This window comes from Corynebacterium sp. HMSC072A04 (assembly GCF_001809235.1).
Taxonomy (GTDB): domain Bacteria; phylum Actinomycetota; class Actinomycetes; order Mycobacteriales; family Mycobacteriaceae; genus Corynebacterium; species Corynebacterium hiratae.
Genome location: NZ_KV796779.1, coordinates 65394 through 121776, shown reverse-complemented (window position 1 = coordinate 121776; position 56383 = coordinate 65394). Strand labels below are relative to the sequence as shown.

55 protein-coding genes and 2 pseudogenes (1 of these 57 running past the window's edge) are annotated in these 56383 nt (G+C 62.9%); 31 read left to right on the top strand and 26 right to left on the bottom strand.

Annotated elements, in window-relative coordinates; all coding sequences use genetic code 11:
- From HMPREF2565_RS05710 to HMPREF2565_RS05610, 21 genes are all read left to right on the top strand, one after another.
- Positions 1–1683 carry the 3' portion of a translation initiation factor IF-2 N-terminal domain-containing protein gene (locus HMPREF2565_RS05710; RefSeq protein ID WP_070546653.1) on the top strand. 1569 nt of this gene lie to the left of the window's left edge, so the window shows 1683 of its 3252 coding nt (coding positions 1570–3252); the start codon falls outside the window, past its left edge; the stop codon is at positions 1681–1683.
- 201 nt (positions 1684–1884) lie between these two features.
- On the top strand, positions 1885–2190 hold the full coding sequence (gene rplU, locus HMPREF2565_RS05705; RefSeq protein ID WP_010190885.1) for a 50S ribosomal protein L21: 306 nt from the start codon (positions 1885–1887) through the stop codon (positions 2188–2190).
- A 43-nt stretch (positions 2191–2233) separates the two neighbouring features.
- Positions 2234–2512, top strand: a complete 279-nt coding sequence (gene rpmA / locus HMPREF2565_RS05700) for a 50S ribosomal protein L27 (RefSeq protein WP_010190882.1) — start codon at positions 2234–2236, stop codon at positions 2510–2512.
- Positions 2513–2672: 160 nt separating this feature from the next.
- Positions 2673–4202: a GTPase ObgE gene (gene obgE, locus HMPREF2565_RS05695; RefSeq protein ID WP_070701338.1), complete on the top strand. Its 1530-nt coding sequence runs from the start codon at positions 2673–2675 to the stop codon at positions 4200–4202.
- A gap of 91 nt (positions 4203–4293) precedes the next feature.
- Positions 4294–5454, top strand: coding sequence for a glutamate 5-kinase (proB, locus tag HMPREF2565_RS05690; protein WP_246819123.1), 1161 nt, complete (start codon positions 4294–4296; stop codon positions 5452–5454).
- Positions 5454–6383 (top strand): D-isomer specific 2-hydroxyacid dehydrogenase family protein, encoded by a 930-nt coding sequence (locus HMPREF2565_RS05685; RefSeq protein ID WP_071407003.1) that lies wholly within the window; start codon positions 5454–5456, stop codon positions 6381–6383. Before proB ends, HMPREF2565_RS05685 begins: the two co-directional genes overlap by 1 nt.
- Positions 6384–6398: 15 nt before the next feature.
- Complete coding sequence (locus HMPREF2565_RS05680; protein ID WP_070754960.1) at positions 6399–7304, top strand: D-isomer specific 2-hydroxyacid dehydrogenase family protein; 906 nt, start codon at positions 6399–6401, stop codon at positions 7302–7304.
- On the top strand, positions 7304–7810 hold the full coding sequence (locus HMPREF2565_RS05675; protein WP_070701345.1) for a DUF1707 SHOCT-like domain-containing protein: 507 nt from the start codon (positions 7304–7306) through the stop codon (positions 7808–7810). The genes HMPREF2565_RS05680 and HMPREF2565_RS05675 overlap by 1 nt, the downstream gene beginning before the upstream one ends.
- Before the next feature lie 74 nt (positions 7811–7884).
- On the top strand, positions 7885–9153 hold the full coding sequence (locus tag HMPREF2565_RS05670; RefSeq protein ID WP_070546661.1) for a glutamate-5-semialdehyde dehydrogenase: 1269 nt from the start codon (positions 7885–7887) through the stop codon (positions 9151–9153).
- 102 nt (positions 9154–9255) lie between these two features.
- Positions 9256–10647: an RNA-binding domain-containing protein gene (locus tag HMPREF2565_RS05665; protein WP_070509975.1), complete on the top strand. Its 1392-nt coding sequence runs from the start codon at positions 9256–9258 to the stop codon at positions 10645–10647.
- 193 nt (positions 10648–10840) lie between these two features.
- Complete coding sequence (locus HMPREF2565_RS05660; RefSeq protein ID WP_049156476.1) at positions 10841–11746, top strand: cutinase family protein; 906 nt, start codon at positions 10841–10843, stop codon at positions 11744–11746.
- Positions 11747–11756: 10 nt separating this feature from the next.
- Entirely contained in the window at positions 11757–12572 is an 816-nt protein-coding gene (locus tag HMPREF2565_RS05655) for a cutinase family protein (protein ID WP_246819122.1), read from the top strand.
- 26 nt (positions 12573–12598) lie between these two features.
- Positions 12599–13216 (top strand): nicotinate-nucleotide adenylyltransferase, encoded by a 618-nt coding sequence (gene nadD, locus HMPREF2565_RS05650; RefSeq protein WP_049156470.1) that lies wholly within the window; start codon positions 12599–12601, stop codon positions 13214–13216.
- Between the two features lie 96 nt (positions 13217–13312).
- Positions 13313–13780 (top strand): ribosome silencing factor, encoded by a 468-nt coding sequence (gene rsfS, locus HMPREF2565_RS05645; RefSeq protein ID WP_046648992.1) that lies wholly within the window; start codon positions 13313–13315, stop codon positions 13778–13780.
- Positions 13777–14475 (top strand): histidine phosphatase family protein, encoded by a 699-nt coding sequence (locus tag HMPREF2565_RS05640; RefSeq protein ID WP_071407002.1) that lies wholly within the window; start codon positions 13777–13779, stop codon positions 14473–14475. The genes rsfS and HMPREF2565_RS05640 overlap by 4 nt, the downstream gene beginning before the upstream one ends.
- Positions 14475–15263, top strand: a complete 789-nt coding sequence (locus tag HMPREF2565_RS05635; RefSeq protein WP_049156464.1) for a DegV family protein — start codon at positions 14475–14477, stop codon at positions 15261–15263. Before HMPREF2565_RS05640 ends, HMPREF2565_RS05635 begins: the two co-directional genes overlap by 1 nt.
- Before the next feature lie 104 nt (positions 15264–15367).
- A complete protein-coding gene (locus HMPREF2565_RS05630) occupies positions 15368–15970 on the top strand; it encodes a ComEA family DNA-binding protein (protein ID WP_049156481.1) in 603 nt (200 codons plus the stop codon).
- Positions 15967–17217, top strand: coding sequence for a ComEC/Rec2 family competence protein (locus tag HMPREF2565_RS05625; protein ID WP_071407001.1), 1251 nt, complete (start codon positions 15967–15969; stop codon positions 17215–17217). The genes HMPREF2565_RS05630 and HMPREF2565_RS05625 overlap by 4 nt, the downstream gene beginning before the upstream one ends.
- Positions 17214–18161 (top strand): DNA polymerase III subunit delta, encoded by a 948-nt coding sequence (gene holA / locus HMPREF2565_RS05620; protein ID WP_071407000.1) that lies wholly within the window; start codon positions 17214–17216, stop codon positions 18159–18161. Before HMPREF2565_RS05625 ends, holA begins: the two co-directional genes overlap by 4 nt.
- 11 nt (positions 18162–18172) lie before the next feature.
- Positions 18173–18541 carry an ankyrin repeat domain-containing protein gene (locus tag HMPREF2565_RS05615; RefSeq protein WP_046648995.1) on the top strand — a complete coding sequence of 123 codons (369 nt, stop codon included), beginning with the start codon at positions 18173–18175 and terminating at the stop codon, positions 18539–18541.
- The gene (locus tag HMPREF2565_RS05610) at positions 18538–19179 is read left to right on the top strand and encodes a LysE family translocator (RefSeq protein ID WP_071406999.1); all 642 of its coding nucleotides are present in this window, start codon (positions 18538–18540) and stop codon (positions 19177–19179) included. The genes HMPREF2565_RS05615 and HMPREF2565_RS05610 overlap by 4 nt, the downstream gene beginning before the upstream one ends.
- On the opposite strand, the gene HMPREF2565_RS05605 is transcribed toward HMPREF2565_RS05610, so the two are convergent.
- From HMPREF2565_RS05605 to HMPREF2565_RS05590, 4 genes are all read right to left on the bottom strand, one after another.
- Positions 19176–20354, bottom strand: a complete 1179-nt coding sequence (locus tag HMPREF2565_RS05605) for a type II restriction enzyme (protein ID WP_246819121.1) — start codon at positions 20352–20354, stop codon at positions 19176–19178. The two genes, HMPREF2565_RS05610 and HMPREF2565_RS05605, sit on opposite strands and share 4 nt — an antisense overlap.
- Positions 20347–21156, bottom strand: coding sequence for a DNA adenine methylase (locus tag HMPREF2565_RS05600; protein ID WP_071406997.1), 810 nt, complete (start codon positions 21154–21156; stop codon positions 20347–20349). The genes HMPREF2565_RS05605 and HMPREF2565_RS05600 overlap by 8 nt, the downstream gene beginning before the upstream one ends.
- Positions 21157–21420 (bottom strand): 30S ribosomal protein S20, encoded by a 264-nt coding sequence (gene rpsT, locus HMPREF2565_RS05595; protein ID WP_010190855.1) that lies wholly within the window; start codon positions 21418–21420, stop codon positions 21157–21159. It lies immediately after the preceding gene.
- A gap of 118 nt (positions 21421–21538) precedes the next feature.
- Positions 21539–22060 carry a type II toxin-antitoxin system PemK/MazF family toxin gene (locus tag HMPREF2565_RS05590; RefSeq protein ID WP_049156445.1) on the bottom strand — a complete coding sequence of 174 codons (522 nt, stop codon included), beginning with the start codon at positions 22058–22060 and terminating at the stop codon, positions 21539–21541.
- An 18-nt stretch (positions 22061–22078) separates the two neighbouring features.
- Between HMPREF2565_RS05590 and lepA the strand changes: the two genes are divergently transcribed.
- Entirely contained in the window at positions 22079–23926 is a 1848-nt protein-coding gene (gene lepA / locus HMPREF2565_RS05585) for a translation elongation factor 4 (protein WP_070754968.1), read from the top strand.
- Positions 23927–23932: 6 nt separating this feature from the next.
- Here the strand turns inward: lepA and HMPREF2565_RS13380 are convergent, their stop codons facing one another.
- From HMPREF2565_RS13380 to HMPREF2565_RS05575, 3 genes are all read right to left on the bottom strand, one after another.
- Complete coding sequence (locus tag HMPREF2565_RS13380) at positions 23933–25573, bottom strand: ATP-binding cassette domain-containing protein (RefSeq protein ID WP_084738720.1); 1641 nt, start codon at positions 25571–25573, stop codon at positions 23933–23935.
- 404 nt (positions 25574–25977) lie between these two features.
- Positions 25978–26184, bottom strand: a complete 207-nt coding sequence (locus tag HMPREF2565_RS05580; RefSeq protein WP_210385885.1) for a hypothetical protein — start codon at positions 26182–26184, stop codon at positions 25978–25980.
- Positions 26185–26194: 10 nt separating this feature from the next.
- Positions 26195–27274: an alpha/beta hydrolase gene (locus HMPREF2565_RS05575; RefSeq protein ID WP_071406995.1), complete on the bottom strand. Its 1080-nt coding sequence runs from the start codon at positions 27272–27274 to the stop codon at positions 26195–26197.
- A gap of 62 nt (positions 27275–27336) precedes the next feature.
- On the opposite strand from HMPREF2565_RS05575, the gene HMPREF2565_RS05570 reads away from it, so the two are divergent.
- Positions 27337–28704, top strand: a complete 1368-nt coding sequence (locus tag HMPREF2565_RS05570) for a M20 metallopeptidase family protein (protein ID WP_071406994.1) — start codon at positions 27337–27339, stop codon at positions 28702–28704.
- On the opposite strand, the gene HMPREF2565_RS05565 is transcribed toward HMPREF2565_RS05570, so the two are convergent.
- The 3 genes from HMPREF2565_RS05565 to HMPREF2565_RS05555 are packed head-to-tail and all read right to left on the bottom strand — an operon-like array spanning position 28640 to position 30614.
- Positions 28640–29410 carry a PrsW family glutamic-type intramembrane protease gene (locus HMPREF2565_RS05565; RefSeq protein WP_071406993.1) on the bottom strand — a complete coding sequence of 257 codons (771 nt, stop codon included), beginning with the start codon at positions 29408–29410 and terminating at the stop codon, positions 28640–28642. The two genes, HMPREF2565_RS05570 and HMPREF2565_RS05565, sit on opposite strands and share 65 nt — an antisense overlap.
- On the bottom strand, positions 29407–29829 hold the full coding sequence (locus HMPREF2565_RS05560) for a hypothetical protein (RefSeq protein WP_070513652.1): 423 nt from the start codon (positions 29827–29829) through the stop codon (positions 29407–29409). The genes HMPREF2565_RS05565 and HMPREF2565_RS05560 overlap by 4 nt, the downstream gene beginning before the upstream one ends.
- A complete protein-coding gene (locus HMPREF2565_RS05555) occupies positions 29826–30614 on the bottom strand; it encodes a PrsW family glutamic-type intramembrane protease (RefSeq protein ID WP_084738721.1) in 789 nt (262 codons plus the stop codon). The genes HMPREF2565_RS05560 and HMPREF2565_RS05555 overlap by 4 nt, the downstream gene beginning before the upstream one ends.
- 88 nt (positions 30615–30702) lie before the next feature.
- Between HMPREF2565_RS05555 and HMPREF2565_RS05550 the strand changes: the two genes are divergently transcribed.
- Together HMPREF2565_RS05550 and HMPREF2565_RS05545 are read left to right on the top strand one after the other, a co-directional pair.
- The gene (locus HMPREF2565_RS05550; protein ID WP_246819120.1) at positions 30703–31884 is read left to right on the top strand and encodes a sensor histidine kinase; all 1182 of its coding nucleotides are present in this window, start codon (positions 30703–30705) and stop codon (positions 31882–31884) included.
- Positions 31884–32534 carry a response regulator gene (locus tag HMPREF2565_RS05545; RefSeq protein ID WP_070545468.1) on the top strand — a complete coding sequence of 217 codons (651 nt, stop codon included), beginning with the start codon at positions 31884–31886 and terminating at the stop codon, positions 32532–32534. Before HMPREF2565_RS05550 ends, HMPREF2565_RS05545 begins: the two co-directional genes overlap by 1 nt.
- Here HMPREF2565_RS05545 and HMPREF2565_RS05540 read toward each other — a convergent pair.
- A complete protein-coding gene (locus HMPREF2565_RS05540) occupies positions 32531–32911 on the bottom strand; it encodes a hypothetical protein (RefSeq protein ID WP_071406992.1) in 381 nt (126 codons plus the stop codon). The two genes, HMPREF2565_RS05545 and HMPREF2565_RS05540, sit on opposite strands and share 4 nt — an antisense overlap.
- Positions 32912–34777: a BCCT family transporter gene (locus tag HMPREF2565_RS05535; protein WP_070513640.1), complete on the bottom strand. Its 1866-nt coding sequence runs from the start codon at positions 34775–34777 to the stop codon at positions 32912–32914.
- A 183-nt stretch (positions 34778–34960) separates the two neighbouring features.
- Between HMPREF2565_RS05535 and thpR the strand changes: the two genes are divergently transcribed.
- Positions 34961–35452, top strand: a complete 492-nt coding sequence (thpR, locus tag HMPREF2565_RS05530) for an RNA 2',3'-cyclic phosphodiesterase (protein WP_083317793.1) — start codon at positions 34961–34963, stop codon at positions 35450–35452.
- Here the strand turns inward: thpR and HMPREF2565_RS05525 are convergent.
- The 10 genes from HMPREF2565_RS05525 to HMPREF2565_RS05480 are packed head-to-tail and all read right to left on the bottom strand — an operon-like array spanning position 35427 to position 47425.
- Positions 35427–37064 (bottom strand): FUSC family protein, encoded by a 1638-nt coding sequence (locus HMPREF2565_RS05525; protein ID WP_070545465.1) that lies wholly within the window; start codon positions 37062–37064, stop codon positions 35427–35429. The two genes, thpR and HMPREF2565_RS05525, sit on opposite strands and share 26 nt — an antisense overlap.
- Positions 37036–38256 carry an ATP-binding cassette domain-containing protein gene (locus tag HMPREF2565_RS05520; RefSeq protein ID WP_071406991.1) on the bottom strand — a complete coding sequence of 407 codons (1221 nt, stop codon included), beginning with the start codon at positions 38254–38256 and terminating at the stop codon, positions 37036–37038. The genes HMPREF2565_RS05525 and HMPREF2565_RS05520 overlap by 29 nt, the downstream gene beginning before the upstream one ends.
- Positions 38240–38998 (bottom strand): ABC transporter permease, encoded by a 759-nt coding sequence (locus tag HMPREF2565_RS05515; protein ID WP_070644565.1) that lies wholly within the window; start codon positions 38996–38998, stop codon positions 38240–38242. Before HMPREF2565_RS05515 ends, HMPREF2565_RS05520 begins: the two co-directional genes overlap by 17 nt.
- Positions 38995–39900, bottom strand: a complete 906-nt coding sequence (locus HMPREF2565_RS05510; RefSeq protein ID WP_071406990.1) for an ABC transporter permease — start codon at positions 39898–39900, stop codon at positions 38995–38997. Before HMPREF2565_RS05510 ends, HMPREF2565_RS05515 begins: the two co-directional genes overlap by 4 nt.
- Positions 39897–41315: an ABC transporter substrate-binding protein gene (locus HMPREF2565_RS05505; protein WP_071406989.1), complete on the bottom strand. Its 1419-nt coding sequence runs from the start codon at positions 41313–41315 to the stop codon at positions 39897–39899. The genes HMPREF2565_RS05510 and HMPREF2565_RS05505 overlap by 4 nt, the downstream gene beginning before the upstream one ends.
- Positions 41315–42070, bottom strand: coding sequence for a GntR family transcriptional regulator (locus HMPREF2565_RS05500; RefSeq protein WP_071406988.1), 756 nt, complete (start codon positions 42068–42070; stop codon positions 41315–41317). Before HMPREF2565_RS05500 ends, HMPREF2565_RS05505 begins: the two co-directional genes overlap by 1 nt.
- A 51-nt stretch (positions 42071–42121) precedes the next feature.
- On the bottom strand, positions 42122–43102 hold the full coding sequence (locus HMPREF2565_RS05495; protein ID WP_070545455.1) for an LLM class flavin-dependent oxidoreductase: 981 nt from the start codon (positions 43100–43102) through the stop codon (positions 42122–42124).
- Between the two features lie 3 nt (positions 43103–43105).
- On the bottom strand, positions 43106–44446 hold the full coding sequence (gene brnQ, locus HMPREF2565_RS05490; RefSeq protein WP_049154806.1) for a branched-chain amino acid transport system II carrier protein: 1341 nt from the start codon (positions 44444–44446) through the stop codon (positions 43106–43108).
- Positions 44447–44484: 38 nt separating this feature from the next.
- Entirely contained in the window at positions 44485–45582 is a 1098-nt protein-coding gene (locus HMPREF2565_RS05485) for a MalY/PatB family protein (protein ID WP_071406987.1), read from the bottom strand.
- A gap of 10 nt (positions 45583–45592) precedes the next feature.
- Positions 45593–47425, bottom strand: coding sequence for an ABC transporter ATP-binding protein (locus HMPREF2565_RS05480; RefSeq protein WP_046649025.1), 1833 nt, complete (start codon positions 47423–47425; stop codon positions 45593–45595).
- Between the two features lie 90 nt (positions 47426–47515).
- Between HMPREF2565_RS05480 and HMPREF2565_RS05475 the strand changes: the two genes are divergently transcribed.
- Together HMPREF2565_RS05475 and idi are read left to right on the top strand one after the other, a co-directional pair.
- The gene (locus tag HMPREF2565_RS05475; RefSeq protein ID WP_046649026.1) at positions 47516–48052 is read left to right on the top strand and encodes a hypothetical protein; all 537 of its coding nucleotides are present in this window, start codon (positions 47516–47518) and stop codon (positions 48050–48052) included.
- Positions 48049–48573 (top strand): isopentenyl-diphosphate Delta-isomerase, encoded by a 525-nt coding sequence (gene idi, locus HMPREF2565_RS05470; RefSeq protein ID WP_070545453.1) that lies wholly within the window; start codon positions 48049–48051, stop codon positions 48571–48573. Before HMPREF2565_RS05475 ends, idi begins: the two co-directional genes overlap by 4 nt.
- On the opposite strand, the gene HMPREF2565_RS05465 is transcribed toward idi, so the two are convergent.
- Positions 48570–49841: a carboxylesterase family protein gene (locus tag HMPREF2565_RS05465; protein WP_070517885.1), complete on the bottom strand. Its 1272-nt coding sequence runs from the start codon at positions 49839–49841 to the stop codon at positions 48570–48572. The two genes, idi and HMPREF2565_RS05465, sit on opposite strands and share 4 nt — an antisense overlap.
- Positions 49842–50015: 174 nt before the next feature.
- Here HMPREF2565_RS05465 and HMPREF2565_RS13920 point away from each other — a divergent pair, with 174 nt between their 5' ends.
- Complete coding sequence (locus HMPREF2565_RS13920) at positions 50016–50171, top strand: hypothetical protein (RefSeq protein WP_168162657.1); 156 nt, start codon at positions 50016–50018, stop codon at positions 50169–50171.
- 12 nt (positions 50172–50183) lie between these two features.
- Here the strand turns inward: HMPREF2565_RS13920 and malQ are convergent, their stop codons facing one another.
- On the bottom strand, positions 50184–52283 hold the full coding sequence (malQ, locus tag HMPREF2565_RS05460; protein WP_246819119.1) for a 4-alpha-glucanotransferase: 2100 nt from the start codon (positions 52281–52283) through the stop codon (positions 50184–50186).
- 93 nt (positions 52284–52376) lie between these two features.
- On the opposite strand from malQ, the gene HMPREF2565_RS05455 reads away from it, so the two are divergent.
- Together HMPREF2565_RS05455 and HMPREF2565_RS05450 are read left to right on the top strand one after the other, a co-directional pair.
- On the top strand, positions 52377–54218 hold the full coding sequence (locus HMPREF2565_RS05455) for an AMP-dependent synthetase/ligase (protein ID WP_070513603.1): 1842 nt from the start codon (positions 52377–52379) through the stop codon (positions 54216–54218).
- A gap of 125 nt (positions 54219–54343) precedes the next feature.
- Positions 54344–55024, top strand: coding sequence for a hypothetical protein (locus tag HMPREF2565_RS05450; protein ID WP_070513599.1), 681 nt, complete (start codon positions 54344–54346; stop codon positions 55022–55024).
- A 179-nt stretch (positions 55025–55203) separates the two neighbouring features.
- On the opposite strand, the pseudogene HMPREF2565_RS05445 reads toward HMPREF2565_RS05450, so the two are convergent.
- Positions 55204–56115 (bottom strand): annotated as a pseudogene (locus HMPREF2565_RS05445) (CNNM domain-containing protein); the annotation flags it as partial.
- An 18-nt stretch (positions 56116–56133) separates the two neighbouring features.
- Positions 56134–56383 (bottom strand): annotated as a pseudogene (locus HMPREF2565_RS14050) (transposase); the annotation flags it as partial.

Below are 56383 nucleotides of genomic sequence, written 5' to 3'. Positions count from 1 at the left end.
GTCATCCCGGGGGATGGCGGCGCCATCATCCGCACCGCAGCGGAAAACGTGTCGGAGGAGGACATCGCGTCCGACGTCAACCGCCTCCACTCATTGTGGGAGGACATTAGCGCCCGCGCCGCGCACGAAAAGGCAACGAAGGGCGCCAAGCCGGTCACCCTGTACGAAGAGCCGGACCTGCTCATCAAGGTGGTGCGTGACCTTTTCAACGAGGACTTCAGCACCTTGGTGGTGGACGGCAAGCGTTCCTACAACACGGTCAGCGCCTACGTTGATTCCATGGCGCATGACTTGGCCGACCGCGTGGTGCGATACGACGCCCGCGAGCACGATGGCGAGGATGCCTTCAGCGCCTACCGCATTGATGAGCAGCTGCAGAAGGCCCTGGGCCGCAAGGTGTGGCTGCCGTCTGGCGGCACCCTCGTCATCGACCGCACTGAGGCCATGACGGTCATTGACGTCAACACGGGCAAGTTCACCGGCTCCGGCGGCAACCTGGAAGAGACGGTGACGCGAAATAACCTCGAGGCGGCCGAGGAGATCGTGCGCCAGATGCGCCTGCGCGATATCGGCGGCATGATCGTCGTGGACTTCATCGATATGGTCTTGCCGGAAAACCAGGATCTGGTGCTGCGCCGCCTCAAGGAAGCGTTGGGGCGCGACCGGACTCGTCACCAGGTTTCTGAGGTCACCTCACTGGGCTTGGTGCAGATGACGCGCAAGCGCGTGGGCACCGGCCTCATCGAGACTTTCTCCACCGAGTGCGAGGCCTGCCATGGCCGAGGAATCATCATTCACGAGTACCCGGTTGATGAGGAGACGGAAGAGGATAACTCGAAGCCGCAGCGCCGCGGCCGTAAGGAACGCCGTGCACCGCAGCGCGATCCGAAGAAGCACCCGGCCGCCGTCCGTATGCATCGCGAGGACGACGATGCCGCTTCCGAGCATGAGGCTGCCCGTGCTGACAATGAAGAAGCAGCGCGCGACGAAGAATCTTCGCTGGAGGAACTCGTGGCCAGCGTGGTCGTCGTGGACGACGATGACGCGGAGACGCCGGATAGCGCGTCCATTGGCTACGCGGTAGCGGAAAGCCTGGAAGCGAAGCGATCGAAGCCGAAATCCAAGCAGAAGCGCTCGCGCAAGCCGCGCCGGGCAACGCGTACCTTCCGGGAGCCACAGCGCGAGGAGACGAGTGAGGGCTTGCGCGCGCAGCAAGGCAAGCAGGATAGGAACGCTAAGAACGCTGAAGCGGAGAAGAAGTCCTCCGCACAGCGCTCGGAGCCAACCTACGAGGAAGCCGTCGAGGCTTTCGAGAACTCGCCGCGCCGCAAGCGCCGCACACGCGGAAATTCCCGTTCGGATATTCGCCCGAAGCGCGAAGACTTTGCACAGGGCGAGACCCCAGCCAAGGACGCTCCGCTGGCCACCTCTAAAAAGGAGGCCAAGGCAGAGCGCAAGGCCGCGGAGTCGGGCGAGAACATGAACGTGCGCGCGACCCGCAGCCGCGGTCGCCGCCGAGTGGTGCGCAAGATGGCGCAGAGCCAATCCGCGCCGGCACCGAAGGAACGCGGTAGGGGCGCGGAGCACAGCACTGAGGCGAAGGAGCGCGAGGAGACTACGGCGTCGACAAGGCGCAGGGGCGGGCGCGGGAGGCGTCGAGTAGCACGGCGCAGGTCGCGCTAGAAAAGGCGTTTTGCCTTTTCGCCCCCTCACGGGGTAGTCTTTGACAGTCGCTGTTTAGACCATGAATGCGCTCGATGGGACGCGCTGCGGTTTCCGCACGTCTCTCGCGGATGTGGTTCTAAACGCCAATGTCCAATGTCCATTCGTTAGCGGCACCACCCAGCTGCTAGCGAGCCGAGTTTAGATAAGGGGTAGCCCTCTATGTACGCGATCGTCAAGACCGGCGGAAAGCAGTACAAGGTTGCTGAAGGTGACCTCGTCAAGGTCGAGAAGATCGAGGGTGAGCCGGGTTCCTCCGTTGCTCTCACCCCGGTTCTGCTCGTCGATGGCGCAACCGTCAAGTCGAAGGCCGCAGACCTCGAGAAGGTCTCCGTCTCCGCTGAAATTGTCGAGCAGGGCAAGGGCCCGAAGATCGACATCCTCAAGTACAAGAACAAGACTGGTTACAAGCGTCGCCTCGGTCACCGTCAGCCGGTGACCACGCTGAAGATTACCGGTATCAAGTAAGCCTTAACCGGCACTAATTCATCCCTGAAGGAGGGGAAACCACATGGCACACAAGAAGGGTGCTTCCAGCTCCAGCAACGGTCGCGATTCCGAGTCCAAGCGTCTCGGCGTCAAGCGCTTCGGTGGTCAGCAGGTTAAGGCCGGCGAGATCATCGTGCGTCAGCGCGGCACCAAGTTCCACCCGGGTGAGAACGTTGGTCGCGGCGGCGACGATACCCTGTTCGCTCTCGCTGCAGGCTCTGTTGAGTTCGGCGTCAAGCGTGGCCGTCGTCTGGTCAACATTGTTCCGGCTGAAGAGGCTGCTGCAGAAGCAACTGCCTAAGAGCCTCATGGCTTAATCCCGAGCTTTTCGCTCGGGATTTTGTCGTTTTACGCGGACGCCTTGGCGGGGGAGCGTGGAGAAGACTAAAGGGGCCGTGGGCTTCAGATCCCCGGTAGTGCCCAACTAGGACGGTATGCCAGGAACCGTTAGACTAGCGGGCATGGCACGATTCATTGACCGAGTGGTTTTGCACCTGCAGGCAGGCGATGGCGGACACGGCTGCGCCTCCGTTCACCGCGAAAAGTTTAAGCCGCTCGGCGGGCCCGATGGTGGCAACGGCGGCCACGGCGGAGACATCCTGCTGGAGGTCTCAACCCAAATCCACACCCTCATGGACTTTCACTACCGCCCGCACATCAAGTCCGAGCGTGGCGGCAACGGTGCTGGCGACTGGCGCAACGGCGCGCGCGGCAAGGACCTCATCCTCGAAGTGCCGGCAGGCACCGTGGTCTATACCGAGGATGGGGAGATGCTCGCGGACCTCACGGTCCCGGGAACCCGCTTCGTGGCTGCGGAGGGCGGCTTCGGTGGACTCGGTAACGCAGCACTGGCCTCGGCTGCTCGTAAGGCTCCGGGCTTTGCGCTGCAGGGAGAACCGGGTGAGGCGCGCGATCTCATCCTAGAGCTGAAGTCCATGGCGGACGTCGGCCTCGTCGGATTCCCCTCCGCGGGCAAGTCCTCCCTTATTTCTGTTCTCTCGGCGGCCAAGCCGAAGATTGGTGATTATCCTTTCACCACCCTCCAGCCCAACCTGGGCGTGGTGGACATGGGCCATGAGTCCTTCACCATGGCGGATGTTCCGGGCCTGATCCCTGGGGCCGCTGAGGGCAAGGGCTTGGGCCTTGACTTCCTGCGCCACATCGAGCGCACCGCGGTCCTGGCCCACGTGGTGGATACCGCCTCCATCGAGCCGGGCCGCGATCCGCTCTCTGATATCGAGGCGCTCGAGACCGAGCTGGCCAAGTACCAAGAGCTGCTGGAGCAGGACACCGGCCTGGGGGATCTGCGCGAGCGCCCGCGCGTCATCATCCTCAACAAGGCGGACATTCCCGAGGCCGAAGAGCTAGCAGAATTTGTCAAGGGTGACCTCGAAGAGAAGTACGGCTGGCCCGTCTTCATCATTTCCGCAGTCGCGCGCAAGGGCCTCGACCCGCTGAAGTACAAGCTCATGGAGATGGTCAACGAGCACCGCAAGGCTCAGCCCAAGGTCGCCGCGGACAAGAACCACACCATTATTCAGCCGAAGTCCGTGGGCAAGAAAAAGAAGGGCAGGTTCGCCGACTTCACCGTCACCCCAGACCCCGAGGTGGAGGGCGGCTTCATCGTCGAAGGCGAGAAGATCGACCGCTGGATCCGCCAGACGGACTTCGAAAACGACGAGGCCGTGGGCTACCTCGCGGACCGTCTGGCCAAGGCCGGTGTCGAAGAGGAACTGCACCGCCAAGGCGCGCAGGAAGGCTGCCCCGTGACCATCGGGGATATCACCTTCGAGTACGAGCCCATGGCTGGTGGCCGCGCGACCGACGCTGGCCGCGGACAGGACGGCCGCCTCATGAGCACCGAACGAGTATCGGCTGCCGAGCGTAAACGCGCTTCCCAGGCGCGCCGTGGTCTCGTCGACGAGTTTGACTATGGCACCGACGGGGAGGTCACGCGCGAGTCCGCGAACCGCGATCGCTGGCAGGGCTAGCCCGGTATAATGAGCCGGTATGTCATCCGAACACGACAACCAGATCGACTATCCTCTTCCCCTCGAACCTTTCGAGGGGCCAACCCCGGAAATGGACTACCCGGAGACCGCCACGCTGTCGGAAAAATCCAGCGGCTTTTCCTCGCCTTTGCGCGACCGGATCGCACAAGCCAAGCGCATCGTCATCAAGATCGGCTCCTCCTCGTTGACGCGCGATGATTTCGTGACCTCGACTGAGAAGATCGATAAGATCGTTGACGCCGTGTGCGCCCGCATGAATGTCTCGGACATCATCATCGTCTCCTCCGGTGCCGTGGCCGCCGGAATGGGCCCGCTGGGCCTGACCACGCGCCCCACCGATCTGGCCACCAAGCAGGCAGCCGCCGCGGTGGGCCAGGTGCACTTGGCCTACGAGTGGGGCGTGTCCTTTGCCCGCTATAACCGCACCATTGGGCAGGTGCTGTTGACCGCGTCGGACGTCGGCAAGCGCGATCGCGCCCGCAACGCCCAGCGCACCATTGACCGCCTGCGCCAGATGCGCACGGTGCCGATCGTCAACGAGAATGACACCGTCGCGACCTCCGAGATGCACTTCGGTGATAACGACCGCCTTTCCGCGCTCGTGGCCAATCTGGTTGGAGCGGATGCCCTTTTCCTCTTCTCCGACGTGGACGGCCTTTATGACAAGAATCCGGCGGAGCCCGATGCCAAGTTCGTGGAAGAGGTGCGCACCGGTAAGGACCTCAAGGCGGTGGTGGCCGGTGATGGCGGCAAGGTCGGCACCGGCGGCATGGCCACGAAGGTCTCCGCTGCGCGCCTGGCCACCCGCGGCGGCATTCCCGTGCTGCTGACCTCGGCGGATAACATTGGGCAGGCGCTTGACGACGCCTCCGTAGGCACCGTCTTCCACACCCGTGAGGAGCGCCGCCTGTCCGCGTGGAAGTTCTGGGCGCTCTACTGCGCGGATACCGGCGGCTCCCTGCGCCTCGACGAGGGCGCCATGGAAGCCGTGGTCCGCGGCGGAAACTCCCTGTTGGCCGTGGGCATCACGGATATCAAGGGTGAGTTCAGCGCCGGTGAGATCGTGGACATCATGGGCCCCAAGGGCCAGGTCATCGGCCGCGGTGAGGTGGGCTATGACTCCGCCACGCTGCGCAACCTGCTGGGCAAGCACACCGAGGAGCTGCCGGAGGACATGCGCCGCCCCGTTGTCCACGCCGATTACCTGTCCAATTTCGCGTCCCGAATTTAATGCGCTATTTCATGGGCCCCGATGTGTGGGCAGCGACCGTGGCAGATATCGACGCAGCCGGGCACGAGCGCGTCGAGAGCTTGGCGGAAGCCGAGGTCTTTGTGAACACCGCCTCGGATCCAGCGCAGACCCCGGAGATTCCGGAGAATATCCAGTGGGTGCAATACTGCTTCACCGGGGTGAACCGCCATATCGAGGCCGGGCTCATCCGGCCGGATGGCCTGCCGTGGTGCAACTCCGCCGGCGCTTTTGCCAAGCCCGTGGCGGAATCCGCGCTGGGGTTGATGCTCTCCCAGGCGCACCACCACAAGGCTTTCGCGCTGGCGAAGTCCTGGTCGGTGGCGCGCGAGCTCGATGAATCCCAGGCTTGGCTCTATGACCAACAGGGGCCTACGCGCGTGCTCATCGTGGGCGCAGGAGGAATCGGCACGCAGCTCATGGCTTACCTCGAGCCCTTCGGCGTGCATATCACCGCGGTAAACCGCTCGGGCCGCCCAGTGGACGGCGCGGACGTAACACTCCCTATCGAGCGCGTCGACGAAGCATGGGGCGAGGCGGATTTCGTGGTGAGCATTCTGCCGGCGACAGAAGCGACGGAAGCTCTCTTTGATGCTGCGGTGTTCCGCGCCATGAAGCGCTCGGCGGTGTTTATCAACGTCGGCCGCGGCAGCACCGTAGTCACTGATGATCTCGTGGATGCACTGCGCACGGGCGAGATCGCGGGAGCGGGCCTCGAGGTCATGGATCCGGAGCCGCTTCCGGATGGCCACCCGCTCTATGAGCTTCCCAACGCTACGCTGACCCCGCACATGGCGGCCTCGGATCACGTGGCCCAGTACCACCTGGGTGCTATCTTCAATGCCAACGCCGCCGCGTGGGAGCGCGGCGAGGATATGCCCACGCGCGTCGACCCGGACGCCGGATACTAGCTAAGGAGGATGTGCATGAAGTACGCCATCGAACCACACCCGTGGGAGGAAACCATCGAGGTGCTTGACGCCGCGGGCTTTGAGCGCGCCCGGCTAGATGAGGCCTCCTTCCTCATCTACACCGGCGACGGCACCGACTTCCCGGACCCGCTGCCGGAGAACATTGGTTTCGTGCAGATTCCTTCGGCGGGCGTGGACCACGTGCTCGACGCAATGAAGGGGAGCAGCGTGCCGTGGTCAAACGCCGCCGGGGTCTATGACAACACGGTGGCGGAATCCACCATCGCGCTGCTTCTGGCGCAGCTGCACGCGCACCGTCGCGTCAACGGCACGTTCGATTCCTATGCGGACATGGAGGCCCACACCTCCTACCTCTACGACGATAAGACGGTGGCCATTATTGGTGCCGGTGGCATTGGCAAGCGTCTGATTAGCATGCTGTCTGGTTTCGGGCCGCGCATCATTGCGGTCAACCGCTCCGGCAACCCGGTTGAGGGCGCTGAGGAAACTTACCCGATTTCCCAGGTGGACAAGGTTTGGCCGAAGGCTGATTACTTCGTCCTTATCGCTCCGCTGACCCCGGAGACCCGCCACATGGTGGATGCGGAGGCTTTCCAACAGATGCCGGAGCATGCAGTGGTGGTTAACGTGGGCCGCGGCCCACTCATCAACACCGAGGACCTCCTCGCAGCACTCGAGTCGGGCGAGATCGCGGGTGCCGCGCTCGACGTCACCGACCCAGAGCCGCTGCCGGAGGATCACCCGCTGTGGCGGGATCAGCGCGTGGTTATCACCCCGCACATTGCCAATACGCAGCGCTCCGTGCGCGAGAAGATTGGCGCGCACACCGTTAAGGTGGCCAAGGCTTTCGCGGCGGGGGAGGAGCTGCCTACCCTGGTTGATCCGAAGGCAGGTTATTAATGGAGAACCCCGATATCCGCGTTGGTGATGCGGAGCGTTCTGAGGCTCTAGAGCAGTTGAGCCAGCACTTCGTCAACGGAGCGTTGGGCCCCGATGAATTCGAGCAGCGCACCGGCGAGGCTGCCGCGGCGCGCACGCGCGGAGACGTCGAAAAGCTCTTTGCGGACCTGCCGGAGCTTTCCACCCCACGTGCTACAGCACCCGCTACCCGCCACGAGGCGGAGCTGGAGGATATGCTCTCCCGCGGACGCAAGGTGCAGATAGCGGATTCCGTCATCTGGTCGGTGGCGATGATCGCGCTCTTCCTAGGCCTCTTCGTCTTTGACTGGAGCTATTTCTGGATCTCGCCCGTCATCGCGTTCTTCGCTTCCTGGGCTGCGCGCGGGGTGCTGAAGTTCAGCGAGTCGGATGAAGAGCTCTTCGACGAGCTTTCCGAAGGAGAAAAGAAAAAGCGCGCCGAGCGCCTGCGTGCCGCGGCGGAGCGCCGCCGCGAGCTCGAGGCCTAACTAAGGGCCGATCCGCGCCCATAGCTGCACAAAATCCCTGACAAGCGGGCAGACCTTCCGTACGCTGGTATGGCATGAGCAACACCGAACGTGAAGAAGTTCTGTCCAAAGCCCGCGCCGCCAAGGCGGTGGCGCCGCAGTTCGCGCAGCTGACCACCCCGCGCAAGAACGAGATTCTCAATCGCGCCGCGGAAAACCTCATCGCGCACACCGAGGACATCCTCGCTGCTAACCAGCTCGATATCGAAGCCGGCCGCGCCAACGGTATGTCCGAGTCCCTCATCGACCGCCTGTCGCTGGACGCCGCCCGCATCGAGGGCATTGCCGGCGGCCTGCGCCAGGTAGCTTCCCTCCAGGACCCGGTAGGGGAGATCCTGCAGGGCCGCACCATGGATAACGGCATCCAGATGAAGCAGGTTCGTGTGCCGCTCGGCGTGATGGGCATGGTCTACGAGGCCCGCCCGAACGTCACCGTCGATGCCTTCGGCCTGGCCCTGAAGTCCGGCAACGTGCCGCTGCTGCGCGGTTCCAAGTCCGCGAAGAACTCCAACGCTAAGCTCGTGGAGCTCCTCCAAGACACCCTCGTGGAGTTCGATCTGCCGCGCGAAGGCGTGCAGCTTTTGCCCTGTGAGACCCACGATTCTGTGCAGGACCTCATCACCGCCCGCGGACTGGTGGACCTGGTCATCCCGCGCGGCGGCGCGCGCCTCATCAATGCCGTGGTGGAAAACGCTACCGTCCCCGCCATCGAGACGGGTACCGGCAATTGCCACTTCTACGTCGATGCCTCCGCTGACCTGGACAAGGCTACCGATATGGTGATCAACGGCAAGACCCGCCGCACCTCGGTGTGCAATGCTACGGAAGGCGTGCTGATCGACGCCGCGCTTGACGACGCCGCAAAGCTCCGCATCATCACCTCCCTCCAGGAGGCAGGCGTCACCATCCACGGCGATGTGAAGGAGCTCGAAGCCTTCGGCGTTAAGGACGCCGTGGAGGCCACCGACGAAGAGTGGCGCGAAGAATTCCTCTCCATGGATATCTGCGCCAAGGTGGTCGATGGCGTCAACGGCGCCATCGCGCACATTGCTGAGTACACCACCGGCCACACTGAGGCCATCGCCGCCCAGGACGCTGACGTGCTGCTGACCTTCGCCAACGAGGTGGATGCTGCGGCCGTCATGCTCAACGCCTCCACCGCGTTTACTGACGGTGAGGTCTACGGCATGGGCGCGGAAATCGGCATCTCCACTCAGAAGTTGCACGCGCGCGGCCCGATGGCTCTGCCGGAGCTGACGTCTACCAAGTGGGTGCTGCAGGGCACCGGCCAGACGCGCCCCTAGAGGCAGCTCGAAAGCTACTCGAAAGCTGCTCGAAAGGAATTTTTCGAGCCTGACCTGCGCAAAACATCCTACTCGAAAACTTTTCGAGTAGGATGTTGCTCTGTGAGCGTAACTCGAAACTTTCACGAAGAGCCACAGCTGCTCTTGAGCGTGCCCGAAGATCAGTGGTTCGATCGTAAATCGTTCCGAATCAAGCCCAAGGATTTGGCAAAGACAATCGTCGGAATGGCTAACGCTGAGGGTGGCATTGTTGCCGTGGGGATTACGGATCGTGAGTTTGACGGCCGCCCCACAGCGGGGCAGGGGAACGATTTGCGGCAGACCGCGTTGGACCATACGGATCCGACCGTTAAAGTTCGCATTGAAACGCTCGAAATTGACGAAGGCGTAGAGGTGTTCCTCTTTCATATCCTGCCCAGCGAACGTGTTCACTATTTGAGGTCGGGGGAGTGCTACCTGCGGGTGGGAGACGAGTCTAGGCATCTCAAGGCCGATGACATCCTCGAGCTTCGATACACCAAGGGCGAGCAGCAGTACGATGCTACTGTGCCGGCGCATGCTAGCTCAGAAGATCTCGATATGTCCTTAGTCGAAAATTACGCTGACATTATCGGTTCGTCTTCCGGCGTAGATTCACTCAACGCGCGGAATCTGATTGACCGCCAGGGGCGTCCGCGGACCGCCGCGCTCTTGCTGTTTGGAAAGAATCCGCAAGAGTTTTTCCCGAATGCTCACATCCGAGTACTTCGCTTCGCAGAAGATGAGCGCCTGCCAGGTCAGCAACAGCAGTTGATGGAAGACCGTCGCTTTGATGGTCCGTTGCCTGATCAGATCCGTGCAGCACAAGAGGTAATCGGTGGGATGCTGCCGACGGTTCGTAGGTTGTCGGGGGCGGGGTTATTTGAGGACGAGAATCTCATTCCGCATGATGTGTGGCTGGAAGGCCTAGTTAACGCTGTTGTGCACCGTTCATACAGTATGTCGGGTGATCATATTCGATTTGAGGTGTACCCCAGTCGGATTGAGATTTCTAGCCCCGGACGTTTTCCGGGTCTTGTTGATCCCGCTAAGCCTGAATCGATAGCACGTTTCGCGCGTAACCCCCTCATTGCACGCGTTACTGCTGAGTTACGCATAGGCCAAGAACTGGGCGAGGGCATCCGGCGTATGTTCGCTGGTATGCGCCGCGTCGGTTTTGCTGATCCCTCTTATGTGCAGACCAGTGGCAGCGTTGTTCTGACGTTGAAGGCAATTCAACGATTGAACGAGCAAGTGCTGCAGGATTTGCCCCGCCATGCTGAAGGGGCGTTGGCAGCGTTGGAAACGAGCGCACGTCCAATGTCTACGGGAGAAGTGGCCGAAGCTCTTGGCGTGTCAATTCCATCTGTGCGTCGTGCATTGCAAGCCATGCGTGACAAGGGGCTTGTGAAATGGAGGGGTAATGGTCCGCGCGATCCGCGGGCAGTGTGGTTTGTTGAGGGGCCTTTTGGGTGAGCTGAGTAGAGCTCGAAAGCTACTCGAAAGCTACTCGAAAGGAATTTTTCGAGCCTGACCTGCGCAAAACATCCTACTCGAAAACTTTTCGAGTAGATTGTTCGCCTTGTGTGGGGTTCGTGCTGCGCGGCGGGACAGGACTGGGTACTCTAAAGCGCGGTAATAACAAAGAACTGATTGGTGCCTTCCGCTCATGCTGTCCCGCATTGCTTCCTCCGTCGCCGCCGCCGTCGTGGCCGCGGCCGCCCTCATCGTCCCGAACACCGTATCTGCACCCGCCGCGCATGCCGACGAACAGTGCCCCGCCGTGGTCGTCGTCGCCGCGCGCGGCTCCGGCCAGAACGGCCAGATCTATCCCACGCAGTACTCCAACCAGGGTGGCCGAGCCTCCAATGGGTGGGAAGGCGAATCCATTCGCGCTATGTTGCACGGCGCTGAAGCGCGCTATCAGGCAACACACGGTGGCAACTCGCTGATGAAGGATGTCTACGTGCTGGGGCTGGAGCCGCAATACTATCCGGCGACGTACCCGGAGTATTCCGTGCCGAACGAGTCGCTTCCCACCACCGCGGCCGACTTGGTGCGCCTAGCCGCACAGTACGCCAACCCGGTCATCAACACCGCGGTCTCCGCCATCAACCAGTTCATGTACTCCGTACAGACCGGCAAGCGCGGCGTGACCAGCGCCATCAACAACTACGAGGCCGCTACCGGCTGCCACCCGCAGTACATCCTGTCCGGCTACTCCCAAGGTGCTATGGTCCTGTCCAACCACGAGCTGGAGCTAGCCCACCGCGGCCAGCTCGCCGGTGTCGTGACCTTTGGCAACCCGCTGACCCGCGCCGGGGATCCGGCCGTTGTCGGTGCGACCCAGGGCGCAGGCGGCCCGATGGGCCACTTCCCGCAGATGCGCGCCAACGTCAGCCGCGTGGACTACTGCCTGCCCCTCGATGCCGTGTGCGATCTCTCCGCCCATACCCTCTACGCCGCTAAGCCCACTGGCGGCTCCCACGGCCAGTACTTCTTCACCTACCACGAGTGGGATAACCAGGTCTACGATTCCATCGGCCGCATGGTAGACAGCGTTCGTTTCCGCTAAACAGGAAAGGGTGAAGCCTCTTTCTCTTAGCATGTGTGCCGCGCTTGGCGCAGCAGCGTTTCTCCTGAACGTTCCTGCGGCCTCGGCGGGCGGTATCGACACCTGCCCCGACACCGCGGTGCTTGTCGCGCGCGGCTCGGACCAGAACGAGGAGCAAGGCGAATACGTGGGCCCGCAGCGCTACTCCGTGCATGCGCCAGAGTCCACGGGCTTTGAGGGACGTAACTTTGCTGCGCTGTTCCACCAGGTTGAGCAGCGCCACCCGGGCGCTATGGATGGCGTCTATGTGCTAGCGCTCGACCCGGAATCCTATCCCGCCGCCATGAACCTGCCACCCTTGGCGCAGGAGGGTGAGGACCTCGGCCCGCGTGAACTCGTGCAGCGAACCGTGGAGATCCTCCAGGAGCACCCCATCGGGGAGTTGGCATACTCGGTGACACTGGGAGCCGCCGATAGTCTGCGCACCGGTGTCCGCAACGCCCCGAAGGTGGTCGAAGACTATGAATCCACCACCGGCTGCCACCCGCGCTGGGTGGCCGCCGGCTACTCGCAGGGCGCGCTCGTCGCGACAAGCGCCCAAAGCTACCTCGCTGAGACCGGGCGCCTGCATGCGGTGCTGACGTTCGGCAATCCGCTCCACCAGGTTCCGTGGACCAAGAACCGCGCCGGGCTACCGGAGCACCGCGCCGTCGATTATTGCTTGGACGGTGACTTCGTCTGCGACTTCTCCCCGGAAGCCGCCAACCGAGCGTTAGCCACGAAGGCCAAGCGCCATGCCTCCTACTTCCTGGGGGGAGCCTACCGAGCAGGACGTGCAGGTCATTGATGCTGTGGCCGGTATACTCACCAGCCATGACTAGTCCACAACGCATCGGCATCATGGGTGGCACCTTCGATCCGATCCACAACGGCCACCTCGTCGCTGCTAGCGAGGTAGCCCACCGTTTCCGCCTCGATACGGTGGTCTTTGTGCCCACCGGCCAGCCCTGGCAGAAGGCAGATAAGCAGGTCACCGCCGCCGAGCATCGCTACCTGATGACCATGGTGGCCACCGCTTCAAACCCGCGCTTTACCGTCTCCCGCGTAGACATTGACCGCGAGGGCCCCACCTACACCATCGATACGCTGCGGGACTTGCGCGAGCTTTTCCCCGATGCCGAGCTCTACTTCATTACCGGTGCGGATTCTGTCGCTTCCATCATGAGCTGGCGGAACTGGGAAGAGATGCTGGAGATGGCGCACTTCGTTGGCGTGACCCGCCCCGGCTACGAGCTACGCAAGGACATGTTGCCGGAGGGCTCCCAAGACGACATCGAGCTGATCGAGATTCCCGCCATGGCCATTTCCTCCACCGATTGCCGCGCCCGCGCCGAGCAGGGCCAGCCGGTGTGGTACCTGGTGCCGGATGGGGTGGTGCAATACATCGCCAAGAATCACCTCTACAGCCCGCACCCGGAAAAACCGCTGTAGTATCCGCGCAGAGGCGGGGGGAATTCGACTAGGAAAATGCGCCTTGTCGTGTAAGACTAGAGTTCTTAAGAGAAAAGTACTTGTGTAGGGATTGTCATGTCGATTACTGATGAAGCACGCCAGATGGCGGAAACCGCCGCCTTGGCTGCGGATGAAAAGCTGGCCACCAACATTGCCGCTATTGACGTTTCCGACGTGCTGGCGATTACCGAGGTCTTCGTCTTGGCCTCCGCCGATACCGAGCGCCAGGTGGCGTCCATCGTCGAGGAAGTCGAGGACGAGCTGACCAAGCAGGGCTTTGAGCCCAAACGCCGCGAAGGCAATCGCGAGAACCGCTGGGTCTTGCTCGATTATGGCCCCATCGTGGTCCACGTCCAGCGCAACGATCAGCGCGAGTTCTACGGCCTGGATCGCCTCTACCACGACTGCCCGCTTCTCGACATCCCCGGTCTGGACACCCCGGAACGCCCCGGCGAGTGGTCTGATGAAGTCAACCCGCGCGACGTGGACTCGATCGATGAGATTCCCCTGGCCCAGCCAGAGCCGGAAGATGACGAATTATGACCCGCCGTCTCCTCCTCATCCGCCACGGGCAAACCACGTACAACGCCACCGGACGGATGCAGGGGCACCTGGACACCGAGCTGTCGGACGTAGGGTACTCCCAAGCGCGCGCTGCCGCTGATCTGCTCGAGAATAAAGGCATCACCGCGGTTGTCGCCTCGGACCTCATCCGTGCCCGCGAAACCGCTGAGATCATCGCCCGTCACTTGGGGATTGCGGTAACCGTCGATAAGCGCCTGCGTGAAACCCACCTGGGGGAGTGGCAGGGGATGACCTCCGCCGAGGTGGATGAGCAGTACCCCGGGGCGCGTGCGCTGTGGCGCCACGACCCCACCTGGGCGCCGCCGCAGGGCGAAAGCCGCGTCGATGTGGCCAACCGCGCCCGCCCGGTCATTGATGAGCTCATGCAGGAGCACTCCGACTGGGATGAAGGCGCGGTGCTTGTCGTCGCGCACGGCGGCGCCATTTCCGCGCTGACCTGCCACCTATTGGGCCTTGAGCACCACCAGTACGGGATTCTCTCCGGTTTGAAGAACACTCACTGGTCGCAGCTGACCGCGCGGCCCGAGTTCGATGCCGCTCGTCCGCTCTCCCCGCTGGAATTCACCCCGGAGAACGTCAGCCGCGCCCAGTGGTACTTCGACGGCTGGAACATGGGCGGCGCCGTCGTTGGTGGCGCCGGGGCGGACGTCTAGTGATTCGCGTCGTCACCGATTCCGCCGCGGGGTTGCCGGCGGATATCGTCGAGGAGCTCGACATCTGCGTCGTGGACCTGCACGTCATGGAAAGCCACGGCAAGGATGGCGCGGAGCTGTCCACCTCTGGTCTGACTGCCTTGGAGCTAGCGGCCCTGTATGGCCGTCAGATGGAACGCTCCGGCGATGACGGGGTGCTAGCCATCCACCTGTCGAAGGAACTGTCCTCGACGTGGTCGGCGGCGGTGACTGCCTCCGGCGTTTTCCCCGACACCGTGCGCGTCATCGATTCCGGCACCGCGGGCATGGTCATGGGTGCCGCTGCCATGGCCGCAGCGAAGCTTGCCCAGGAAGGCGCCTCACTCGACGAGTGCTATGCCGCCGCCATCAACACCCTCGAGCGCGGGCACACCTTGGTCTATCTCAGCTCGACGGAGGAGCTGCGCCGTTCCGGGCGCATGTCCGCGGCCACGGCGATGCTGTCGACCGCGCTGCTGGCCACCAAGCCAATCATGGCGATTGCGGGCGGCAAGCTGGAGATGGTGGGCAAGACCCGCACCCAAACCAAGGCCTTTACCAAGCTCGTGGATCTGGTGGCCTCCCGCGCGGAGGGCAAGCCGGCGTTCATCGTGGTGCAGTACAACGAGGACAAGGTCTCGGCCCGCCGGCTGGAGGACCTACTGCGCTTGGCGTTGCCGGATTCCTCCTTCATGCTGGTGCCGCTTACCGACGTCCTCGCGGTCCACGTCGGCCCCGGAGCCATCGGCGTCTCCGCGGTCTTTAGCTGACGGCGGAGCCGAGCTAAAGACGTTGTTGATGTCTTCAACAAGTTATCCACAGGCTGCGGCTTAAGCCCTCGACGGGGGTGTGGGCGCTGCGTAGCGTCGCGGGCATGAACGCCATTGCTGATCGTCTCCGCGACCTCACCCGCCCCACCGGGGAAGAAGAACTGCTCAACGTCGACTTTCCGCGCGTGCGCGTGCCACCCTGGCTGGCGCTTGTCGTAGCCGGGCTAGCCGGCGTCGCGCTCCTCGCCTGGCTGGGGCTGAGCCGCAGCGCGGAGAACCCTTATGAGGTGGCCGCACCGAGCAGCGAGGTGGCGGCCGACATCGTGGTCTCCGTCGTGGGCGACGTCGAGCAGCCGGGCCTGGTGACCTTGGCACCGGGCGCGCGCATCAACGACGCCCTTGAGGTGGCACGCCCGCGCGTGCCCACCGACAACCTCAACCTGGCGCAGAAGCTTAACGACGGCGAACAGATCACCGTCGGCGCTCCACCCGCTGCCCCAGGTGCCACGGCCGAAGACACTATCTCCCTCAACTCCGCCACCGCGGAGGAGCTCACTGAGCTTCCCGGGGTAGGGCCGGCCACGGCTGCGGCGATCATCGCGCACCGCGAGGAAGTCGGGAGCTTTACCACCGTGGAGCAACTCATGGACGTCTCCGGCATCGGCCCGGCGAAGTTCGCGAAGCTCAAGGACAAGGTTCGGCCGTGAGAGAGCTGCGGCTCGTACCCGCCGCGGTGGTCGCATGGTTGGCCACGCTCGCAGTACTTTTCGGCTACCCCTGGCTGCTGGGTGGGCTCGTGGCGTTCGCGTTCTTGGGCGGGCAGTGGCGCGGCCAGGGCATCTTGTGCGCGGCGAGTGGGGCCATCTTCGCCACCCTTGCGCATGTGCGCTCGGTGCGCGCGGCGGGCTTTCATATTGGTTCGGAGGTGACGGGAAAACTTGCCGCCGAGCCCACCCAGACCGCCTCCGGATGGATGGTGCGCTTGCGCGTGCCCGGCTATCCGGCGCAGCTGCCGGTCTTCCTCAAGGAGGAACCGGAGGCCTTCAGCGGCTCCCTCGTTACGGTGCACGGTCACCCCGGTCCGTCTGACCGGGTAGGGGTAGGGCAGACCGTCTTCAGCGGTGAACTCACCGCGCACGCCCATAGCTGGACCGCCGCGGTGGCGGAGAACTTCCGCGCCGTGTGCGATAACGGCCTTATTCCCGGCATGGTGCTGGGCGATACCAGCCTGCAAAGCCCCGAGGACAAGCAGCTTTACATCGACACCGGGCTGTCGCACTTGAGCGCCGTGTCGGGCTCTAACGTCGCCATCGTGTGCACCGCGGCCGCGTTGGTGGTGCCGGGGCCGCGGGCGAGGGTGGGGGCGTCGGCAAGCGCGTTGGCGTTATTCGTGGCGCTGGTGGGGTGGGAGCCCTCCGTCCAGCGCGCCACCGTCGCTGGGCTGGCCGGTTTGGTGGCGGTGCTCCACTCCTCGAAGATGGAACCGCTCCATGCGCTCTCCCTCGGCGTGCTGTTCCTGCTTGCCGCCGACAGCGACCTAGCCGTCAGCTTCGGCTTCGCGCTCTCCGTGGCGGCGACCGCCGGCATCGTGGCGCTGACCCCGCTGCTGTTGCGCGTGCTGGGCACAGGTATTGTCGCCCGCGCCTTCGCCGTGGCCATCGCCGCGGATATCGTGACCATGCCGCTCATCGCGCTCATGTCCGGGCGGGTCTCGGTGGTCTCTGTCATCGCCAACGTGCTGGTGGCTCCGGTCGTGCCGGTCATCACCGTCGTGGGGCTTATCGCCGCCGCCCTGGCGCAGGTGGGGCTGGGCAGGCCGCTTGTGATCCTCATTGAGCCCTTGGCGGATTGGATCCACTTTGTCGCCTCCTCGATGCCCGTGACCACCGTGGCCGCCGGCCCTTTCGCGGTGCTGTTGCTCGGCGGGTGGATCATCGCGGCGTTGCTAAGATGACAGGCATGTCTTCAGCCCCCGTGCACCTCATCCTCGGCGATGACGAATTCCTGGCCGAGCGCGCCCGCCTGAGTATCCAACACGGCGAAGTAACCAAGCTCAAGGCCTCCGAGGTGAGCGAAGGCGAAATCCTGGAAGCGACCAGCCCCTCCCTGTTTGGGGAGGACCGCGTCATCGTCATCAGTGACGTGGAACGGGCCGGCAAGGAGGTCACGAAGATCCTCCTCGACGCCTGCGCCAACCCGATGCCCGGCATCACGCTCATTTTGATCTACTCGGTGACGGCGAAGACGCTGAAGAAAAAGAAGAAGCCGCCGGAGCTCATCGCGGCGCTGCGCAAGACGGCCGAGGTGCATGAGGTCTTCTCCCTCTACCCGAACGAGCTCGCGCAGTGGGCCACCCGCGAGTTCGCCTCGCATGGGGTGCGGCCTACACCGGATGTGGTGCAGGCGCTTCTCGACGGCGTCGGCTCCGACCTCCGCGAACTCGCCTCCGCCATCTCGCAATTGGTCTTCGACACAGGAGGCAAGGTAACCCGCGAGGCGGTACACGCGTACTACGTAGGCGTGGCAGAGGTAGCCAATTGGGATATCGCGGATGCTGCTGTGGCTGGCCGCGTGGAGGCGGCGGTCTCCACGTGCCGTCGGGCGCTGCAGTTAGGGGCGAGCCCCGTGGCCATCGCCTCGGCGCTGGCTAACAAGGTGGGCAACATCGCGCGGCTTTACTCCGCGCGCGGGGATCAGTACTCGCTGGCTTCCCAGACCGGCATGGCGCCCTACGCGGTAAAACTCACCCAACCGGTGGCGCGGCGCTGGTCGGGGGAGAATATCACCAAGGCCGTGATCCTCATGGCGGAGCTGGATGCTGCGGTCAAGGGCCAGGGCGGCGACGAGTCCTTCGCCATCGAGGCGGCCGTTAAACGGGTGGCGGAGCTGGCGCGCTAGACTAACCCTCCATGGATGACATCCAGAACTTTGCCACCAAGCTTTTTGACTTTGCCCGCAACGGCGATGCCACGCTGCTCGAGTACATCAAGCAGGGCGTCAACGTGGACATGGTGAACCAGGACGGGCAGTCCTTCATTATGCTTGCCGCCTACCACGGCCATGCGGAGCTGGTACGCCAGCTCGCCGCGGCGGGGGCCGACGTCAACCTCCTTAACGACCGTGGCCAGTCGCCATTGGCCGGAGCGATTTTTAAGAAAGAAGACGCGGTGATCGACGCCCTCCTCGACGCCGGCGCCGACCCCTCCGCCGGCCAGCCTAATGCCCTCGACTCGGCCCGCATGTTCGGCCGCGAGGACCTTCTCGAGCGCCTGTCATGAGCTGGTCCGCGTTTGCGGCCATCCTCCTGATGAATCTCGTTGGTGCGGCAGCACCCGGCCCGGACATCGTCCTAGTGACGCGCTATGCCACGCGCTCGCGCCGCCACGCCATTGCGGCGGCGACGGGCATCCAGGTCGGCGTGCTGTTCTGGTGCACGCTGACCGTGTTCGGTGCGGCCGCCCTGCTCACCGCCTTCCCCGGCGTCCTCTCGCTGATTCAGGTGATCGGTGGCTGTTTCCTGGTGTTTATGGGCGTGCTCTCCATTCGCTCCGGGCTGGAGCTGCGCAAGCAGCCGCCCGTCGATGAGGAGGAGGCGGCCGCCCGCTTGGGGTCGGGGGGCAAGGTTTTCCGCACGGGTTTGGCTACCAACTTGTCCAACCCGAAGATCGTGCTCTTCCTCGCCGCTATGGTCGCCCCGCTGCTGCCGCCGCACCCGCCGGTGTGGGTATCGGTGGCACTGGTGCTGAGCCTATCGCTGTCGAGCTATCTGCTCTTCGTCTTTCTCTCGACGGTTATTTCCACCCGCGCGATTCGCCGCCGCCTCCTGGCCGCCGGCCCGTGGATCGACATCGCCTCCGGCGCCTTCTTCGTGGTGGCCGGCTGCGCTCTGGTGTGGGCCGGCATCCAGGCTGCCTAGTCCTGTTCCAGCAGCTCCGCGAGCCACTGCGACCATGCCGCGACCGTGGCGGAGCGGCGGCGCAGGGTCGAATCACCCAGGCCCAGGTTCGCCGCCCGCATGAAGACCATTGCCTCTTCTTTATCCACCGCTCGGCCCGTATCCACGACGTGCCGCACCATGTCCCGGAACACCGGCCGGCAGGCCAGTGCCTCGATGAGGGTGAGGTTGCGTTCATCGCGCGTGCCGCTGAGCTTGGTCAAACCCAAGTAACGGGCGGCGTTGGTGTAGTAATCAGCCTGGCGCGGGGTAAAGCCGAAGGCCTCGGGCATATCTGCCTTCGGGACTGGGTTCTCCAGCAAGCTGATGACCCGCGCAAAGGAGTCCGCCTGTGGGAAAGGAACGCGCGTGCCCTCGACCTGTGTGCGAGCCAGCACCGCGCGCACCGTCGCGTCGGTCACGCCAGACTCGCCCAAAACATAGCGCGCCGCGCTTACGAGCTCGATGCTGCGGAAGTCCTCCGGCTGTCTAAACGCGTAGCGGTAGAAATGGAAAATGCCGTTGGAGTAGACCAGGTACACCGGCACCACCTCTTTATCCAGAGCCAGCGAGAAGCGGCGGAAAGGGAAATAAAGCTGGCGGATGTTGAAGTCGGGGGAGAGGTGGTTCTTCGCCTCCACGAGCACGAGGTGTTCGGCGGATTCGAAGCCGGCATCGATCTCCATCTGGGCGCGGTCCACCACCACGTCGCGCCCGCCGATACGCATGGGCAGCGTGAGCGTCGACATGCGCCCGCTGACCGTCGGCACCAGCTCACCGCCCAGGAAATCTTCGAGCATGCCGCTTAAGCTCGCCGCGGTCAGTGCCGCTGCCTCCGAGGTCAGGTTCTCGAAGTCAATGGACTGGATGTGGCTCGGAACCGGCATCGACTTCAGCGGCCCGGCCTGCTCCGGGAAAGGCTGGTACAGGTCAAAGCGGCCAATCAGGTAGGCATCGCGGCGAATCGGCAGCATGGACAAACCGTGCTTTCGAAACACTTCGGGGCGCGCCGCCGAAAAGTCATGCTTGGCCATCAACCGCGGCTCGCGGCCCGATAGCTCCTTAAGCTTCGCGGCGGGCAATACCGCAAAGCCCTGGTCCGCGATGTCGGCGGCGATGTGGGGGTAGACGAGGTCCCAGGCGGCGTCGTTAAGCATAATTGCGCACGAGCACCTCATCGACCTTGCCGCGCTTCGAGGCCACGGAGTTCACCGCGCGCGTGGCCCCCACGATGTCGATGTGGTAGTCCGCGTACAGCTCCTTGATGAAGTCCGTCGCGGAATTCGACAGCAGGAACTTCACCCCGCGGGCATTGAGGTCGTCGCAGGTTTCCTTCAGCCGAATCTGATCCGCGCGGCCAAAACCACCCGACTGGTAGCCGGTGAAATTGCTCGTGGGGTTGACCGGATCATAGGGCGGATCGAAATAAACGAAATCCCCCTCGTTGGCCTCCACCGCAGCGTAGTCGCCGTTATAAAACGTCACGTCGTGGGTGGACAAGTACTCCGAGACCGCGCGCAGATTGGGCTCATCGCAAATCTTCGGGTTGGCATAGCGGCCAAACGGGGCGTTGAATTGGCCCGCGTTATTCACCCGATAAAGCCCGTTATAGCAGGTCTTATTCAAATAAATCGTGCGGGCAGCCCGTTCGACAGGGCTTAAGTGCGCAAACCCCGGCTCGCGGTCGCGGGCGCGCATCTCGTAGAAGAAATCCGAGTCATTCGGATAGCCCTGCAATAGGGCGATGAGCTCGTCCACGTTATCGCGGACCACCTCGTAGACGGTGATGAGCTCGATGTTCAGGTCATTGACCCGGGCGCGTTCGGGCGCCAAAGAAAAAAGAACCGCTCCGCCGCCCAAGAAAGGCTCGACATAAGTGTCGAAGCTCTCGGGCAGCATGGAGTGGATAACGGGCAGCAGTTGACGCTTTCCCCCCACCCACTTCAGGAGCGGTTTCATTTAGGCCATCTTGTTGAAGGCGGTGGCCATGCCGGACTTCTTGTTAGCCGCGGTGTTGCGGTGGAAGACGCCCTTAGACACGGACTTGTCCAGTGCGCGGGAGGCAACGCGCAGCTGCTTCTCGGCTGCAGCCTTGTCGCCAGCGGCGACGGCCTCACGGAACTTGCGGATCTCGGTACGCACGGCGGAGCGTACGGACTTGTTGCGCTGACGCGACTTCTCGTTGGTCAGGATGCGCTTCTGCTTGGACTTGATGTTTGCCATCGTTATACCTCTTAGAGTCGTAGGAATGTGTAACCGAGGAAGGCGGACCCAAGGTCCTGACCGCCAGCGTGCCCCGGCATCCCAAAAAATTTAGCAGGGCGCGGGCCGAATCCCCAAATCAGGCCCAGTGATAACGCGAGCGCAGCCGGTTAGCAATGCGTTCGAAGCGGCGTTCCGGGAAGAGCGTGCCCTGTCGGCGGCATTGTTCCTCGGAGATTTCCAACACGCGGTCCATCCGCACCCAGCACTGCCGGCCGGATTCGTCCCATTCGCCGGTGCCGATATCGAGCCATTCCTCTTTGTTCGCGTGGCCCGGGTTGGGGGAGATGAGCAGACCCAGCACGGTGGTGCGTGTGCGCGAGACAATGAGCACGGCCCGCTCGCGCGGCGGGGACTGCTTGCCATCCGAGGGCGCCCACACCCAGACAACCTCGCCGGAGTCTGCCTGCCCGTCCATGTCGGGGGTGAAGAAGACGCTGCGCGGGTGGGCGGCGGCACACTCGACGCGAATGTCGGCGGCTTTGCGCGGTTCCGTCACGGAATCATTTTGGTTCAACCCCAAGCCTTCGGTGATGCGCTCGAGACCGACGTCGACAGGCTCAGGGCCTCCGATACCGAGAATGCGTGCCAACCTAGACATGTCGTCTATTCTAAACACATGTCTACAAACTTCGCGGCCACTACGTTTACGGATCCGTCCAAGATCCGAAACTTTTGCATTATCGCCCACATCGACCACGGCAAGTCGACGCTGGCTGATCGCATCCTGCAGTTGTCGCAGGTGGTGGAGGAGCGTGATATGCGCGACCAATACCTCGACAACATGGATATCGAGCGCGAGCGCGGCATTACCATTAAGGCGCAGAACGTGCGCTTGCCCTGGATTCCTCGCTCCGGTGAGTTCGAGGGCCAGGAGATCGTCATGCAGATGATCGATACCCCTGGCCACGTGGACTTTACCTACGAGGTTTCCCGCGCGCTGGAGGCGTGTGAGGGCGCCATCCTGCTTGTCGACGCAGCCCAAGGCATCGAAGCCCAAACCCTGGCCAACCTTTACCTGGCCATGGAAAATGACCTGGAGATCATCCCGGTCCTGAACAAGATCGACCTGCCCGCGGCCGACCCGGAGAAGTACGCCCTGGAGATTGCCCACATCATCGGCTGCGAGCCGGAAGAGGTGCTGCGCGTGTCCGGCAAGACCGGCGAGGGCGTGCCGGAGCTGCTGGATAAGGTGGCGGAGCTCATTCCGGCACCGACGTCCGAGTTCGGCGAGGATGCCCCGGCCCGTGCCATGGTCTTCGACTCCGTCTACGACACCTACCGCGGCGTGGTGACCTACATCCGCATGATGGACGGCAAACTCACCCCGCGTCAGAAGGTCACCATGATGGCCACGGGTACCAACCACGAGCTGCTGGAGGTGGGCATCGTCAGCCCCACCATGCAGAAGTGCAAGGGCTTGGGCCCGGGTGAGGTGGGCTACCTGATTACCGGCGTGAAGAACGTGCGTGAGACCAAGGTCGGTGACACGATTACGTGGGCGTCGAATGGCGCTACTGAGCCGCTCAAGGGCTACGCCGACCCGAACCCCATGGTGTACTCCGGCTTGTTCCCGATCTCCCAGGCGGACTTCCCGGACCTGCGTGACGCGCTGGAGAAGCTGCAGCTTAACGACGCCTCCCTCACCTTCGAGCCCGAGACCTCCGTCGCCCTCGGCTTCGGCTTCCGCTGCGGATTCCTGGGCCTGCTACACATGGAAATCACGCGCGACCGTCTGGAGCGCGAGTTTGGCTTGGACCTGATTTCCACGGCACCGTCGGTGACCTACCGCGTGGTGGCAGAGGACGGCGAGGAGTCCATGGTGCACAACCCGTCGGACTGGCCCGGCGGCAAGCTGCGTGAGGTCTACGAGCCGATCGTGAAGATGACCATCATCGTGCCGGAAGAGTTCGTCGGTTCGACGATGGAGCTGTGCCAGTCCAAGCGCGGCCAGATGGGTGGCATGGACTACCTGTCCGAGGACCGCGTGGAGCTGCGCTACACCATGCCGTTGGGTGAGATCATCTTCGACTTCTTCGACATGTTGAAGTCCCGCACCAAGGGCTACGCCTCCCTCAACTACGAGGAGGCCGGCGAGCAGCTCGCAGACCTGGTGAAGGTGGATATCCTCCTCAACGGTGACCCGGTGGATGCCTTCTCCGCCATCGTGCACCGCGATTCCGCGCAGTGGTACGGCAACAAGATGACGAAGAAGCTCAAGGAGCTCATTCCACGCCAGCAGTTCGAGGTTCCCGTCCAGGCGGCGATTGGCTCGAAGATCATCGCGCGTGAAAACATCCGCGCGATGCGCAAGGACGTGCTGGCCAAGTGCTACGGCGGCGATATCTCCCGTAAGCGCAAGCTGCTGGAGAAGCAGAAGGCGGGTAAGAAGCGTATGAAGTCCATCGGCTCCGTGTCGGTGCCGCAGGAGGCTTTCGTGGCGGCGCTGTCCACGGATAGCGATTAAGAGAAACTAAGCTTCACTGGGAGGCTCTTTTTGCTTTGATGAAGGTGCTTCATTGGCATTGGTTAATTGAAGCACCGTATCGTCGTGACGAATAGGTGCTGAGGCATCGTGCGTTGAAACAATGACCGTTTTTTCGCGTGCAAGATCTTCAATAATTCCCCACACCAATGCCCGTGAATTCTTGTCTAAGCTACTGGTTGGCTCATCGAGGACCACAATTGACCCAGGCTTAGCGATCAATGCTCGTGCCAAGGCGATTCTTTGTTTTTCCCCACCGGATGCCCCACCGTCTTCACCCGCTACATCGGAGTTCTTCTTGCAGCCCGTTGAAGAAAACTCGTGTAGTCCTACTGCTGTGAGTAACTCGTCAGCTTTGCACACGGCTATTGATCTGCCAAAAACAACGTTGTCTATGGCGTTGGCGTTTAACAGGCTTGCGCTTTGAGGCGCATACGTTGAATTTTCCCTTATCTCACAAGATTCTTGTTGCAAGGGTAACGAATACTCATTTAGATTTAGGAACCCTTCCAAAACCGTCGTTTTCCCTGAGCCGCTTGGACCAAGAACCCAGATTGGTCTTTGTTCATGTCGCTGGTGTGCCGAAGCTGCCATGTCAGACAAACGCAGTATTTGCTCATTCCACAAATCCACGTTTTGGCTTGTTGCGGCGACGAACCCCGTTGGGCGAATCTTTTCGCTTGCTTCACTCGCATGGGAAACTGAAACAGCGAGTGTGGACACTCCAAATCCGACGGATTGAAGAGGCGTAATGGTTGCAATGGCGATTCCTGTAGACGAAATAATTGATCCGATTGCCTGCGCATCTCCATTATTTGTTCGAAGGATAATGGCTATAATGAGAACGCAAATCGTTATTGCTAAAACGATTCCTTGGGCAACATACAGCCGCCGCGTCATGGTATAGGAATAGACTCCAGCGCGTTCTACTGTGCTTCGATCTTTTCTATAGCGAGATTCCAAAAATGCTTGGGTAGAAAACACTGTCGCTTCTTTCCAGAGGGACAAAGAATTCCCTAGGACGCCGAAACTGCGCATGCTCTCTTTGAAAAACTTTGTCTGGGCGTTCTGGTGGCTTTGGATTAGCCGATAGCTGACCACACAATAGGTCACAATGGCTGCTGTGAGGATTATTCCTTCTAACCAAGTGCTGGCAATAACGACTAGGAAAATGCCGGAGGCTAAAGAAATGGTTGCCGGCAATATAGACAGGTAGATGCTGGATAAAGTGTCACGATAAGCGGAAGCCTCGCTATCAATGGCAAATGAGATCTCTCCGTTATCAGCATGTGATCGTGCGCTAGGGCTGGCATCGATGCTATCGGTGAGAGACCTAGCCATTCGCTCTGACTGCAGCTTTTGCTCAATCGTTCCATACGTTGGAAGTAATATGTATCTCGAGGATGCTCCTAAAAACCAAATCAGAGAATAGGTTATAGAAAGCTTTAGGCCAATTGTAATGAAGTCTTCTCTGTTTGAACTATTAAGGAGAGAGTTGACTCCACTTCCGAGAATGTACGGGGCAATGACGGTACAAATTGACGAAATTACAATGGAGACGAGGACTAAAAAGTTGCTCCAAGGAGATAGTTTCCAAGATTGCGTAATGACTTGTCGTATAAATTGCATTCGGAATCCATTTTTAAATGACTCGTGATTATCGTGATGTCAGATGAGTCTATCCGAAGGGGACTGGCCCGGCTCTGAATTCGTTTCCAAAGTGCGAAAGCCAAAGGGTGGTCGAAAAATGTCGCCCTGATGTGAGGTAGGCGACAATCTTGAAAGTGTGTTAACTATAGCGCATCGGGTGTTAGCTGTCTATCCCTAGTTTTGGAAGTGAAAAGGGGTAGAGATGGGAGGCCCCGCAGATCGAGGCCTCTCCAGAGCTGCTCGCGTGCAAGTCCTCTGGCTTGCTGGGTTCTTTGGTCCACCAGCGCGATCTCCGAATGCGGTGGCGGATGTAGGTTTCTAATTCCTGCCCATGGGCACGAACCTCGAGGCAGGCCCCAACACCCCGCAACCGAAACGCAGAATTACTCGGCGTTAAACGAATAGCTCCCAGTCAACTCGTTGTGGATGACAACGGTATAGTCCTGGCCGTTGGCAGTGGCGCCCTCGATAAGCGCTTGGAGCTCCTGAGAGTTGTAATGGCGGCTTAGGCCTACGTAGAACACCGCAAGAATGACGAGCCCTGCCACGAGGATGGCGGCGGGGATGAAAATGCTGCGGAATCGGGACATGCCGTCGACGTTAGTAGAGAGCCGGTTTAATCGCATCCCACGCCGGCTGCAATTGCTTGCCAAACATCACCCAGTCGTGGGTGCCGTCGGTGAGATAGTCGGTGGTGTGGGGGATTGAGGCGTCGTCAAGCGCGGCGGAAAATTCCTCCGTACAGCGACGCGATCCGGCCTCCAAAAGGGTGCCCCCGATGCGATCATTGACGGACTTTCCGGGATAAGCCGCCAGCTCCTCGTCCGTCCACGCGCCCGAGGCCGCGGCTAGGTACAGAGCCGTGCCGCGCAGCCCCTCCGGGTGGGACATGACGTCATTGCGCAGCCAATCCTCCGAACCGCGCGGCCCCCACATGTTCGTCGGGTCGCCGCCTTTAGTACGCACCGTCAAGTCCACCGTGCCCTGGCCCACCTGGCTGGTGGTAGAATAGCAGCCGGAAATGCCCGCCACGCCATTGAAGAAACCCGGGTTGTTGTTCGCCATCATCACCGCGCCCGACGCGCCCATGGACAACCCAATGAGCCCGCGCTTGCCGTTGTGATTGAGTTCCGCTTCCACGACGGGGGCGAGTTCGGTGGTGACAAAAGTTTCCCACTTGTGGCGCCCCAACTTCGGGTCATCCTCTCTCCAATCGGTCCACATGGATCCGGCTCCCTGCGAGGGGATGACGATGCTGGCGTCGGATTCGCCGAAGACGCGCTTCACATGCCCCTTGGTGATCCAGTTCGAGGTCTCCGGGGAGTCTACGCCCTCGAGAAAGTACACAACGGGCCCGCCGTTGCCCACGACGACGTCGACAGGAATATCGCGCCCCATCGACGGCGAGGAGATGATCCACTTCTCACGGCCAGGTTCGTCGGTGGCACGCCGCTCAACGAGGGAGACCTCGTCGATTTCTTTAATCGGGAACGGGTACTCTTCCTGCTCCGTGGACCACGCGTCGGTAAGCAGATGGGAGGAGGTGCCCAAACCGTCGATAACGTTGAACATGGTGTCGACGGCCCACTGCGATGAGGCCTCGTCGCGGCTCGACAATTGGTAGGAGGAGCCGGGCGTGAACATCAGGGAGCTGGCCACCAGCGCGGAGAAGAGCTTCATAAACGGCTACCTTAATACAGATTCCGGTATGCTCGGCGCACATGCTCGGAAAGGATGACACCATGAAGATGGCCCCGCGCCACCGTCAGCAATTGCCACCGCTTCCGATGGTTTCGGCCAAGCTGGGGGAGCGGTTGGCCAGCCAAGTGTTCGTGGAGGAAGGCCGGGAGCTGCTTCCGGAGTTACAGGAGTTCCGTCGCGATATGCACCAGAACCCGGAGGTGGGTTTGCACCTGCCGCGCACGCAGGAGAAGGTGCTCGAAGCTCTTAATGGTCTGCCGCTGGAGATTCAGCTGGGACGCGATCTCAGCTCGGTCGTCGCGGTGCTGCGTGGCGGCAAGCGCGGCGAGCGCCCCGTGTCGGTGCTGCTCCGCGCGGACATGGACGCCCTTCCCGTGCGTGAGCAGACAGGCAGCCCGTTTGCCTCGACGAATAACAACATGCACGCCTGTGGCCACGACCTGCACACGGCGGGGCTGATCGGCGCGGTGAAGATGCTGTGCCGTCACCGCGAGGAGTTGTTGGGCGATGTCATCTTCATGTTCCAGCCGGGTGAGGAAGGCCCGGGCGGTGCGCAGCCGATGATCGATGAGGGCGTGCTCGACGCCGCCGGCCGCCGCCCCATTGCCGCCTACGGTTTGCACGTCGGCCCGCAGGATAAGGGCACCTTCCACCACATCGCGGGCCCGATGATGGCCTCGTCGTCCAACTTGGGAATCACCGTCTACGGCAAGGGCGGACATGGCTCGCGCCCGCACGATGCGATCGATCCCGTTGCGGCCCTCGCGGAGATTCAGGTGGCGCTGCAGGTGGCGCTGACCCGGCGCTTCGACGCGAACTCGCCGATTGTCATCACGGTGACCAACCTGCGCGCAGGCGACGGTGCGGTCAACGTCATCCCGGACAAGGCGGAGCTGGGCGCGACGGTGCGCGTGCTTCGCGACGAACACATCGACGCCGTCCGCCAAATGATCATCGAGGTCTCGAGCTCCGTGGCGGCCTCGCACCGTTGTACCGCGAAGGTGGACTTTGAGGTCCTGTACTCAGCCACCAAGACCTCACCGCGCGAGGACCAGTTCGCGGCGTCGTTGTGGGCGGGGATGTTCGGTGCGGAAAACGTGCTGACCATGGACACGCCGATGATGGCCTCGGAAGACTTCGGCGCAGTGTTATCCCAGGTTCCGGGCACCTTCATGTGGTTCGGTACGGGGGATCCGCACACCCCGGAGCACATGCGCGAGTGGAACCACTCGCCGCTGGTGCGCTTTGATGATTCGGTTCTGGGAGACCAAGCCGCGGCCCTAGCGGCGGTGGCTTTTGAGCGCCTCGCCGCCGAGGACGCCCACCCCTCGCCGGCCACGAAGGCTATGCGTGCGCCGGTGCAGGGGACGGGGTCGGATGCGCAGCCGCCTTCTTCCGCAGCGCAATAGTGCCCCAGATGGTGGCTACCCACTCGGCGAGCACGACGACCATGCCGGCGAGGACGGGCCAGATGGCGTCGTCGAACGCGGTGCTTAGCGACGGGAAGAGGTTGTTCGTCACGTGCACCGCGATGGCGGCACTGAGCCAGCGCACAGGCTGTTTCTGGGATAGGCCATAGGCGCTAAGCCCGGTGAATAGCGAGTGGGAGAGCGGGTTGGACACCAGACGGATAACCACTGCCGCGATTACACCGGCGCTATCCGAGTCGAGGTTATCCGCCGTCATGCGCGCGAAGGCGGTGGCGTCCTCACCCGCAGTGAAGCCGATGCCCACGGCCACGCCCACGAAGACATAGTCGAGCCAGCTACGGGGCCGGATGACGCAGGTGCAAATGAGAATCACGCCGAGGAATTTCACCACTTCCTCGTTGAAGGGAGCGTAACCCGCAGCGCCCAGCCACTCTAGGCCCGAGCGGGCAAGGAGGTGTGTCATGTTCGTATTGAGCTCCACCGCGAGCCCGGAGACAGCAAAGCCCCACACTACGCCGTGCGCAATTCCTGGGCAGCGGCGCAGGAAGAACAGCGTGAGGGAGACGAGTACGGCGGCGAAGACCACAGCAGTCAGCGCGCTGGCGGGTAGGAAGGGCTCGCGAGTGTAGTGAACAATGGTCACCCCTAGCGCGCCGAGGGTTAGCAGATAGTACAGGTACTTCAAGCTTCCTCCTTCTGAACACGGTCGGCGAAGTCACTTGCCTTCGGGCCCTCGATATACAGGAAGGAGATGGTGTTGTCGTGCGGGTGAGCCAGCGTGATGCCGTCGCCGTCCTCGACGCGGTAGAGCTCTGGCGCCTGGGTGGTGATGGGGGCGTCGGTGAGCGCGCGCGTCCCGATGAAGGAACGGTGCTGCCGCGGCAGGTAGGTCTCGACCTCGTGGGAGGAGCTGCCTTCCTCAGAAATGATGGTCGCACCACCGCAGTTCCAGGTCTGCGAGGAGGCGTACGGATCCTCCGGGCATTCAAGCCCCGGGATACCGCGTACGGGCGTGGTGTCGGGAGTGGGGTCGGGGAGGAGGGCGTCGGCAAGCGGTACTGCGGCGAGGACGCCGATGCAGGAATAAATCAGTGTGTTTCTCATGCTTTTGACCCTACGAACTGCGGGTTTGCGCCGGTATCCTCCGCAGGGAGGATTTTCCGGAGCTTGACGATGCTGACAATTGTGGCGACCCACAGGGAGATGAGGATGAGGAAGGTGGGGAAGATGGGCCAGAAGGCGTCCTCAAACGCGGTAGAGATAGATGGGCCGAAATTGGCTGTGAAGTGCACCGCCATGGCGATAAGCAGCCAACGCACCGGTTGCCTGCGGGAGAGCCCATATGCTGCGATGCCGGTGAAGAATGAGTGCATGAGCGGGTTCGCGATGAAGCGGACAAGCACCGCCAGCAGCGTTCCCTTGAGATCAGAATCCAGGTTCTCCAACGTCATGTTGACGTAGTAGACGGCGTTTTCGCTCACGCTAAAGCCCATGCCCACGGCCACGCCGACGAAGACGTAGTCCGCCCAGTGGCGGGGCCGGATGACGCAGGTGCAAATGAAGATGACGCCGAGGAATTTAAGGACTTCCTCGGTGAGTGGGGCGATTCCAGCGATGACCAGCCAGTCTGGGACCGTGCGGATGAGGAGGTGGTTCATGTTCTCGTTGAGCTGGCCGGCGACACTGGAAACCGCAATGCCCCACACCACCCCGTGCGCAATGCCCGGGTGCTTGCGCAAAATCAGCAACGTGAGACCGATTGCGACAGCCGCATATAACACTGCGGCGAGCGCGCTGGTAGTGACGAAAGGACCTTGGGAGAAATCATAAACGGCGAACACCAGCCCGGCGGCGGTAAGCAGTTCATATAAAGTCTGTGTTCTTCTCATGCGGTTTAGGTTATGAACTGCGCCCGGGGTGCCGGTATCCTCCGCAGGGAGGATTTCCATACCCTGGGGGAGAGTTATCGTGTCAACCATGACGAGAAAGACGAGACCATTGTGGATCACGGTGCTGCTCATCATGCTCTGCGTGGTGGCGGATATGGCCACGTGGATCCTTCAGATCGAGACCTTCGAGGTGACGGACCGGGAAATATACGTCACCTCCTTCATGATTCTATTTGCCGTTGTCACATGGGTTCTGCTGCCCTTTGCCCTGCACCACTCGCGGCGCGAGCGCAACATCCACGAGGAGTACCCCGGCCACCCAGTGACGCTGATTGCGGCTCTACTCGTCTTAGCGCTAGGCGGGTTTCGCCCACTGTCGCTGTCAGTGCTGGTGGTGTTGATATCGCTCATCTCGCGCGGCCGACTGCGGTGGTCCTTGGCGGGGACTGTGGTGTTGGTGGTCTCGTATGCGACCGTCATGGCGGTGCCCTACTTGCACTTGAGCTACCTGTCGGTTTTCGGATACGGGTTCTTTGGAATCATCGTGCTCGTCGTCGCTTGGATTACGGGCTCGGTGCGCGCGCAGCGCCGCCAGCGCGAGTTCACGTTGGTAAGCCTGGCGGAGCTCAATGAGGACCAGTTGCGCTCGCGCGAGGAGAGGGCGCGCTTGGAGGAACGCAACCGCATTGCCCGCGATATCCACGATTCCCTCTCGCATCGGCTCAGCCTTATTTCCGTGTACGCGGGTGGCCTGAGCTACCGCAAGGATGCGGACCCAGAGCACATCGCCGAGGCGGCAGACACCATCCAGTCGGAGGCGAAGGCCGCCGTGGAGGATCTGCGCGGGGTCATCAAGGCGCTGCGTGTGGACGACCGGGTGGATCCGCGCGCGAGCATCGAAGAACACATCGAGCGCGCACGGGCGGCGGGGACGAAGGTGCGGTATGAGAAAGGGGACGCGCATGAGAGCATCGATAGGCTTAGCACGATGGCAGCTCACACGCTGGGCCGCGCCGTGCAGGAGGGGCTGACCAACGCGCGCAAGTACGCGCCGGGGCAGAAGGTAAGGCTCACCGTGGAGAACGAGGAGGATAAGGTGCGGGTGACCATGCAGAATAAGAAGGCGGCGCACCAGCCGAAGTCCGGCGGCGGCAATGGCCTGTTGGGGCTGGAGGAACGCGCCCGGCTGGCGGGAGGCACCTTCACAGTGCTTGACGACGCCTCCACCTTCACCTGGGTCCTCGAGCTACCGGAGGAGGCACACGCGTAATGATTTCAGTGGTGTTAGTCGATGACGAGCAGGCACTGCGGCGCGGTATCCGCTTCATCCTGGAAGGCGCAGCAGACATCGAGGTGGTGGCCGAGGCCGGCAATGGGCGCGATGGCGTGGCCCGCGTGCTGGATCTGCAACCGGATGTCGTTCTCATGGATATCCGCATGCCCGTGATGGACGGCATCGAGGCGGCCGGACAGCTGCGCGCGAGCGCGCCAGACCTTCCGGTGGTCATGCTCACCGCTTTTGATACGGATGAGTTCATCGTGGATGCGCTACACGCCGGCGCGATGGGGTTCTTGCTGAAGACCATCGAGCCGGAAGGACTGGTCTCGGCGGTGCGGGCCGTGGCCGCAGGACAGCAGCTGCTGAGCCCGAAGGCGCTGAAGAATTTGCTGGCGCTCAAGCGTCCTGAGCCTGCGCCCACAACCGCAGCCAAGTCGCCTGAGCCCCGCCCACTGGAGGGCTTAAGCCAGCGCGAAAACGAGGTGGCGGAGCTGGTGGCCCAGGGCCTAGACAACCAGGAGATTGCCGGACAGCTCTACGTTTCCGTGACCACGGTGAAGACCCATATCAAGCACATCCTGGACAAGCTCGGCGGCACCAACCGCGTGCACATTGCGATTGCGGTGTTGGAGTCGCGCTAGCCTCGGCGGAGGAAGGCGGAAATGATGCCGATGATTGCGATGACCACCACGATGATGGAGGCCGCCGGCCAGTACTGGGGGTAGTACTTCAGCGTGTAGCCAAAGACCTGGCTGTCGTTGAACTGTTGGGCCAGTGCGATGGGCATCCACCACAGCTTGGTCAGCGTCAGGATCGCGCCCAAGAGCCCGGCGATGATGCGGACCGGCCTGCGCAGGAAGAAGCTGGCCGCCACGAGGAGAACACCAACAATCGTGAGTGCGAAAAGCAGAGGCGTATCCACGGCGAGCGGCGAGCCATTGATGAGGAACTCGTGGTCCACTTCGTGCTGTTCGATAAGCGTGTAGCCGTCGAGGACGACATCGTCGGGGATGCCCACTTAGGTCTCCTTCTGCTCAGAGTTCGGGTCGTAGCCATCGGCCCAGGTATCGGTGTCGAAGTCGTAGTCTACATTCTCGCCCTTTTCATCGGTGCGCTGGTACCAGTCTGTGTAGCGGTGCGCTGAGGAGTCGAAGTCGGAGCCGGCACCGCGGCCCTCGTCGGCGTGCTCGACGGTGATCTCGAAATCATCGCCGTGCTCCTCGATGCCGCGCACGACGGCGTTTTCCACCGCGGCACGCGCGTAGGCGCGGCGGATGAATACCGGGTCGGAGCGCAGGTCCTTGATGAAGGCCACCATCATGACGAGCAGCACGATGCAGAAAGGTAGCGCTGAGAGGATTGTCAGGTTCTGCAGGCCTGTGAGCACGTCCTCACCACCGGTCAGAAGCATGACAACAGCGATGCCCATCATGCACAGGCCCCAGAAGATAACGATGATCTTGTTCGGGGCGGGATTGCCCTTGGAGGACATGGTTCCCATGATGACCGATGCGGAATCCGCAGAGGTGATGAAGAAGACCGCCAGCACCAGGATCAAAATGAAAGGCGTGATGCTGCTCAGCGGCAGGTTGTCGAACATGGCGAAAAGAACCTGCTCGCCGGAGGCGGAGCCATCAAAGTTGGGTAGTTCTTCGCGCTGGAAGGTAATGGCCGTGCCGCCGAAGATGGTGAAGGCCAGGATGAGGATGAGGGAAGGGGCGAAGACGGTCACGGCCGTGAATTCGCGCAGCGTGCGGCCACGGGAGATACGGGCCACGAACATGCCGACGAACGGCGTCCAGGCGATCCACCACGCCCAGTAGAACGCAGTCCAGTAGGACTGGAACTCGACGGTTTCATCGCCCCAGGACAGGCCTTTGGCCATCATCGGCAAAAGCTGGTCGATGTAGGTCACGATGCCGGAGGGCACGAGATTGAGCAGGAGCAAGGTCGGACCGGTGAAGAAGACAAAGATGACCAAGCCGAGTGTCACCGTGATGTTGAAATTGGAGAGATAGCGCACGCCGCGGGAGACACCCGAGACCGCCGAGATGATGAAACCGCAGCCCAGGACCGCAATGATCACGATGAGCACGGAGTTGGTCAGCGGGCCGGCACCGCGGATGATGGAGACGCCTTGGCCGATCTGGATGGCGGAAAGACCCAGTGTGGCGGCGGTGCCGAAGAGCGTGGCGACGAGGGCGAGGACGTCGATAAGCTTGCCCAGCGGGCCGTCGGTATCGCGGGAGCCGAACAGCGGCTTGAAAATCGAGGACACCAGAGGGACGCGTCCGCGGCGGTAGGAGGAATAGGCGATGGCGCCGCCGACGAGGGCATAGGCTGCCCAGGGCGAGATTCCCCAGTGGTAGTGCGCCTGGGCCATGGCCTGGTGCAGGGCCTCGACGCTGTTGCCGTCGACGGTGTGGGGCGGCGGGGTGAGATAGTGCGACAGCGGCTCTGACGGGCCGTAGAAGAAGATGCCGACGCCGATGCCGGCGCCAAACATCATGGCGACCCAGCTAAACCAGCCGAACTCAGGCTCTTCGTCATCGGTCCCGAGCTTGATGCGACCTAGACGGGAGCAGCCGATGTAGAGCATGGTGGCTACGGCCATCATCATGGTGATGTTGAGCAGCCACCCGGCGTTCGTGATGGCCCAGGAAAAGGCGGAGGAGGATGCGGCCGAGACGGATTCTGGCGAGCTAATGCCCCACACGATGAAGGCTACGACGAAGGTAGCGGTGCTGAAAAAGGTGATTTTGTCGAGGGCGAAAGCGTTGCGTTGGTCCTCCACGCCGATGCCAGGGACCAAGCCCGGGTGCATGTCGTGGGGATAGATGCCTACTGGGGGACCGGTGGCTTGTCGAGAGTTCATGGTGACCATTATCGCAGGTGCGCGAAATGACAGTGTTGTGAGCTAGGATGAAGACACTTATTTCTGCGTCGATTGGAATGCCATGTCGCTGCCTAATTTTGATGAGAATGTCCGTGAGCTGGAGGAAGCCTTCGCTCTCTTCGAACTCGTGGAGGAACACGTACTCGATCCGAACCTTTTGCTGTCGGTGAAATGATTCGCCTTTTCAGCGCCCTCTTTCCCTCCGCGGAGGCCCGTGAGCACCTCGTACGGGCTGTGCGCCCGCTCAAGGACAACGGGTTGCGGTGGACGGACCCGGATAACTGGCACATCACCCTCGACTTTTTCGGGGAACAGCCCAATGACGCAGTGGAGGTCCGCGAGGCGCTGCGCGGCATTGAGGCGTCCCCACTCACGCTGAGCCTGAGCGGCGCTGGGTCTTTTGAGAAGCAGGTGCTGTGGGCAGGCGTCAAAGGGCAGGTCAAACACCTCATGCTTGAGCCATCGCGCCCGCATCTCACGCTGGCCCGAGTGGGGAGGCGGACGCGTGATCCGTGGCTCATCCCGGATGCGGTGCACGCACTGAGCGTCTACCGCGGCCCCGAGTTCGAGGTTACGGAAATCAACCTCGTCCAATCCTTCTTGGGAGAGGGGCGCGGCGGTGGGCCCCGCTACGAGATCATTGACGCATTTCCGCTGCGGTGATTTTCTCGATGAGCGTGTCCAATTCCGCGCGGCTGGGCTGCGAGAGCGGATTGACCACGCAGAAATCTAAGAGGAAGTAGCCGGCCGGTTGCAAGGCGGTGTGGCGCTCCCAGAACTCGCTGATATCGGAGTGGTTGGTCGCCAGCGACTGGATGCTACGCCGTTCCGAGAGCAGCTCGTAGTGCAGGTCGCGCCGCTGTGCCAGCGCTTCCTCGGGGGTCTTGATGAGTAGCGCGCCGAGCAGGGCGGCCATCGCCTCGAAGCAGCGCGTTTGCAGGCGGTAGTGGTTGGTCAGCTGGGCGCGCGGCTTCCACAGCCACAGGAAGAGCATCGCCACGACCACGGAGAGTCCAATCTCCGCCATGCGCGAGCCGATGGTGTGGGCCATGTGCTCCGAAGAGTTGCCCATGAGCAAAGCGAGCGGCGTGGAGAAGATGACGCACAAGGCGTAGTTCTTCACCACCAGAATCTCTGCGCAGAACTGGCAGAAGGCCAGCGCGAGCACCAACCCCCAGCCGTGCGGGCTGAAGGACGCAATGAGCGCAAAGACGCACACTCCTAAGACGGAGCCCAGCATACGTTGCACACCGCGAATCGTTCCCGGAACCCGGTCCGGCCCCCACTGCAAGAGCAGGAGCACCGAGACCGCGCCCCAGTCCGGGCGGTTGAGCCCCAGCGCCATGCCAATGAACGCGGTGGCCAGGCCACCGAGCGCGATCTTTTCCGCTGTTACCACCGCGTGGGAATTGCCCACCGCGGCGCGGTAGAAGCGGTAGCGCATCGTCGGCTTGGTGTGCGGGATGGTGGTGCGGTCCGGGTCCACGTAGGTGGGGGAATCAGACAGCTCATCCGAGTTGCCGCCGACCTGCTTGTGGTGCGCCACGATGCGCTGCTGCGCGGCCAGCGCGCGGTGCACCAGCTCCGCTTGGGCGGGGTGGCGGATGCGACCGCCGCGGATGACGCCGGCGTCGGCAAGCGCTTGCCAAGCCGTGGAAATCGCGGACTGCGCCTGGTGGTGGCGAGCCAGGAAATCGCTATCGGAGTTCACGAAGGCATCGGCGGCCTTCTCCAACGCGGCCACCGCGCGGGTCTCCGGGCCGTGCGGATCCCGGAAACGCGGCAGCATGCCCAGCACATAGCCCGCCGCCACGCCGGCCAGGCTCCATGCGGCCACCTCCCAGGGCGAGACCCCGCGCAGCATCGTGGAGCCGCCGGCCACCATCACGATGAAGAAGGAACCCGGCGGCGGCAGCCGCAGCGCATTCTGCACGAACGCGCCGGTCGTCGCCAGCACCACCGTAAACACCGCGGACAGCGCCAGCCCATGCACGCCGACGAGGGAACCAGCCGTGGCCGCCAGCGTGAGCAGCCCGCCAGCGGTGAGGATCACGCGGCGTCGCGTGCGGTAGGGGTGCCCCTCGCCATAAATGACGGAGAACGCGCCCGCCGAAATGAGCAGTACCGCATCCGGGTGGCCCGTCGCTACAGCGATCCCGCCGGGGATAATGATCGCCAACGCCGCGCGCAGGGCACCGGGCCAGCGGCGCGCGGAGGTGTTAAAGGCGGTAAAGAGCTGAAGTGCATTAGGACGTTGCGGCAGTGGGTGTTCCATATCGGGAGAACACCTTACTCGTTTCGCCGCGATCCACGAGCCGGCCGTCCTGTAGCACCGCCACCGTGGGGCATAAGTGCCGCACGACGTCAATGTCGTGGGAGACGAAAACCAGCGTCATGTCCTTCGTTACGCGCTGTAGAAGCTCGAGGACCTGGGCCCGCGAGGTGGCATCCAGGGCCGAGACGGCCTCGTCCGCCAGCAGAATCTCTGGCTTGCCCACCACGGCGCGCGCCAGCGAGATGCGTTGGCGCTGCCCGCCGGAGAAGTCCCGGGGATAGCGCTCGAAGCCGTCGATGCCGACCTCCCGCAGCACCGCCTCGGCTTCTTCGCGCGTCCCGCCGCCCTCGGCCACGATCTTCCAGATAGGCATGCGCGGGTTGAGCGAGCCCTTAGGGTCTTGGAAGACCATGTGCACACGCTTCTTCACCGCCACCGTCCCCGACGTCGGCTCCGCCAGCCCCGTGAGCAGCTTGAGCAGCGTGGATTTGCCGGAGCCGGAACCGCCGACGATGCCGAGGCGCTCGCCCTCGCGGACGGTGAGGGAGACGTCGTCCAGCGCGGTCACCCCGTGGTAGGCCTTGGTCACGTTCTGCAGCTCGATGACGGGGTCGCCCAGGGTGGGCATGGGCGGCGGGGTGAGGTCGGGAGTGGTGAGCTCGCCGATGCGCACGACGCGGTCGCACACGCGCTTGACGACGTCCCGGTCATGGCTAATAAACAGCAGCGCCGTATCCTCCTTATCCGCGGCATCCACGATGGTGGAGAGGATCTCCTCCTGGGTGAAGGGATCCAGGGCGGTGGTTGGCTCATCGCAGATGAGCAGCTTGGGGTGGCGGGCCATGGCCATCTCGATGAGCGCGCGCTGGCGCTGCCCGCCGGAAAGCTGGTGCGGGAAGCGGTTGAAGCCGGGCACCTTCATCAGCGGGTCGAGCGCGGTCATGGGTTCTTGGAAGACCATGGCCAGTGGCAGCTTGCGCAGGTCGCGGTCGCGCATGCCTAGCAGCTCCTGGCCGTTGAAGTGGATGGAGCCGGTGGCCTGCAGGTGGTCGGGCAACAGCCCCATGATGGCTAGGGCGGTGAGGGACTTGCCGCTGCCGGAATCGCCGATGAGACCGACGCGTTCGCCGGGTGCGATGGAAAAGGAGATGGGGCCGACAGGGCCCACGCGCAGATCAGTGACGGTCAGCATGGCTTCCTAGCAGGTTGAATCCGAGGACGGTGCCGGCGATGGCCAGCCCTGGCCACAGCGCCTGGAGGGGGTGGGTGGCCAGGAGGGGCTGGGCGTCGTGCAGCATGCGTCCCCACGAGGCGGTTGGCGGGGCAGTGCCCAGGCCGAGGTAGGACAGGCCGGCCTCGGCGAGGACGGCGAGAGCAAAGTAGACGGAGGCCTGGATAGCCACGATGCCGCCGAGGTTGGGTAGGACGTGGCGCCACGCGATGAGCGCCGGCGGCACGCGTGAGATGCGGGCGGCCGCGATATAGTCCTGCGTCATAATCTGCAGCGTGCCGGAGCGCGTGACCCGGATGAAGGAAGGGATGCCGGCGATGCCGATGGCGATGGTCGCCGTGAGCGTCGACGAGCCCCACACCGCGCCGGCGACGATGGCCAGCAGCAGCGCCGGGAAGGCGAGTAGCAGGTCGGTGGCCGCCATGATGAAGCCACCACCGCGCATCCCGGCGATGATACCCAGCGGCACCCCGATGAGCGCAGCGATGGCCACCGCCACCACGCCCACCAGCACAGTGATCTGGGCGCCGGCGAGGATGCGGGAGAAGGTATCGCGCCCGAAGCGGTCGGTGCCCATGAGGTGCTCCAGGCTGGGGCCGGCCAGGCGGTCGGGGGAGATGAGGTTCGGGTCATAGGGCGTCCACACCAGGGAGACCAGGGCGAATAGGACGGTCAGCCCCACCAGAATATAACCGGGTTTCATCTAGCCTCCTTCAGCCGTGGGTCGATGACCCGGTAGGCCAGGTCCGTGAGCAGGTTGACGGTCAGCGTGAAGGTCACGAAGACCATGATGAGGGTCTGGATGGTGGTGAGGTCGCGGGTGGAGACGGCGTCGAGAAGCATGGAGCCCAGACCCGGGATGACGAAGACGTTCTCGATGACCACCGCGCCCACCACCAAGGTGCTCAGCTGCACGCCGGTGACTGTGAGCACCGGCAGGGCGGCATTGCGCAGGCCGTGGCGGATCAGCGCCCCGGTCCGGGATTCACCCAGGGAGCGAGCGGTGCGGATATAGTCCTTGTCCATTTCCTCGCGGAGGGTGGCGCGCACGTAGCGCGTGAGCATTGCTCCTTGCACCAGTGCTAACGAGATGACCGGCAGGACGAGGTGGCTTAAGCCCTCGCGCGGCAGCTGCCAGCCATTCGCCGGCAGCCAGCCCAGGTGCACGGAGAAGACCGCAACGAGCAGGATACCGACCAGGAAGCTCGGCACCGCGATGCCCAGCTGCGTGGCCGCATTGAGAACAGGGAGGCGAAAGCGGGCGAGCAAAATGCCCATGGGGATAGCCCCGGCTAGGGCGAGGGCGATGGCCAGCCCGATGAGCAGCAGCGTAACCTGCGCGCGGTCAATCACCAGCGGAGTGATGTCCTGCTGCGAGGACAGGGAGATGCCGAAGTTGCCGGTCAACAAGCCCTTCATCCACTCCAGGTATTGAACCAGGAGCGGGCGGTCCAAGCCCATGGAATGGGCCAGCTTCTCCACGGCCTCGTTCGTAGCGTTGACGCCCAAAGCCACGCGCGCCGGGTTGCCGGGCACGGCCCGCATGAGCAGGAAGATAATGATGGAGGCGGCCCACATGGTGCCGAGGAAGCGCAGTATTCTCATCGCACCTCTCGCAATTCAATGGCATCGGTGATTTGGTTCGGCTGCAGGCCGGTCAGGCCCTCGCGGTAGAGCACGATATTGGGCATATTCATCAGCGTCAGAGCGGGCATGTCCTCCATGATCTGGTCGACGGCCCCTGTCATGTCATCCTGCTCCAACAGCGTGCGGGCCTGCGGCGAATCGTAGCCGAGGTAATAGTCCGGGTTGCCAAAGATGGTGGGGATATCGCGCGGCTCGACGTGCGCGACGAGCGACATCTGATAGTCCTTGGCCCCCATCACCTGGCTCAGCCACACCGCGGGGAACTCTGCGGTTTCTAGCGTGACCTCAAAGCCCATCTCCTCCAGCTGGGAGTAGAGGAACTCGGAGAGCGTTTGCGCATAGGGCAGGCTTGGCACCGTGAGTGTGAGCGGCGTGCCCACCGCCCCAGCCTCCTCCATCAGCGCGCGGGCGCGCGCAGGGTCGAAGGGGTAGTAGTCCTTCCCGCTAAACCAGGGGTCAGTCGGCGGGACGGGTGCTCCGCCAGTGTCCTGCGCGCGGCCTTCCCAGAGGATCTCGTTGGCCGCGTGGCGGTCGATGCCGTAGGCGACCGCTTGGCGCACGCGGGGATCGTCGAAAGGCGCTGCTTGGTTGTTCATGGACAGCAGCACCTCGCCGTTCGTGGTGCCGACTGCGGTTGCGATGGAGTCATCGAGGGTGTCGAGCAGCTCGGGGTTCTGCACACCCCATACCGCATCCACCCCACCGGAGCGCAGCGCGTTAACCGCGGTGAGGGAATCCGGGAAGTAGCGGATGGTGATGTCTTCTTCCGCTGGGGTGCCCCAGTAGTCTGGGCGGGCGCGCAGCGCGATGTATTCGTTGGGGGAGAAGCCCGCGACGGCGAAAGGGCCGGTGCCCACCGCTTCGGTGGGGGTGCGCATCGCGCCAATAGCGGTGCCCATGGACCATAACCACCCAGCGGAGGGGCGGTGAAGCGTGACGAGGAGCGTGTGATCGTCGACAGCCGTGGCGGATTCCACCACGTCCATCTGGGCGCTAATGCCGTTCGTCCACTCCGTTTTCACCGCGTTGATGGACCACGCGGCGGTGTGCGCGGTGAAAGCCTCGCCGTTGGAGAAGGAAGCCTCACGCAGGTGGAAGATGTAGCGCGTGGACTCGACCTCCCAGGATTCGGCGAGCCCGGGGACAATCTCTCCCTCCGGGGAGATGCGCACCAGGGTTTCGTAGACGTTGCTCATGAGTGCTGCCGGGATGGCGGCGCCGCCGACGGTGGTGAAATCCAGAGAGGTCGCCGGCGTTGTGGTGGCCAGCGTCAGCGCGGCGGAATCAGAATCAACCACTGCTGTGGAGCCAGCAGAACACGCGCTTAACGACGCCCCCACGACCACCCCCAGCGCACCAATCCAGGCCCTCATCATCCTTCCGACAGCTTGACCTCGAGCGGGGACGTGGTGCCGCGCACGTTCGTCATACCAAGCGTCATTCGGTCCCCGAGGTACAGGATTTCGGTGCACTCGACGGGATGCCCGGAGTGATCCGAAATGTCTAAGTGGAGGCGCCACAGCGGGGTGCCGGGTTCGACGTTGAGGGAGCGCGCATCTTCCTCGCTGGCGGAGGCGAGGGAGAGCTCGCGGTTGACGCTGTCGAAGTCCACGCCCTGCTTGCGCAGGTGATCGTGGATGGACTCATTGTCGGCATCGAAGCTGAGGATCTGGCTGCCCACGTCCAGTGGGAAGAACATGCGCTCGATGGCGATGGGCATGCCGTTGGCGCTGCGCACGCGGTGCACAAAGATAACGGGGGAGCCGGTTTCTACCCGCAGGAACTCGGCTTCCTGCTCGGAAGCAGGGCAGCGACCCAGCCATAACGTGGACGCGCCGGGCTCGAAGCCGCGCTCGCGCAGCCAGTGCGTCACGGAGTAAATGGAATCGAAGGACTCCGAGGTAAAACGGCCGAGGACGACGGAGCGGCGGCCGCGGCCGGAGGAGATGAGCCCTTCCGAGCGCAAAGCTGCGACGGCTTGGCGCACGGGGCCGCGGGAAGAGGAGAATTGCTCGCAGAGCTCGGCCTCGCTGGGCAGGAAATCGCCAGGAGAAAGCTTCTTGCTGCGAATGAGGTTGCGCAGGTAGTCAGCGATAATGCTGTGCTGCTGAGTACCGCGAAGGGCCACCGGGATCCTCCTCTATGTAAAACGCTGTGACGGGCAACGATGCGCGTACGCCTACAATTGCCACGCGCGCGCCAGGTTACTCATGTTACCCAACGCGGCCTTGTGGCTTGTGGATTGCAGGGAAATCATGAGTTCGTCCGCCTGAGCCAACTTCTGGAAGTCGGTGAGGTACTCGCGCACGTGCTCTACATTGCCAACGGCGGAGTACTGCAGCATGCTGATGATCTGCTGGCCCTGCGGGGAATCGATGATGCGGGCGACGTCGGCGTCGCTGAGCTGCTTGCCGCGGCTGACGAAGGCCTTCACGCGGCGGAAGCAGACCTTCTCGAATTCCTCTTCTGCGTCATCCCCCGCGGTGACGTTGACGCCGGCGATGACATAGGGCTCGGGGTGGGCTTCGGAAGGCTGGTAATTCTCGCGGTAATAGGCCGTGGCGGCTTCCAGGTGCTGCGGGGCGAAGTGCGAGGCGAAGGCATAAGGCAGCCCGAACTTGGCGGCCAGCGAGGCACCGAAAAGCGAGGAGCCCAGGATGTAAATCGGCACGTTCGTGCCGTGGCCGGGGATAGCCTGCACACCGGGGACGAGAGATTTGCCGGAAAGGTAGCCCTGCAGCTCCTTGACGTCCTCGGGGAAGCGCTCGGCGGCGTTTCTATCGCGGCGCAGGGCGCGGCCCAAGGTCTTCATATCGGTGCCGGGTGCGCGGCCCAAGCCTAAGTCGATGCGGCCGGGGTAGAGCTCGGCGAGGGTTCCGAATTGTTCAGCGATAACATAAGGCGCGTGGTTCGGCAGCATGATGCCACCAGCACCGAGGCGAATGCGCTCGGTCTTCGCACCGATGTGGGCGATGAGCACCGCCGGGGAGGACGAGGAAATGGAGGGCATGTTGTGGTGCTCGGTGTACCACATGCGCTTAAAGCCCAAGGCCTCCGCCTGTTGCGCTAGTTCGACCGACCTAGCCATGGACTGAGAAGGAGTCTCCCCCTCATAAATGGTGCAGAAATCGAGGATGGATAGAGCCGCGCGAGGCGTCATGGACTACTCACTTTTCTTCGACGAGGATGTAGATACAACGTCGATGATAACCCCGATGGCAAATGCGAGGAGCGTGGGAATTACCCAGCCCAGGCCAACGTCTTGACCAGGGGAGAAGCTGAGCGGGGCGCCGAAGGAAGTGGCGGCGGACCACAGGACGGAGACCCACAGCGCCAAGCGGAAGCCCCAGTAGAAGGTGACCCTCTTTTTGACCGCCGGCTGCAGAAGCGTCAGCGCGATCAACGAGATAGCCGGCGGGTACAAGAACACGATGAAGGGCACCGCGATGGCAAGCACCGTGTCCAGACCCTGGAAGGCGAAGGCGATGGACAGTGCGGTAAACAAGCAAGCCCAGAAGTGGTAGGTGGTCTTCGGTACCAGCATGGCGAAGAACTCCGAGGTGGCGGAAATCAGGCCCACGGCGGTGGTCATGCACGCCAGGATGACGATGGCGGAGAAGACGGCCTGGCCGACGTTGCCCATGGTGAGATTGGAGGCGTCGGCAAGCAAGGCGGCGCCGGAATCGTAGGATGCACCGTTCGGCATGGTTTGGCCGATCCACGCCAGGCCCAGATAAATAGCGGCGAGCAGCGCGCCGGCGATGACGGTGGAAGTGATGGTTCCGCGCAGCAGCGCCCGGTCGGTGGAGAAGCCCTTGGAACGCAGCGAGGTCACGATGACGATGGAGAAAGCCAGGCCCGCGATGGCGTCCATGGTGTTGTAGCCCTCAAAGAGACCCGTGACGAAGGGCGCGGAAGCGTACTCCTCAGTCGGGGTGCCGGGAACGCGGGGATTCGCCACGGTAGCGAGGGTGATGAGGACGGCGAGCAGGATGACCAGTGCCGGGGTCAGGAACTTTCCTAGGGTGTCGATGATGTCATTCGGGCGCCAGGCCAGGGCCAAAGCGATGAGGAAGAAGACGACGTTGAAGGCACCGTTGGCAAAGGTGCCCTCCCACCCGAGCAGCGGGGTAATCGCAGTCTCCATGGAGACCGCGCCGGTGCGCGGCAGGGCGTAGAAGGCACCGATGGCCAGGTAGGCGATGACGGAGAAGGCCACGCCGAAGATCTTGCCGCCGTGGTTTCCGATGTCTCGCACGGATTGACCGGAAATGGCCACCGCGATCACCGCCAAGACCGGCAGTGCCACGCCAGCAGCGAGGAAGCCCAAGGTGGCCGGCCAGAAGTTGGTGCCGGAGGAGACACCGACCTCCGGCGGGAAGATGAGGTTGCCCGCTCCGAAGAACATGGAGAAGAGCATGAGGGAGGCAACGATCACGATGCCGATGGGCGAGCTCGTCTTCGAAGCGGACTGGGCGGGGGCCTGAACGTCATTTATGGACATTTTTCTAAGGATAATGCCCATGACATGAGATGTAAATTTTAGCTAAATGCTTTCTCCAGCCGGTCGAGCGCCTCTTCCAGCAGCTCGCGTGAGGTTGCGAAATTAAGACGGGCATGATGCTCGCCGCCCGTACCGAAGGTGACACCCTCGTTGAGGGCTACCTTGGCGTGCTCACGCACCCAGGCCGCGGGCTTCGGGTCATCCCCAATGGCGGTCTCGCTAAAGTCCAACCACAGCAGGTAGGTGGCCTGCGGGTGGGAAGTCTTGAGGCCAGGCACGCGCTTGGGCAGCTCCTCCACCAGCCAGTCGCGGGTCTTCTTCAGATACTCGATTTCCTCGTCAAGGAACTCGCTGCCGTGGCGGTAGGCGGCCTCTGCCGCCAAGATGCCGAGCGTGCCGGTGCCGTCCTTGGCTACGCCGGTCAGCGAGTTCCAGCGCTCGACGTCCGCGGTGTTGGAGAAGATCACCTGCGCGCACTTTAGCCCTGCGGTATTCCATGCTTTGGACGTGGCGGTGACGGTAATAACGCGGTCGGACAAAGCGCCGAGCGGGATGTGGCGGCCTTCGTAGACCAGCGGGGCGTGGATCTCATCGGAGAGGATGCGGGCATCGTACTTCTCCGCCAGTTCCACCAGACCCCGCAGCCACTCTTCATCAAAGACGATGCCCAGCGGGTTATAGGGGTGGGAGAGCAGGATGGAGCCGGCGCCGGCCTTAAAGGCGCGCTCGATATCCTCTAGCTCCAGCGAGGTTTCAATCTTCTCGCGCCCCACGGTCTCCGGCAGCTCCAGCAGCGGCGGGTAGGAGGGAACCGGCACGGCCACCGCGCCCTCAGTAAAGTACTGCACGCCGAGCAACAAGCCGCGCACCACATCCCCGATCCAGAAGACGTGTTCTGGGCGCCAGCCGTAGCGCGATTCGTAGAAATTTGCTATTGCCGCGTTGAGCTCGGAGGCCTTGGGCGCTGGGGTGTAGCCGAAGGATTCGGCGTCGACCGCCTCCTGGATGGCCTCCTTGACCGCCGGCGCGGTGAGGAAGTCTGATTCGGCGATCCACAGCGGGATGACGTCTTCGTCATAGACGGTCCACTTGCGGGTGCCGCGGGCGGAGAGTTCTTTCAGGCTAGGGAAACGCATGCGTCCCACCTTACTCGTCGGTGGCTTGGACGAATCCGTATTTTTTCAATCGCTGCCGGTCGGCGGCGGAGGCGGATTGGGTCAGGCGCAGCAGCTCAGCGTAGATGCCGCCCGACTGCGCCAGCTCCGCCGGCGAGCCGATCTCGGAGATGCGGCCGCGGTCCAGGGTGATGATGGTGTCCACGTCCGCGATGGTGGACAGGCGGTGCGCGATGATGAGCGTGGTGCGGTCCTTCATGAGCTCATCCAGACCAGCCTGCACGGCACGCTCGGCCTTGGTGTCCAGCGCCGAGGTGGCCTCGTCGAGGACGAGGATGGGGGCGTCTTTCAGCATGGCGCGCGCCACGGCCACGCGTTGCTTCTGCCCGCCGGAGAGCTTAAGGCCGCGCTCGCCGATGACGGTGTCGTAGCCATCGGGGAATTCCTCGATGAAGTCGTGTGCATTGGCACGCTTGGCGACGCCCACGATCTCCTCCACCGTCGCCCCCGGCTTGCCATAGGCGATGTTTTCCTTGATGGTGCCGGAGAACAGATAGGACTCTTGGAAGACCACGCCGACTGAGGCGCGCAGGCGCTCCGCAGTAAGTTCCGCAGTGTCGTGGCCCAGTACCGTCAGTTTTCCCTCCGTGGGCTGGTAGAGGCCCAACAGGAGGTTGACCAAGGTGGACTTGCCGCCGCCGGACTCGCCGACGAGTGCCACCTTGTGGCCCTCTTGGGCGGCGAAGGTGATATCGGCGACGACCGGCTTATCCGATTCATAGGAGAAGGACACGTCCTCGAAGGCGAAGACTGGGCCTTCGGTCGGGCGCAGCGGCTCGGCCGGGGTGAGGTCGAGCTCCGGCACGTCGGAGGTTTCAGCGGCGGCGACCAGCTGCGGGTTGACCGTGGGCTCCGGGACTTCCTCCATGACCTTGAAGTAGTCCTTGGAGCCGGCGATGGCGCGCTGGCTGACATCCACGATCCAGCTCATCATGAACACCGGCTGCTTAGCCATGTTTACCAGCTGCAGGAGCATGACCATGTCACCGATGGAGAAATGGCCCTCCAAGGTGCGCCAGAAGATCAGGCCATAGATGCCTAAGAAGATCAGCGCCATGGCCGCGCCACGGGCGGTATCCATGGAATGCCACCAGCGCGACTGCGGCTTCGTGGTATCCACCACCGTGCGGTAGCGCGAACCGAAGGAGGCCAACTCGCGGGCCTCAGCGACGAAGGACTTAGTCACCTTTACTTGGCCGATGACCTCCGCGAAGCGCCCGTTGGCCACGTCGATGTTCTCATTCTTGATGGCCTCAAACCCCTGCCAGCGCTCCGAGGTCAGTGCGGTTAGCCACATGTAGATAGGGAAGAGCGCTGCCAGCAGGATGGCCAGCGGCCAGTAGTACACCGCGGTGATGACCAGCACCGCTGCCGCCTGGATGAGCATGACGAAGAAGTTATTGGAGAAGGACTGCAGGAACTGCGTGATATTCGCAATCGAGCGGTCCAAGCGCGCGATGATGGTGCCGGTGACCTGGTTGTCGTAATAACCCTGCGGCACAGAGAGCAGCTTGGCAAAGTAGCGCGTCGAAAGAATCTGGCGCAGGCGTGCGACCATGACATCGCCGATATAGCCGCCGATATTCTTCACCACGTTGCCCAGCGCATCCGCCACAAAGAGCGCCACGACCCACCACAGGATGGTGCGCAGCGGGCCGCCTGCGACGACGGTGTCGGTGGCTTCGCGGAGGATAAACGGGGTCAGCAGCGACAGAATCGCGGTGACTGACGCGGTGATAAGGACGCCAAGATAAAACGGCCACAGGGCGGATGCGCTGCGGACGATGCGGAGAATAGAGTTCATCGCCGGCCGATGTTACGCCCTTAATAGGAATATCCAACCTGTCGACTAAGGTAGGGGAGAAACCGAAGTCGTGATGGAAAAGGATCCGCGGTGAAGAAATACCTCCCCCTAGCGTGCGCCCCGCTGTGCCTGGCTGCCTTGTCAGGCTGCAGCATCCTCCAGCCGCCGGACGTGGGCCCGCAGGACAACATCGTGGTGTCTAGCTCGGAGCCGCCGACCTTTGAGGCCAAGGATGTAGATGCTCATGAGGTCACCTCCAACCTGGCGGCACCCGTCAAAGATGAGGGGCTCAACGTGGAGTTCGAGCTCCAGGGGCTGTACTCCGGCGGCGGTGGAACGGTGCTGACGGTGAAGATTCACAACCTCAACGAGGTGCCCCTGCCTGCCGACGCCCTTGCGGAACCCACCCTCGAGCGCGCTGACGGCAACGGCGGCTGGGCCACCGTGGATCCCGTCCCTTATGACCCGGAGGTCAACGTGGACCTGGCCGCGCCGGGCTTGGATCACCCGCTGGGCGCCGGTGCGTCCACCAACCTTCAATATGTCTATAACGTTGCCCCAGGCAACCTCTGGAACGCGCGCTTTAGCATCGGCAACGTGCGCTATGTAGGAGACCTCAATCTATGACGGAACTCGTCGTTCTAGCCTCGCCGGAGGGCAAGCCCGCCGGCACCGCTGACAAGGCCGCCGTACACACCGCAGATACCCCGCTGCATTTTGCCTTTTCCGCGTGGGTGGTACGCGATGGCCAGCTGCTGCTGACCCGCCGCGCCCTGTCCAAGCTGACCTGGCCCGGCGTGTGGACCAATTCCTTCTGTGGGCACCCGGGCCCGGATGAGCCGACTGCCGACGCCGTCGTGCGCCGCGGCCGCTTCGAGCTTGGGCTGACCGGTACGCCGCGTTTGGTGTTGCCGGACTTTGCTTACCGCGCGGTGGATTCCTCCGGCGTGGTGGAGAATGAAATCTGCCCGGTCTACCTCTTCGAGACCGAAGACGATCCGACGCCCAACCCGGAGGAGGTCGACTCCTTCGAGTGGGCGCCGGTGCGCGATGTGCTCGCTGCCGTCGACGCCACACCTTTTGCCTTTAGCCCGTGGATGGTGGAGGAGCTGACCCACGAGCCGCTGCGCGCGGCCCTTCTGGCCTAGAGCAAGCTTCCGTCCTGAGCAAAGGCCGCCGAAATATAATCCAAGCTGGAATACGCCACGCGATGCTCGTCGTTATCCAGGTTGTACTCCCAGATTGCGTGCTCCGGGCGGTAGGCCTCGAATCCGGGCTCGCCTGTGCGCACAAAGTCCTGCAGCCACTGGGCCAGCGGCGTCCTGCCGAAGAGCGGACGCAGCTCCTCGCAGTGCAGGGCCGGGCCCGAGGATCGGGTAAATTCCACCATCCAGGTCTTCCCCGGAGCCTTCTCCGCCACTTCGGCCGCCCACCGGCGGATGATGGAATCGCCCACCATTCGGCCCATCGGGCGGTCCTTGTCCATGTGCTGCGCCACCTGATACCAGGGTGTGAAACCGTTGCGGGGAAAGCCGAAGCGCGGCGCCGCATAGCGCAGGATGAGGGCACGGAAAGGGGAGCGGTCGACCTTCTGCGTGGCTGGGATGTTGTAGAACTCGTCGCGGGTGCTGGCGAGGATGAGGGGGACGTCGGCAAGCTGCCCACACTCCAGCGGGGTGGGGCCCAGCGCCATATCGAGGCTGTACTTCTTGCGGAACTTGGCGTAGCCGGCGGCGAGCTCCTCCTGGCTCATCGCCGCCAGGGAGGAACGCGTGATGGGCTTCTTCATCACCTGGCGCAGAGTGGCGCTGCGCTCCTCGAAGGTTTCGCGCGGAAAGCCCGGGGACAGAGCTAGCGCTCGCCGAAACGCCCCTCGGTAGTGGTCGCGCCGGCACAGCCACAGTACGGCGTTGGCGCCGGCGGACTGGCCCAAGATGGTGACGTTGGTGGGATCGCCGCCGAATGCCTCGATGTTGTTCTGGATCCATTCCAAGCCCAACTGCAGGTCCTCGATGGCGCGGTAGCGGTCGGGCTCGTCATCACGAAAACGGGCAAGCCCCGGCAGACCCACACGATAACCGAGTTGCACGTGGACGATGCCCGCCTGCGCGGTCGGCGTGCCCTCCGCGCGGGGATCCTCGTGGGAGCCGTGCTCGTAGCGGCCGCCGTGGATATAGACCAACGTCGGCGCCAGGGACGTCGCGCGGTTGCCGGGCGCGGGGGCGGTGATGGTCAGCGCGATCTTCTCCGGGTGAGGGGTGCGCGCATCCTGGTCACGTGGCGGTGCGGGTTCGGGGTTCTCAAAATCCCCGGGGATGTGGGAGTACTCGATGGAATGGAAATGGGCCACGTCCTCATCGAGGTAGCCGGTGATGGTGCCCGCGGGGCAGGTGACGGTGAAAGGTGCACGGCTCATGCACAACAGGCTACCCTGAGGGCATGGAATGGCTCGTGCAGGCGCCGGTGTGGGTGCAAATGGCGGTGCTCGCCGTCACGGCGGTGCCGGCCGCAACCGTCATGGGGTGGCTCCTGATGTGGGCAATCGACCGGGTGTATTCGTGGCTTGTGCCCGTGACTAGGATGAAGAACCATGACTCCCGATGATCACCGCGAAGGCCTGTGGGACCCCGAGCGCTCCGAACACGTCCACCGCAAGCGGGCACTGCCTAAATCCCGAGTGAGCGTGACCCTGTGGCTGATGATCGCGCTCATCGTCGTGGTGGCAGTGGTGGGCGTCGTCCTTTAAAGGGACGACGCTTTAGCGTTCGTCCCCTGGCCTCTTGGCGGCTTGGGCGAGGCGCTGGTAGAGCTCCTGCTTCGGTAGATCCTCCAAGAGGACTGGCTCGCCGGCGGTATTGCACAGCGGGATACACCAGTTGGGGTACTGGTCCTTCGTCGTGCCCGGTTGGTTCTGTGCGCGCACGTCACCGACCATATCCACCACGTTGGTCACCGTCAGTGCCGAGGGAGTTCCCGCAACATAGCGGTGCAGGGCAACCAGCACGTCCTCTTCGTTCTCGCGATTGTCCAACATGCCATAGGCCTGCAGATTATCCTTGACCTCTTCCTGCCACGCGCGGTCCTCGGCCTCTTCTTCCGCCACCGGGCGGGTCAGCAGACCCAGGCGGGCGCGCAGTGCGATGTGATCGCCGCGCAGGAAGGCGAGCGTTGGCGGCAGATCGTGCGTGCCCACCGAGGACATCGCCATGTGGCGGTACTGATCCTGCGGGCGCGGGGTGGGGCCTTCATTGGCGTGCTCAAACCAGATGATCGTGGTGCCAAGTACTCCCATGTCCTGCAGGGCATTCTGGACCCAGGGTTCCAGGGTGCCCAGGTCCTCGCCGACGAGGACCGCGCCGGCGCGTTCGGCCTCGAGCGCGAGGATGCCGAGCATGGCTTCCCAGTCATAGGTCACGTAGGTGCCGTTGAGTGGGGTGGACTGGCGCGGGATCCAGTACAGGCGGAAAAGGCCCAGCACGTGGTCGACGCGCAGACCGCCGGCGTTGCCCAGCATCGTGCGCAGCAAATCGCGCCACGGCTCGTAGCCGGCTTCTGCCAGACGGACCGGGTGCCACGGCGGCTGCGACCAGTCCTGGCCCTGCTGGTTATAGTCATCCGGCGGAGCACCCACCGAGCACTGGGGAGCCAGGTACTCGGAGAGGTTGACAGCATCGGCACCAGCGGGGTGGATGCCCACGGCCATATCGGTGATAAGCCCGATGCTCATGCCGGCGTCGAGCGCGCGGCGCTGGGCGGCATCCAGCTGCTCATCGCAGAGGAACTGCAGCCAGGAATAGAACTCGGCTAAGTCGTTGACGTCGAGGCTCAGCGCGTGGCGGCGACCACTGTGGCGCGAGAGTTCAGTCTCTGCACACCACAGCGCGAAATTGCGCAGGCCGCGGCCCTCGCGGCGCTGGTACTCGCTGAAGGCGGTGCGGCGCTCCGGGGTCATTCCCTGGTTGAAGAGCTCCTGCAGCACCTGCAGCTTGGCCTCGAAGATGGAATCGCGGTCGATCTCTTCGGCAGACCGGTTGCGCTCGCGGAACTCGGCGGCGAGCTCGGCGACGTCCTCCTGAAGCTCCGGGCTGAGCTGTTTCAGCTCCGGAATATCCTCGATGCGGATGTAAATCGGGTTGATGAAACGCCGCGTGGTGGGCAGGTAGGGCGAATCCTCCACAGGCGGGATTGGCTCGCCCGCGTGCAGCGGGTTGATAAGGAGGAAGTCATAATCCGGAGCCAGTACCTCCGCGAGCTCGGCTAGATCTCCGAAATCGCCCATGCCCCAGGACTTCTCGGAGCGCACCGAATACAACTGCGCCATCGCGCCCGCGGCGGGGCGCTCGAGGAAGCGATCTGCTGTGCTCAGATGGTTCGGCACGACGATGAGCGGGCATTCGTGTTCGCCGATGCCGGGCGAGGATAAGTGCAGCTTGTGGAAACCTAAGGGCAGGTCACCGGGGACGTGGAAGCTGGCCTCGCCCCACATGGTTCCGGCGACGTCGGCAGCCGGGGCGTTGTTCGGATCCTGGTAAGTCGGCCGCGTCTCGCCGTTTTCCAGCTCGATGGTGACGGTGACGGGGTCGCCGTCGTGGACGTGGACGACGAAAGACTTTTCGGCACCCTCGCGGGCCACCACGCACGGCGGCAGCGGGCGGGAGGCGCGCTCGAGATAATCCTCGAACAGGGCTTGGGTTAGCTCCTCATCGTCCGGACGGTCGGAGATAGAGACGCCGAGTGCGCGCAGCGTATAGGTAATTGTTTCCTCGCTGACGTACACGGGCTGTCCGTTCTGGGCGGTGTACTCGCAGGCCACGCCGTGGCGTTGGGCAAGTTCTTGAAGCAGATCACGGGTAGTCACATCCCCCAATTGTGCCACGCCCTCCCTGCGCGCGGGAGAAATCCGGTTGGTAGAGTGGGCTGGAATTTAATTTTTGTGGGAAAGGACACAACTGTGACTTTGAATGAAGCGCATACGAAAGCGGAGTTCGAGATCAAAGACGGGGAGACCTGCCTTACCGCCATGATGGCTACGGCACACGCCCGCCCACATGGCGTGCTGTTTACCCGCCCCGCGAACTACGAGTGGGTCAACGTCACCGCCAAAGAGTTCGTGGAAGAGGTCTACGCGGTGGCCAAGGGCCTCATCGCTTTCGGCGTGGAGCAGGGAGACCGCGTGGCTCTTATTTCTACCACCCGCTACGAGTGGTCCCTGTTGGACTATGCCATCTGGGCCGCCGGTGCTATCTCCGTTCCGGTGTACCCGTCTTCATCGATGTCACAGGTCCAGTGGATCATTGAGGATTCCGGCGCGATCCTCGCCATTACGGAAACCCGCGAGCACTCCGAGCTGGTTAAGCACCTGAAGCTGCAGGAGGATGGCACCCCGCAGCTGCACGGCTCGCCCTCCCAGCTGCGCCGCGTGCTAGAGATTAACTCTTCGGCCATCGATACGCTGAAGTTTGAGGGACGCGACATCAGCGACGACACCGTCGACCAGCGCATCGAAGCCACGAACACCGATGACGTCGCCTCGCTGGTCTACACCTCTGGCACCACCGGTCGCCCCAAGGGCTGCATGCTGACCCACCGCAATTGGCTGGCAGAGGCGCGCGGCCTGCTGACCAACCCCATTGGTGCCATCGCCGTGCCGGGTGCGCACGTTTTGACCTTCCTGCCTTTGGCACACGTCTTTAGCCGCGCGGTGTCACTGGCGGTCACCATCGGCGGTGCCTCCCAGAACCACTGGTCCGATTTCGGCACCATCACCATCGAATTCGCGCGCTCCCGCCCGAACCTGATCCTCGGCGTGCCGCGCGTGTTTGAGAAGGTACGCAACGGCGCGTCCGCGAAGGCCCACGCCTCCTCCGCATTCAAGGGTGCAATCTTCGACCAAGCTGAAAAGGTCGCCATCGAATACTCCAAGGCGCTGGATACTCCGGAGGGGCCTAACCGAGTCCTCAAGGCCAAGCACAAGGCCTTTGACAAGCTGGTCTATTCCGCCATCCGCCAGGCGATGGGCGGCGAGGTCAAGTACTGCATCTCCGGTGGTTCGGCCATCTCGCAGGACTTGCTGCACTGGTACCGCGGCATCGGCGTGACCATCTACGAGGGCTATGGCCTGACGGAGACCGCAGCGGCTGCCGCCGTGGACTTCGTGGACCAGTCCATCGGTACCGTCGGCCCGCCGCTGGGTGGAACGACGCTGCGCATTAACGACGACGGCGAAATCATGATCAAGGGAGATATCGTCTTCAAGGGCTACTGGCAGAACGAGGAAGCCACCGAGAACTCCCTGCAGGACGGCTGGTACAACACCGGCGACCTGGGTGAAATCGATGAGGACGGCAAGCTCGTTATCACCGGCCGCAAGAAGGACCTCATCGTCACCGCCGGCGGCAAGAACGTCTCGCCGGGGCCGATGGAAGATATCCTGCGCTCCCACCCGCTGATTTCCCAGGCCATGGTGGTCGGCGACGGCAAACCCTTCATCGGCGTCTTGCTCACCCTCGATGAGGACGCGCTCAAGCGCTGGAAGGCCGATCACAACATTTCCGCGACCAAGGGCATGCGTGAGGTAGCTGCTGATCCGGCACTGCGCGCGGATATTCAGGACGCCATCAACCAGGTCAACGCTACGGTCTCCCACGCCGAGGGCATTAAGAAGTTCGTCATCCTCGACCAGGACCTCACCGAGGAAAGCAACGAACTCACCCCCACGATGAAGGTGAAGCGCTATGTCGTGGCGCAGCGCTACGCAGCGGACATTGAGCGCCTCTACGCCGGCAAGAAATAAGGCTGGATGGAGTCTGTGAATTCCTTCGGAGTGTCGCGCAGACCCACGGGAGAATCTCTAATAGAGTCAGCGGGGTCAGAAAAACTCTAAACCTCAACTAGAGGTTCTCGCGGAAAGGGCAGCCTATGCACAAAATCGCAGCCGAGCTGCGCCACCGTGAGCTGACCCAAGAAATCTATAACATCGGCGACGAAGTCGTTGACTACATTGAGCACCTCATCGAGGCCATCGAGGACTGGGATGATGAACTCTCCCTCGACTGCTTGGCTGAGCTGGGGGACATCGTCGAGGACGCCCGCGTGGATTCCGGGCGTTGTGTCGGCGAACTCATCGGCCTGCGCCACGCGCTGGTCTCCGGGCTGAAGTCCGGCACCATCTCGGCTGCCTCCTCCGGCGACAACGACGTTGAGGAACCGAAGCAGCTTACCGCCCGCGCGCTCGCTGAGGGCCTGCCCATCTCCGGCCCGCCCGTTGTGGTTTCGGAGCTGGCAGAAACCCTGCGCGGCCGCACCGCCGCGGTGGCCGCCTACCTGCGCGAGCTGGTTGAGTACGTGCTGGCGCAAACCGACGCCGTGGCCCGCAACCTCGATGTGGTCTCCCTGCCGAACCTGTACAAGCGCGCCGGCGAGTCCGCGCTCATTGCAGTGCAGGCCTGGCGCCACACCGTCGTTGAGGCACACCCCGCCTTCGTGCGCACCATGCGCGGGCATAACCCGCCGCCCTTCCTGGAGGAGCGCGCGCGTATCGACGCCGTTGTTGCCCGTGTGCGCGCCAAGCGTCAGAAGAAGGCCGCCACGACTGCCTAGTCGCCGCATCACAGACTTCCTTGTTGCCAACACACAAGGATTACCTAAGAAAAGCGCCACCGAGATTCCCTCTCTCGGTGGCGCTTTTCGCTGTTAGCGTGTCACGTCTAGCTTCGTGTGCCACGCCTAGCTTTCCGTGTCACGCTTAGCTTCGTGTTCCCCCGTTTAGCGCGTAAGCGCTAGACCCCCGGGTTCTTCGACGCCGGCACGGCCTGGTCCAGCTGCTCCGTAATCTGCGGCCACAGCTGGCCCATGATGTCATCCCAGGTGAGGATCCACACCGTCTTGTCCTTGGTGGGCTTGCCCACGACGACGAGCTGCTCGTTGCGGGCGCGCATCTGGTCCAGAGTCTTCTGCACGGTGGAGGAGGAGCCCACCGCCAGTGCGGGGCGGGAGAAATCCAGCACCGGAGTTTCCGGGTCCGCCAACAGGGTGTCGCGCACATGGACGATGCGGGGGATGCGCGAGGTACGCGGGTAGACCAGCACGCGCATGATGGACTTGCGTACCACCAAGTCGTGGAGTTCGGCCACCGTGGCATCGGAGGATAGCGGCAGGATTTCCGAGCCGTGCTCGCGGGCCAACTGGGCCGCGGTGGAGGCTTCCAGCTCGATGACGCCGGTGATCTGGTTCGCGGAGTCGTCGTCAAGCGTGCCCGTCAGGCGCGAGTGCTCGACTAGGTGGCGCAGGGTCTCCGCGTCGTAGCCGGCCGCACCAGCGCGGTCGACGGGCTCCTCGCCGGTCATCGTTACCAGCTTGTTGGCCATCTTGTTGATCCAGATCAATAGTGGGCGGAAGAGCCAGATGAAGCCGCGGGCGGGCACCGCGATGAGCTGGAGGGCGGTCTCCGGGTGAGCAATGGCCCAAGACTTCGGCGCCATCTCACCGATGACCAGGTGCAGGAAGGTCACGACGAAAAGGGCCAGCAGGAAGGAAACGACGTCAGCAACGCCCAGCGGCAGGCCAAGGGCCTCCAGTGGCGTCATCAACAGGTGATGGACCCACGGCTTGGTCACGGCACCCAGGACGAAGGTCGCGGCGGTAATGCCCAGCTGGGCGCCGGCCAGCATGATTGTCAGCTCATTGAGCGAGCCCTGACTTAGGCCAATTTAGTGCGGAAGTTCGCGGCCGGTGATTGCTTGGATGGTGGCGGTGATATCGGGCGGGAGTGGTACGGCGGCGTGGATGGTTTCGCCGCCAATGACGAGTTGAAAGCTGCGGTATTTCTTGAGTGTTCTCACCAGGCGTTTGATGGATTGACCACTGCGGGTCTCCATCAGGTGGGCCACGGCTAGCGCGGCGATGACAATGTTGAGATGTGCTGTGATGGAGTCTTGTTTCCTGGCGTAGATTGGGCGT

Bases quoted from the DNA above. Each gene is read 5' to 3' on its own strand.
- lepA (WP_070754968.1), top strand. From the start codon at position 22,079: ATGTCTACAAACTTCGCGGCCACTACGTTTACGGATCCGTCCAAGATC.
- thpR (WP_083317793.1), top strand. From the start codon at position 34,961: ATGATTCGCCTTTTCAGCGCCCTCTTTCCCTCCGCGGAGGCCCGTGAG.
- obgE (WP_070701338.1), top strand. From the start codon at position 2,673: ATGGCACGATTCATTGACCGAGTGGTTTTGCACCTGCAGGCAGGCGAT.
- HMPREF2565_RS05555 (WP_084738721.1), bottom strand. From the start codon at position 30,614: ATGAGAAGAACACAGACTTTATATGAACTGCTTACCGCCGCCGGGCTG.
- holA (WP_071407000.1), top strand. From the start codon at position 17,214: ATGACAGGCATGTCTTCAGCCCCCGTGCACCTCATCCTCGGCGATGAC.
- HMPREF2565_RS05600 (WP_071406997.1), bottom strand. From the start codon at position 21,156: ATGAAACCGCTCCTGAAGTGGGTGGGGGGAAAGCGTCAACTGCTGCCC.
- HMPREF2565_RS05680 (WP_070754960.1), top strand. From the start codon at position 6,399: ATGAAGTACGCCATCGAACCACACCCGTGGGAGGAAACCATCGAGGTG.
- HMPREF2565_RS05485 (WP_071406987.1), bottom strand. From the start codon at position 45,582: ATGCGTTTCCCTAGCCTGAAAGAACTCTCCGCCCGCGGCACCCGCAAG.
- HMPREF2565_RS13920 (WP_168162657.1), top strand. From the start codon at position 50,016: ATGACTCCCGATGATCACCGCGAAGGCCTGTGGGACCCCGAGCGCTCC.
- HMPREF2565_RS05670 (WP_070546661.1), top strand. From the start codon at position 7,885: ATGAGCAACACCGAACGTGAAGAAGTTCTGTCCAAAGCCCGCGCCGCC.
- rplU (WP_010190885.1), top strand. From the start codon at position 1,885: ATGTACGCGATCGTCAAGACCGGCGGAAAGCAGTACAAGGTTGCTGAA.
- HMPREF2565_RS05525 (WP_070545465.1), bottom strand. From the start codon at position 37,064: ATGGAACACCCACTGCCGCAACGTCCTAATGCACTTCAGCTCTTTACC.
- HMPREF2565_RS05495 (WP_070545455.1), bottom strand. From the start codon at position 43,102: ATGACGCCTCGCGCGGCTCTATCCATCCTCGATTTCTGCACCATTTAT.
- HMPREF2565_RS05465 (WP_070517885.1), bottom strand. From the start codon at position 49,841: ATGAGCCGTGCACCTTTCACCGTCACCTGCCCCGCGGGCACCATCACC.
- HMPREF2565_RS05550 (WP_246819120.1), top strand. From the start codon at position 30,703: ATGACGAGAAAGACGAGACCATTGTGGATCACGGTGCTGCTCATCATG.
- HMPREF2565_RS05560 (WP_070513652.1), bottom strand. From the start codon at position 29,829: ATGAGAAACACACTGATTTATTCCTGCATCGGCGTCCTCGCCGCAGTA.
- HMPREF2565_RS05545 (WP_070545468.1), top strand. From the start codon at position 31,884: ATGATTTCAGTGGTGTTAGTCGATGACGAGCAGGCACTGCGGCGCGGT.
- HMPREF2565_RS05515 (WP_070644565.1), bottom strand. From the start codon at position 38,998: ATGAAACCCGGTTATATTCTGGTGGGGCTGACCGTCCTATTCGCCCTG.
- HMPREF2565_RS05640 (WP_071407002.1), top strand. From the start codon at position 13,777: ATGACCCGCCGTCTCCTCCTCATCCGCCACGGGCAAACCACGTACAAC.
- HMPREF2565_RS05510 (WP_071406990.1), bottom strand. From the start codon at position 39,900: ATGAGAATACTGCGCTTCCTCGGCACCATGTGGGCCGCCTCCATCATT.
- HMPREF2565_RS05480 (WP_046649025.1), bottom strand. From the start codon at position 47,425: ATGAACTCTATTCTCCGCATCGTCCGCAGCGCATCCGCCCTGTGGCCG.
- HMPREF2565_RS13380 (WP_084738720.1), bottom strand. From the start codon at position 25,573: ATGCAATTTATACGACAAGTCATTACGCAATCTTGGAAACTATCTCCT.
- HMPREF2565_RS05590 (WP_049156445.1), bottom strand. From the start codon at position 22,060: ATGTCTAGGTTGGCACGCATTCTCGGTATCGGAGGCCCTGAGCCTGTC.
- brnQ (WP_049154806.1), bottom strand. From the start codon at position 44,446: ATGTCCATAAATGACGTTCAGGCCCCCGCCCAGTCCGCTTCGAAGACG.
- nadD (WP_049156470.1), top strand. From the start codon at position 12,599: ATGACTAGTCCACAACGCATCGGCATCATGGGTGGCACCTTCGATCCG.
- rsfS (WP_046648992.1), top strand. From the start codon at position 13,313: ATGTCGATTACTGATGAAGCACGCCAGATGGCGGAAACCGCCGCCTTG.
- HMPREF2565_RS05520 (WP_071406991.1), bottom strand. From the start codon at position 38,256: ATGCTGACCGTCACTGATCTGCGCGTGGGCCCTGTCGGCCCCATCTCC.
- HMPREF2565_RS05505 (WP_071406989.1), bottom strand. From the start codon at position 41,315: ATGAGGGCCTGGATTGGTGCGCTGGGGGTGGTCGTGGGGGCGTCGTTA.
- HMPREF2565_RS05615 (WP_046648995.1), top strand. From the start codon at position 18,173: ATGGATGACATCCAGAACTTTGCCACCAAGCTTTTTGACTTTGCCCGC.
- HMPREF2565_RS05450 (WP_070513599.1), top strand. From the start codon at position 54,344: ATGCACAAAATCGCAGCCGAGCTGCGCCACCGTGAGCTGACCCAAGAA.
- HMPREF2565_RS05575 (WP_071406995.1), bottom strand. From the start codon at position 27,274: ATGAAGCTCTTCTCCGCGCTGGTGGCCAGCTCCCTGATGTTCACGCCC.
- proB (WP_246819123.1), top strand. From the start codon at position 4,294: ATGGACTACCCGGAGACCGCCACGCTGTCGGAAAAATCCAGCGGCTTT.
- HMPREF2565_RS05630 (WP_049156481.1), top strand. From the start codon at position 15,368: ATGAACGCCATTGCTGATCGTCTCCGCGACCTCACCCGCCCCACCGGG.
- idi (WP_070545453.1), top strand. From the start codon at position 48,049: ATGACGGAACTCGTCGTTCTAGCCTCGCCGGAGGGCAAGCCCGCCGGC.
- HMPREF2565_RS05605 (WP_246819121.1), bottom strand. From the start codon at position 20,354: ATGCTTAACGACGCCGCCTGGGACCTCGTCTACCCCCACATCGCCGCC.
- rpsT (WP_010190855.1), bottom strand. From the start codon at position 21,420: ATGGCAAACATCAAGTCCAAGCAGAAGCGCATCCTGACCAACGAGAAG.
- HMPREF2565_RS05610 (WP_071406999.1), top strand. From the start codon at position 18,538: ATGAGCTGGTCCGCGTTTGCGGCCATCCTCCTGATGAATCTCGTTGGT.
- HMPREF2565_RS05580 (WP_210385885.1), bottom strand. From the start codon at position 26,184: ATGTCCCGATTCCGCAGCATTTTCATCCCCGCCGCCATCCTCGTGGCA.
- HMPREF2565_RS05675 (WP_070701345.1), top strand. From the start codon at position 7,304: ATGGAGAACCCCGATATCCGCGTTGGTGATGCGGAGCGTTCTGAGGCT.
- HMPREF2565_RS05570 (WP_071406994.1), top strand. From the start codon at position 27,337: ATGAAGATGGCCCCGCGCCACCGTCAGCAATTGCCACCGCTTCCGATG.
- HMPREF2565_RS05660 (WP_049156476.1), top strand. From the start codon at position 10,841: ATGCTGTCCCGCATTGCTTCCTCCGTCGCCGCCGCCGTCGTGGCCGCG.
- HMPREF2565_RS05535 (WP_070513640.1), bottom strand. From the start codon at position 34,777: ATGGTCACCATGAACTCTCGACAAGCCACCGGTCCCCCAGTAGGCATC.
- HMPREF2565_RS05685 (WP_071407003.1), top strand. From the start codon at position 5,454: ATGCGCTATTTCATGGGCCCCGATGTGTGGGCAGCGACCGTGGCAGAT.
- rpmA (WP_010190882.1), top strand. From the start codon at position 2,234: ATGGCACACAAGAAGGGTGCTTCCAGCTCCAGCAACGGTCGCGATTCC.